General features: G+C 74.1%; 48 protein-coding genes (1 of these 48 running past the window's edge). 10 read left to right on the top strand and 38 right to left on the bottom strand.

The window, feature by feature from the left end:
• The 8 genes from ACFO4E_RS26195 to ACFO4E_RS26160 all read right to left on the bottom strand — a co-directional run.
• Nucleotides 1-284: the 5' portion of a type II toxin-antitoxin system VapC family toxin gene (locus ACFO4E_RS26195; RefSeq protein WP_378579231.1), read on the bottom strand. 130 nt of this gene lie to the left of the window's left edge; only the first 284 of its 414 coding nucleotides appear in the window; it begins with the start codon at nt 282-284; its stop codon lies beyond the left edge, outside the window.
• The gene (locus ACFO4E_RS26190) at nt 281-505 is read right to left on the bottom strand and encodes a hypothetical protein (RefSeq protein ID WP_378579229.1); all 225 of its coding nucleotides are present in this window, start codon (nt 503-505) and stop codon (nt 281-283) included. Before ACFO4E_RS26190 ends, ACFO4E_RS26195 begins: the two co-directional genes overlap by 4 nt.
• A 153-nt stretch (nt 506-658) precedes the next feature.
• A complete protein-coding gene (locus ACFO4E_RS26185) occupies nt 659-1,915 on the bottom strand; it encodes an amidohydrolase family protein (protein WP_378579226.1) in 1,257 nt (418 codons plus the stop codon).
• On the bottom strand, nt 1,912-3,282 hold the full coding sequence (locus ACFO4E_RS26180) for a formimidoylglutamate deiminase (RefSeq protein ID WP_378579224.1): 1,371 nt from the start codon (nt 3,280-3,282) through the stop codon (nt 1,912-1,914). The genes ACFO4E_RS26185 and ACFO4E_RS26180 overlap by 4 nt, the downstream gene beginning before the upstream one ends.
• 418 nt (nt 3,283-3,700) lie before the next feature.
• Nucleotides 3,701-4,927, bottom strand: a complete 1,227-nt coding sequence (locus ACFO4E_RS26175) for an allantoate amidohydrolase (protein WP_378579222.1) — start codon at nt 4,925-4,927, stop codon at nt 3,701-3,703.
• A gap of 92 nt (nt 4,928-5,019) precedes the next feature.
• Nucleotides 5,020-6,690, bottom strand: a complete 1,671-nt coding sequence (gene hutU, locus ACFO4E_RS26170) for a urocanate hydratase (protein WP_378579219.1) — start codon at nt 6,688-6,690, stop codon at nt 5,020-5,022.
• A 35-nt stretch (nt 6,691-6,725) separates the two neighbouring features.
• Nucleotides 6,726-8,270 carry a histidine ammonia-lyase gene (hutH, locus tag ACFO4E_RS26165; RefSeq protein ID WP_378579217.1) on the bottom strand — a complete coding sequence of 515 codons (1,545 nt, stop codon included), beginning with the start codon at nt 8,268-8,270 and terminating at the stop codon, nt 6,726-6,728.
• 362 nt (nt 8,271-8,632) lie between these two features.
• Entirely contained in the window at nt 8,633-9,628 is a 996-nt protein-coding gene (locus tag ACFO4E_RS26160) for a LysR family transcriptional regulator (protein ID WP_378579215.1), read from the bottom strand.
• Nucleotides 9,629-9,702: 74 nt separating this feature from the next.
• Here ACFO4E_RS26160 and ACFO4E_RS26155 point away from each other — a divergent pair, with 74 nt between their 5' ends.
• Both ACFO4E_RS26155 and ACFO4E_RS26150 read left to right on the top strand, forming a co-directional pair.
• On the top strand, nt 9,703-9,873 hold the full coding sequence (locus tag ACFO4E_RS26155; protein WP_378579213.1) for a hypothetical protein: 171 nt from the start codon (nt 9,703-9,705) through the stop codon (nt 9,871-9,873).
• Between the two features lie 197 nt (nt 9,874-10,070).
• Nucleotides 10,071-10,832 carry an IclR family transcriptional regulator gene (locus tag ACFO4E_RS26150; RefSeq protein ID WP_378579211.1) on the top strand — a complete coding sequence of 254 codons (762 nt, stop codon included), beginning with the start codon at nt 10,071-10,073 and terminating at the stop codon, nt 10,830-10,832.
• A gap of 79 nt (nt 10,833-10,911) precedes the next feature.
• Here the strand turns inward: ACFO4E_RS26150 and ACFO4E_RS26145 are convergent, their stop codons facing one another.
• The 10 genes from ACFO4E_RS26145 to uvrC all read right to left on the bottom strand — a co-directional run bounded on the left by ACFO4E_RS26145 (nt 10,912) and on the right by uvrC (nt 21,682).
• Nucleotides 10,912-11,283, bottom strand: a complete 372-nt coding sequence (locus tag ACFO4E_RS26145) for an RNA polymerase-binding protein RbpA (protein ID WP_378579208.1) — start codon at nt 11,281-11,283, stop codon at nt 10,912-10,914.
• Between the two features lie 114 nt (nt 11,284-11,397).
• Nucleotides 11,398-11,634 carry a preprotein translocase subunit SecG gene (gene secG, locus ACFO4E_RS26140; protein ID WP_378579206.1) on the bottom strand — a complete coding sequence of 79 codons (237 nt, stop codon included), beginning with the start codon at nt 11,632-11,634 and terminating at the stop codon, nt 11,398-11,400.
• A gap of 313 nt (nt 11,635-11,947) precedes the next feature.
• Entirely contained in the window at nt 11,948-12,727 is a 780-nt protein-coding gene (gene tpiA / locus ACFO4E_RS26135) for a triose-phosphate isomerase (protein ID WP_378579204.1), read from the bottom strand.
• Between the two features lie 62 nt (nt 12,728-12,789).
• A complete protein-coding gene (locus ACFO4E_RS26130; RefSeq protein ID WP_378579202.1) occupies nt 12,790-13,977 on the bottom strand; it encodes a phosphoglycerate kinase in 1,188 nt (395 codons plus the stop codon).
• 116 nt (nt 13,978-14,093) lie between these two features.
• Nucleotides 14,094-15,098: a type I glyceraldehyde-3-phosphate dehydrogenase gene (gene gap, locus ACFO4E_RS26125; RefSeq protein ID WP_378579200.1), complete on the bottom strand. Its 1,005-nt coding sequence runs from the start codon at nt 15,096-15,098 to the stop codon at nt 14,094-14,096.
• 605 nt (nt 15,099-15,703) lie between these two features.
• The gene (whiA, locus tag ACFO4E_RS26120) at nt 15,704-16,684 is read right to left on the bottom strand and encodes a DNA-binding protein WhiA (RefSeq protein ID WP_378579198.1); all 981 of its coding nucleotides are present in this window, start codon (nt 16,682-16,684) and stop codon (nt 15,704-15,706) included.
• A gap of 330 nt (nt 16,685-17,014) precedes the next feature.
• Nucleotides 17,015-17,392, bottom strand: coding sequence for a DUF488 domain-containing protein (locus tag ACFO4E_RS26115; RefSeq protein WP_378579196.1), 378 nt, complete (start codon nt 17,390-17,392; stop codon nt 17,015-17,017).
• 57 nt (nt 17,393-17,449) lie between these two features.
• On the bottom strand, nt 17,450-18,376 hold the full coding sequence (locus ACFO4E_RS26110) for a gluconeogenesis factor YvcK family protein (protein WP_378579263.1): 927 nt from the start codon (nt 18,374-18,376) through the stop codon (nt 17,450-17,452).
• Between the two features lie 311 nt (nt 18,377-18,687).
• Nucleotides 18,688-19,596: an RNase adapter RapZ gene (gene rapZ, locus ACFO4E_RS26105; RefSeq protein ID WP_378579194.1), complete on the bottom strand. Its 909-nt coding sequence runs from the start codon at nt 19,594-19,596 to the stop codon at nt 18,688-18,690.
• Entirely contained in the window at nt 19,586-21,682 is a 2,097-nt protein-coding gene (gene uvrC / locus ACFO4E_RS26100) for an excinuclease ABC subunit UvrC (RefSeq protein WP_378579192.1), read from the bottom strand. The genes rapZ and uvrC overlap by 11 nt, the downstream gene beginning before the upstream one ends.
• A gap of 220 nt (nt 21,683-21,902) precedes the next feature.
• Here uvrC and ACFO4E_RS26095 point away from each other — a divergent pair, with 220 nt between their 5' ends.
• On the top strand, nt 21,903-23,171 hold the full coding sequence (locus ACFO4E_RS26095; protein ID WP_378579190.1) for a mechanosensitive ion channel family protein: 1,269 nt from the start codon (nt 21,903-21,905) through the stop codon (nt 23,169-23,171).
• Between the two features lie 102 nt (nt 23,172-23,273).
• Here the strand turns inward: ACFO4E_RS26095 and ACFO4E_RS26090 are convergent, their stop codons facing one another.
• The 13 genes from ACFO4E_RS26090 to ACFO4E_RS26030 all read right to left on the bottom strand — a co-directional run bounded on the left by ACFO4E_RS26090 (nt 23,274) and on the right by ACFO4E_RS26030 (nt 41,845).
• Nucleotides 23,274-23,669 carry a Rieske (2Fe-2S) protein gene (locus tag ACFO4E_RS26090; protein WP_378579187.1) on the bottom strand — a complete coding sequence of 132 codons (396 nt, stop codon included), beginning with the start codon at nt 23,667-23,669 and terminating at the stop codon, nt 23,274-23,276.
• Nucleotides 23,670-23,948: 279 nt separating this feature from the next.
• Nucleotides 23,949-24,530, bottom strand: a complete 582-nt coding sequence (locus ACFO4E_RS26085; RefSeq protein ID WP_378579185.1) for an RDD family protein — start codon at nt 24,528-24,530, stop codon at nt 23,949-23,951.
• A gap of 791 nt (nt 24,531-25,321) precedes the next feature.
• The gene (locus ACFO4E_RS26080; RefSeq protein WP_378579183.1) at nt 25,322-25,918 is read right to left on the bottom strand and encodes an RDD family protein; all 597 of its coding nucleotides are present in this window, start codon (nt 25,916-25,918) and stop codon (nt 25,322-25,324) included.
• A 30-nt stretch (nt 25,919-25,948) separates the two neighbouring features.
• Nucleotides 25,949-28,783, bottom strand: a complete 2,835-nt coding sequence (uvrA, locus tag ACFO4E_RS26075; RefSeq protein WP_378579260.1) for an excinuclease ABC subunit UvrA — start codon at nt 28,781-28,783, stop codon at nt 25,949-25,951.
• A 258-nt stretch (nt 28,784-29,041) separates the two neighbouring features.
• Nucleotides 29,042-30,052 (bottom strand): TerC family protein, encoded by a 1,011-nt coding sequence (locus ACFO4E_RS26070; RefSeq protein ID WP_378579181.1) that lies wholly within the window; start codon nt 30,050-30,052, stop codon nt 29,042-29,044.
• Nucleotides 30,053-30,413: 361 nt separating this feature from the next.
• Nucleotides 30,414-31,493 (bottom strand): glycosyltransferase family 4 protein, encoded by a 1,080-nt coding sequence (locus ACFO4E_RS26065; RefSeq protein WP_378579178.1) that lies wholly within the window; start codon nt 31,491-31,493, stop codon nt 30,414-30,416.
• Nucleotides 31,494-31,724: 231 nt separating this feature from the next.
• Entirely contained in the window at nt 31,725-33,356 is a 1,632-nt protein-coding gene (gene murJ / locus ACFO4E_RS26060) for a murein biosynthesis integral membrane protein MurJ (protein ID WP_378579175.1), read from the bottom strand.
• A gap of 507 nt (nt 33,357-33,863) precedes the next feature.
• Nucleotides 33,864-34,835, bottom strand: coding sequence for a hypothetical protein (locus ACFO4E_RS26055; protein ID WP_378579171.1), 972 nt, complete (start codon nt 34,833-34,835; stop codon nt 33,864-33,866).
• A 372-nt stretch (nt 34,836-35,207) separates the two neighbouring features.
• A complete protein-coding gene (locus ACFO4E_RS26050; protein WP_378579167.1) occupies nt 35,208-36,419 on the bottom strand; it encodes a copper transporter in 1,212 nt (403 codons plus the stop codon).
• On the bottom strand, nt 36,416-37,621 hold the full coding sequence (gene steA / locus ACFO4E_RS26045) for a putative cytokinetic ring protein SteA (protein ID WP_378579163.1): 1,206 nt from the start codon (nt 37,619-37,621) through the stop codon (nt 36,416-36,418). The genes ACFO4E_RS26050 and steA overlap by 4 nt, the downstream gene beginning before the upstream one ends.
• A 153-nt stretch (nt 37,622-37,774) precedes the next feature.
• Complete coding sequence (recN, locus tag ACFO4E_RS26040; protein ID WP_378579160.1) at nt 37,775-39,475, bottom strand: DNA repair protein RecN; 1,701 nt, start codon at nt 39,473-39,475, stop codon at nt 37,775-37,777.
• A 99-nt stretch (nt 39,476-39,574) separates the two neighbouring features.
• Entirely contained in the window at nt 39,575-40,513 is a 939-nt protein-coding gene (locus ACFO4E_RS26035; protein WP_378579158.1) for an NAD kinase, read from the bottom strand.
• Between the two features lie 531 nt (nt 40,514-41,044).
• Nucleotides 41,045-41,845 carry a TlyA family RNA methyltransferase gene (locus tag ACFO4E_RS26030; protein WP_378579156.1) on the bottom strand — a complete coding sequence of 267 codons (801 nt, stop codon included), beginning with the start codon at nt 41,843-41,845 and terminating at the stop codon, nt 41,045-41,047.
• 358 nt (nt 41,846-42,203) lie between these two features.
• Here ACFO4E_RS26030 and bla point away from each other — a divergent pair, with 358 nt between their 5' ends.
• Nucleotides 42,204-43,124 (top strand): class A beta-lactamase, encoded by a 921-nt coding sequence (gene bla / locus ACFO4E_RS26025; protein WP_378579154.1) that lies wholly within the window; start codon nt 42,204-42,206, stop codon nt 43,122-43,124.
• A 353-nt stretch (nt 43,125-43,477) separates the two neighbouring features.
• Here the strand turns inward: bla and ACFO4E_RS26020 are convergent, their stop codons facing one another.
• A complete protein-coding gene (locus ACFO4E_RS26020) occupies nt 43,478-43,681 on the bottom strand; it encodes a hypothetical protein (RefSeq protein WP_378579152.1) in 204 nt (67 codons plus the stop codon).
• 689 nt (nt 43,682-44,370) lie between these two features.
• Nucleotides 44,371-45,507, bottom strand: coding sequence for a hypothetical protein (locus ACFO4E_RS26015; protein ID WP_378579150.1), 1,137 nt, complete (start codon nt 45,505-45,507; stop codon nt 44,371-44,373).
• 198 nt (nt 45,508-45,705) lie between these two features.
• Between ACFO4E_RS26015 and ACFO4E_RS26010 the strand changes: the two genes are divergently transcribed.
• The 3 genes from ACFO4E_RS26010 (at nt 45,706) to ACFO4E_RS26000 (ending at nt 48,506) form a co-directional block, all read left to right on the top strand.
• Complete coding sequence (locus tag ACFO4E_RS26010; protein ID WP_378579148.1) at nt 45,706-46,056, top strand: SCP2 sterol-binding domain-containing protein; 351 nt, start codon at nt 45,706-45,708, stop codon at nt 46,054-46,056.
• A gap of 84 nt (nt 46,057-46,140) precedes the next feature.
• The gene (locus ACFO4E_RS26005) at nt 46,141-47,493 is read left to right on the top strand and encodes a DUF1015 family protein (RefSeq protein WP_378579146.1); all 1,353 of its coding nucleotides are present in this window, start codon (nt 46,141-46,143) and stop codon (nt 47,491-47,493) included.
• A gap of 11 nt (nt 47,494-47,504) precedes the next feature.
• Nucleotides 47,505-48,506, top strand: a complete 1,002-nt coding sequence (locus ACFO4E_RS26000; protein ID WP_378579145.1) for an HAD-IIA family hydrolase — start codon at nt 47,505-47,507, stop codon at nt 48,504-48,506.
• Nucleotides 48,507-48,514: 8 nt separating this feature from the next.
• On the opposite strand, the gene ACFO4E_RS25995 is transcribed toward ACFO4E_RS26000, so the two are convergent.
• Complete coding sequence (locus tag ACFO4E_RS25995) at nt 48,515-48,973, bottom strand: single-stranded DNA-binding protein (RefSeq protein ID WP_378579144.1); 459 nt, start codon at nt 48,971-48,973, stop codon at nt 48,515-48,517.
• Between the two features lie 620 nt (nt 48,974-49,593).
• Between ACFO4E_RS25995 and ACFO4E_RS25990 the strand changes: the two genes are divergently transcribed.
• On the top strand, nt 49,594-50,601 hold the full coding sequence (locus ACFO4E_RS25990; protein WP_378579142.1) for an MBL fold metallo-hydrolase: 1,008 nt from the start codon (nt 49,594-49,596) through the stop codon (nt 50,599-50,601).
• 65 nt (nt 50,602-50,666) lie between these two features.
• On the top strand, nt 50,667-51,521 hold the full coding sequence (locus ACFO4E_RS25985; RefSeq protein WP_378579257.1) for a GNAT family N-acetyltransferase: 855 nt from the start codon (nt 50,667-50,669) through the stop codon (nt 51,519-51,521).
• A 114-nt stretch (nt 51,522-51,635) separates the two neighbouring features.
• Here the strand turns inward: ACFO4E_RS25985 and ACFO4E_RS25980 are convergent, their stop codons facing one another.
• The 3 genes from ACFO4E_RS25980 to ACFO4E_RS25970 form a co-directional block, all read right to left on the bottom strand.
• Nucleotides 51,636-52,034 carry an NUDIX domain-containing protein gene (locus ACFO4E_RS25980; protein ID WP_378579254.1) on the bottom strand — a complete coding sequence of 133 codons (399 nt, stop codon included), beginning with the start codon at nt 52,032-52,034 and terminating at the stop codon, nt 51,636-51,638.
• 284 nt (nt 52,035-52,318) lie between these two features.
• Nucleotides 52,319-54,181, bottom strand: coding sequence for an acyl-CoA dehydrogenase family protein (locus ACFO4E_RS25975; protein WP_378579140.1), 1,863 nt, complete (start codon nt 54,179-54,181; stop codon nt 52,319-52,321).
• Nucleotides 54,182-54,323: 142 nt separating this feature from the next.
• Nucleotides 54,324-54,497, bottom strand: coding sequence for a zinc-binding dehydrogenase (locus ACFO4E_RS25970; RefSeq protein ID WP_378579138.1), 174 nt, complete (start codon nt 54,495-54,497; stop codon nt 54,324-54,326).
• Nucleotides 54,498-54,587: 90 nt separating this feature from the next.
• Between ACFO4E_RS25970 and ACFO4E_RS25965 the strand changes: the two genes are divergently transcribed.
• Nucleotides 54,588-55,343: a winged helix-turn-helix transcriptional regulator gene (locus tag ACFO4E_RS25965; RefSeq protein ID WP_378579136.1), complete on the top strand. Its 756-nt coding sequence runs from the start codon at nt 54,588-54,590 to the stop codon at nt 55,341-55,343.
• Between the two features lie 353 nt (nt 55,344-55,696).
• Here ACFO4E_RS25965 and ACFO4E_RS25960 read toward each other — a convergent pair whose 3' ends face one another.
• Nucleotides 55,697-56,668 (bottom strand): ICP22 family protein, encoded by a 972-nt coding sequence (locus ACFO4E_RS25960; protein ID WP_378579134.1) that lies wholly within the window; start codon nt 56,666-56,668, stop codon nt 55,697-55,699.
• Between the last annotated feature and the right edge of the window lie 1,003 nt (nt 56,669-57,671).

Genomic DNA, 57,671 nt, shown 5'->3' with positions numbered 1-57,671 from the left:
AGCGGGAGATCCGCATACTGCTCGACGAGTTCGCGGATGCGGGGCCAATCCTGCTGGTGGACCTGTTCGACCTCGAACAGCCCGTCCTCCAGATCTCCGAGCAGAGCGACCTCCGCCCGATTCCCCAGCCGACTGGCCAGGATGTGCACGACCTCGGCTATCGCGAGCACAGGCAGGACCAGCGGGCCGCGGTGCCGCGTCAGCAGATCCCGGGCGGCCGCATGGAAGGTGTCATCGGCATCCATGTGGGCATAGAGCGGCCCGGCATCGACGACGAGTGTCATTCCTCCCCCGCCTCCCCGCGAAGGATCTTCCTGAGACGAACCGAGGTGTCCGTCCTTCCGCTGCGGCCGACACCCGTGGACCGGAATTTTCGGACGGGCCTTTCCGATGCCTCGGACTCCAGCTGCTGGGCCACGTAGTCTTCGAAGCTCATGCCACGCAGCTCGGCGTCGGCCCGCAGTCGCTCTTCCGTGGTCTTCGTCAATTCGATAGTCACTGTCACGCGTTCGACCATAATCGCCGCCCTCCCCTTTGACCTGCGAAACCACGAGCACCCTCATTTCCGGTCACCGCACCGGGGATTCGGCCGCGGCACCGTCGCGGTTAGAGGATCCGTATGAGCATCCGATACCACCGACTGTACGGGGAAATGGCCTCACACGCCGCCCGCCACCAATTCTCCGTCCTTCCAGACCGCGGCCACCAATGGGACGCCCGGGCGGTAGGCGAGGTAGACGGGATCGGGGGCGTCGAGGAGGGTGAGGTCGGCGCGGGCGCCGGTGCCGAGGTGGCCGATGTCGGTGCGGCGCAGGGCGCGGGCCCCGCCTCTGGTGGCGGCGTGCAGGGCCTCGTCGGGCGTCATGCGCATCTCGCGGACCGCCAGGGCGATGCAGAACGCCATGCTGGAGGTGAAGCAGGAGCCCGGGTTGCAGTCGGTCGCCAGCGCCACCGCCGCTCCCGCGTCGAGGAGGGCGCGTGCGGGCGGGTAGGGCTGGCGGGTGGCGAAGTCCACGCCGGGCAGCAGGGTGGCCACGGTGCCGCCGCGCGCGGTCGCCTCCGTCGCGCTCCCTCCGGCCCCCTCTCCCACTCCCTCAGCGGGGGCGGCGGAGGCGAGAGCGTCGATGTCGCCCGGGTCGAGGTGGGTGCAGTGGTCCACCGATGCCGCGCCCGCTTCGACCGCCACCCGGACGCCCGGACCGGGCCCCGACTGGTTGCCGTGGACGCGGGCGCCCAGCCCCGCGCGCCGCCCCGCCGCCAGCACGCGCCGGGCGGCGTCGGCGTCGAACGCGCCGCGCTCGCAGAACACGTCGATCCAGCGGGAGTGGGGGGCGCACGCCTCCAGCATGGGGCCGGTGACCAGGTCGAGGTAGCCCGCGGGGTCGTCGGCGTACTCGGCGGGCACGACGTGGGCGCCGAGGAAGGTGGTCTCGTCGGTCACCCGGGCGGCCACCCGCAGGCAGCGCTCCTCCTCGGCGGTGCTCAGCCCGTACCCCGACTTCACCTCCAGGGTGGTGGTGCCCTGGGTTCGGGCTTCGCGCAGCAGCCGCTCGGCGGTGCCCAGCAGTTCGGCGTCGGTGGCGGCGCGGGTCGCGGCCACCGTGGTGCGGATACCGCCCGCCTCGTAGGGGCGGCCGGCCATGCGGGCGGCGAACTCGCGGCCCCGGTCCCCGGCGAAGACGATGTGGGAGTGGCTGTCGACGAAGCCCGGGATGACGCACCGCCCGGCGGCGTCGACGCGCGCGTCGGCGTCCGGCGCGTGCGCGGAGGGCCCCGTCCAGGCCACCCGGCCCTGCTCGACCACCAGGGCGGCACGGGCGATCACGCCGAGGGCACCCTCCCCCGTCCCCGGGGCGTTGGTGACGAGGGAGCCGATGCCGTCGATGAGCAGTGATCCTGGGGCGGGGGCGGTCACGCGATCAGCTCCTTGATGGCCGTGTGCAGGTCGCGGGGGGCGTCGGGGATCAGGGCGTGAACGCCGTCGCGGACGATCCACCGGCCGTCGGCCATGACGTGGCGGACGTCGGCTGCGGCGGCCGCGAACACCACCGCCTCGGCCGCGGCAGTCGCGGGGTCCGCGCCGGCCAGCCGGATGCCGTCCAGGTCGAGGGTGACGAGGTCGGCGCGGTACCCCGGGGCGATCCGGCCGGCGTCGGGCCAGCCCAGCGCCGTGGCGTGGCCCGCGCCGTGCAGCGCGTCGAGGAGGGCCGCGGCGGGCAGGGTGCCGCGGCGCCCGGTGCGCAGCCGCTCGTGCATCTCGGCCCCGCGCGCCTCCTCGAACATGTCGATGGTGGAGTGGCCGTCACTGCCCAATGACAGAGGGACGCCCGCCAGGTCGGCCAGCGGGGGCAGGCCGTCGGCGAGGTCGCGTTCGGTGGTCGGGCACAGGCACACGCCCGCTCCGGAGGAGCGGATGCGGCCGGTGTCGCCGGGGGTGAGATGGGTGGCGTGGACGAGGACGGGCCTGCGGGTCAGGAAGCCGGTGTCGTCCAGCAGTTCGGCGGGGGTGCGGCCGTAGGCGGCCCGGCAGGCGCTGTTCTCGGCGGGCTGCTCGGAGAGGTGGATGTGGGTCGCGGCCCACCCGGCGCCCTCGCCGAGTTCGGCGACGCGGGCGATGTCGGCGGGCGCGCAGGCGCGCACCGAATGGACCGCGGCGCCCACGCGGGTGTGCCCGCCGGGGCGGAACGCGTCCACGCGGCCGGCCCACTGCTCGACACCGGGGTCGGCGAAGCGCGCCTGGGCGCCGTCGAGCGCGAGGGCGGTGCCGTCGGGGGCGAGGCCGCCCCTGAGGTAGCAGGTGTCGAGCAGGGTGATCCTGATTCCGGCGTCCGCGGCGGCCTGGGTGAGGGCCGCTCCCATGGCGTTGGGGTCGGCGTAGGGGCGGCCGCCGGGGGCGTGGTGCAGGTAGTGGAACTCGCCCACACAGGTGATTCCCGCGAGCGCCATCTCGGCGTAAACGGCGCGGGCCAGGCGCAGGTAGGAGTCCGGATCGAGCCGGGCGGCGATCCGGTACATGCGCTCCCGCCAGGTCCAGAAACTGCCCCCGTTCTCCCCGGTCCGGCCGCGCAGCGCCCGGTGGAAGGCGTGGGAGTGGGCGTCGGCCAGCCCGGGGAGCGTGAGCCCGGCCAGCCGCCGGGCATCGGGGGGCGGCCCGGCGCTCTCCCCCACCGACACGATCCGCCCGTCGTCCACCTCGACGACCACCCCGGCCCGCGCCCCGGCACCGGCCGGATCCCCGGTCAGCGCCCACGCACACCAGTACCGCTCCGGCCGCCCGCTCACCGCTCACCGCCATTGCCGTCGTCGCAGCCGGGCGAAACGGTCGGCGCACCGATGCGGAGGGCCGGGCACATGGGCGCCGCCGTGCCCGCCGCCTCTCCACCGCCGACCACGCGCGAGGCCGCGCCCGCCCGGTCCACCGCTTCCCGTCCCGCCCGCAGCGGAAGGGCACAGCGGGCGGATCCGACCGCTGCGCCGCGGTCCGATCCCCCGGTCGGCGGCCGGACCGGCTCCACCGTCACTCCGCACGGAAATGAAGCGCGGGACCGGCACCGGCCCCTCCCCGGCGCCTCCGCCGCACAATCGCCCACCCCACCCGCCCACGGCATCCGCCGACCGGCGGGTGGGACCGTGTGTGCCCGCATCCCGCTCGGCCCGACGCGGGGTGATCGGGCTCCGTCGCGCCTTTCTCGCGTCGGCATCATGCGGTGTCGTCGCATGCCAGGTCCGCCAGGACGTCGGTCAGGGCCGCGACGCCCCTGTGGCGGTCCGCCGGTTCGGCGTGTTCCTGCGGGGCGTGCGATATGCCCGTTGGGTTGCGGACGAACAGCATGGCCGTTGGCACCGCCGTTGAGAGGACCCCCGCGTCGTGGCCCGCTCCGGTGGGGAGGACGGGAGCGGGCGCGCCGTCGGCGCCGGCCAGGGCCGCGACGCGGTCGCGCAGGCCGGAGCGGAAGTTCACCACGGGCGAGTAGGACTCCTGGTAGGTGGCCTGGAAGACGCCGTGCTCGACCGCCGCGCTGCGGGCGGCGGCGTCGACGGCGTCGGTGACCGCGCGCAGGGCGGCCTCGTCGGGTGCGCGGGCGTCGAGCCACGCGCGCACCCGCGACGGGATGGCGTTGCTGCCGTTGGGCGAGACGTGCACCTTGCCCACTGTGGCGACCGCGCCGTGCTCCTCGGCCGCGGCGCGGGCCGCCAGGACGGTCGCGGCGAACGGCAGCATCGGGTCGTTGCGGTCGGCCAGCCGGGTGGTGCCCGCATGGTCGGCCCGGCCGGAGAAGTCCATGCGCCAGCGTCCATGCGGCCACACCGACCCGGCCACGCCCACCGGGGCACCGGAGTGGACCAGCCCGCGCCCCTGCTCGACGTGCAGCTCCACGAACGCTCCGATGTTCGCAACGAGGTCGGGATCGGGCCCAATCCCCGATGGGTCCAGGCCCGCCGCCTCCATGGCGGAGGACCAGGTGACGCCGTCGGCGTCGGTGAGGCCGGCGGCCCGGTGGGCGGTGATGGCGCCGGTGAGCAGGCGCGAGCCCAGGCAGGGGACGCCGAAGCGGGCCCCCTCCTCCTCGACGAAGACCGTCACGGCGAGCGGGCGGTCGGGCCGCAGGCCGCGCCGGCGCAGTTCGGCCACCGCCGCCAGCGCGCCGGCCACCCCCAGCGGGCCGTCGAACGCGCCGCCGTCGGGAACGGAGTCCAGGTGCGACCCGGTGACGACGGCCCCGGGGCCCGGCTCTCCCCACCACGCCCACAAGTTGCCGTTGCCGTCGGCCCGCACGTCGAGGCCGAGGCCGCCCGCCGCTTCGGTGAACCAGGCGCGGACGTCGCGGTCGGCCGGTGTCCAGGAGAACCTGCGGTACCCGCCGGTGGTGCGGTCGCGGCCCAATGGGGCCAGCCCGGCCCACAGGTCATCGAACGTCTCGCTCATGGTCCGCCGTCCTCCGTCGTCGATCGTCGTCGCCCCGAGCCGCCGGGTCCGCCCCCCGCGCCCCGATGCCGGTCCCCGTCCCCGTCCCACCGTCAGGTGCCCGACATCGGGATGCGCAGCCCGTGGTCGCGGGCGACCGCCTCTGCCTCGGCATACCCGGCGTCGGCGTGCCGGATCACGCCCGTCGCGGGATCGTTGGTGAGGACCCGTTCCAGCTTGCGCGCCGCGAGGTCGGTGCCGTCGGCGACGCTGACCTGACCGGCGTGGATGGACCGGCCCATCCCGACCCCGCCCCCGTGGTGGATGGACACCCACGATGCGCCCGACGCCGTGGTGACCAGCGCGTTGAGCAGCGGCCAGTCGGCTATGGCGTCGGACCCGTCCTTCATCGCCTCGGTCTCGCGGTAGGGCGAGGCCACCGAGCCGGTGTCGAGGTGGTCGCGCCCGATGGCGAGCGGCGCGCTGATCTCGCCCGACGCCACCAGTTCGTTGAAGCGCAGGCCGGCGGCGGCCCGTTCGCCCTGGCCGAGCCAGCAGATACGGGCGGGCAGCCCCTGGAAGGCGACCTTCTCGCCGGCCAGGCGGATCCAGCGGGCGAGGTGGTGGTCGTCGGGGAACAGGTCGAGGACGGCGCGGTCGGTGCGCGCGATGTCGGCGGGGTCGCCGGAGAGCGCCGCCCACCGGAACGGCCCCTTGCCCTCGCAGAACAGCGGGCGGATGTAGGCGGGGACGAACCCCGGGAAGTCGAAGGCGCGGGCGTAGCCGGCGGCGCGCGCCTCCCCCCGGATGGAGTTGCCGTAGTCGAAGACCTCGGCGCCCGCGTCGGCGAAGCCGACCATGGCCTCCACGTGCACGGCCATCGACAGCCGCGCCCGTTCGGTGAACGCGGCGGGGTCGGCGGCGGCGAGGTCGCGCCACTCGGCGGGGTCGACCCCGATGGGCAGGTAGGCAAGGGGGTCGTGCGCGGAGGTCTGGTCGGTGACGATGTCGATGGGCGCGCCGCGCTCCAGGAGTTCGGGCACGGCCTCGGCGGCGTTGCCCAGCAGGCCGATGGACAGGGGGCGGCGCTCCGCACTCGCGCGCCCGGCCAGGCGCAGCGCCTCGTCGAGGCCGTCGGCGCGCACGTCCAGGTAGCCGCCGCGCAGCCGCCGGTCGATCCGGGTGGCGTCGCACTCCACGACCAGGGCGACGCCGCCGTTCATGGTGACGGCCATGGGCTGTGCGCCGCCCATGCCGCCGAGCCCGGCGGTCAGCGTGACGGTCCCGGCCAGGGTTCCGCCGAAGCGCCGCGCGGCGACCGCTCCGAAGGTCTCGTAGGTGCCCTGGAGGATGCCCTGGGTGCCGATGTAGATCCACGAGCCCGCGGTCATCTGCCCGAACATGGTCAGGCCGAGGGCTTCCAGGCGGCGGAACTCCGCCCAGTTCGCCCAGTCGCCGACCAGGTTGCTGTTGGCGATGAGGACGCGCGGCGCCCATTCGTGGGTGCGCAGGACGCCGACCGGGCGGCCCGACTGCACGAGCAGGGTCTCGTCGTCGGCGAGGTCGAGCAGGGACGCGGTGATGCGGTCGAAGCTGGCCCAGTCGCGTGCGGCCCGCCCGGTGCCGCCGTAGACCACCAGCTGTTCGGGGTGCTCGGCCACGTCGGGGTCGAGGTTGTTGTGCAGCATGCGCAGGGCGGCCTCCTGGGCCCACCCCCTGGCGGATCGCTTCGGGCCGCGCGGCGCTCTGACCTGGCGCGGGCCCCCGTTGCCGGTGGCGGTCATGCCGGTCCTCCTCCGTTGTCCGTCGGGGTGTCGGTTCAGCCGAGGGGGGTGACCGATTCGGCTGCGGCGAGAACGGTGCCGTCGGCGATCAGCCCGGCGGCCTCGGCGATCTCGGGGGCGAGGTGGCGGTCGGGCCCGGGGCCGGCGACGCGGGTGCGCAGCGCGTCGCGCACCGCCGCGGTGGCCGGCGCCGGGGTGAGCGGGGCGCGCAGGTCCAGCGCGCGGGCGGCGGTGAGCAGCTCCACGGCCAGGACGCGGGTGAGGCCGTCGACGGCGCGGCGCAGCTTGCGCGCCGCCGACCAGCCCATGGCGACGTGGTCCTCCTGCATGGCCGAGCTGGGGATGGAGTCGACGCTCGCGGGGACGGCCAGGCGCTTGAGGTCGGAGACGATCGCGGCCTGGGTGTAGTGGGCGATCATCTGCCCGGAGTCGACTCCGGGATCGTCGGCGAGGAAGGCCGGCAGCCCGTGGGAGCGGGAGACGTCGAGCATCCGGTCGGTGCGGCGCTCGGCGATGGAGGCGACGTCGGCCACGGCGATCGCCAGGAAGTCGAGCACGTAGCCGACCGGGGCGCCGTGGAAGTTGCCGTTGGACTCCACCCGCCCGTCGGGCAGGACGACGGGGTTGTCGATGACGGCGGCGAGTTCGCGCGCCGCGACGGTCTCGGCGTGGGCGAGGGTGTCGCGCGCGGCGCCGGCGACCTGGGGTGCGCAGCGCAGCGAGTAGGCGTCCTGGACGCGCGTGCAGCCGGGGCCCCGGTGGGAGGCGACGATGGCCGAGCCGGCGAGCAGCGCGCGCATGTTGGCGGCGGCGGCCGCCTGCCCGGGGTGGGGGCGCAGCGCCTGGAGGTCGGCCGCGAAAACGCGGTCGGTGCCCAGGAGCGCTTCGACGCTCATGGCAGCGGTGATGTCGGCGACCCGCAGGAGCGTGTTCAGGTCGTTGCAGGCCAGCACCAGCATGCCGAGCATGCCGTCGGTGCCGTTGATCAGCGCCAGCCCCTCCTTGGCCGCGAGCTCGACCGGGTGCAGGCCCGCGGCGGCCAGGGCGTCGGCGGCGCCCGTGCGCGCGCCGTCGGCGTCGCGGACGTCGCCTTCGCCCGTCAGGGCGAGGGCGACGTGGGAGAGCGGGGCGAGGTCGCCGGAGCAGCCCAGGCTGCCGTATTCGTGGACGACCGGCGTGATCCCGGCGTTGAGCAGGCCGGCCAGCGCGTGGGCGGTGGCCGGCTCCACTCCGGTGCCCCCGGAGGCGAGGGTGCCCAGCCGCAGCAGCATGAGCGCGCGCACCACCTCCCGCTCGACCTCGGGCCCGGTGCCGGCGGCGTGGGAGCGGATGAGGGAGCGCTGCAGCCGGGCGCGCAGCCCGGGAGCGATGTGGCGGGTGGCCAGGGCGCCGAAGCCGGTGCTCACGCCGTAGGCGGGCAGCTCGCCCGCGGCGAGTTCGAGGACGCGTTCCCGCCCCGTGCGCAGGGCCTGGTCGGCGCCCTCGGTGAGGCGGACGCGCGCGCCGCCGCGTGCGACGGCGACGATGTCGCCCGGTGCCGGCCGCGTGGGGCCGATCGGGATCTCCGGAGCGAGGGTCATCTGGCACCTCCTTGCGGCGCACCCGCGGGGCCGACCGGGGGAACGCGTCCCTGACGATCTCGTGGCGGTCGGACAGGCCCGGTCGGCCGCGCTCGGACCGGGCGGGCCTCCAGCCGGTCCGGCGGGCGGCGGTCGCCCGCGGAGCGCGCGGGACCGCCGGGCGGCGCCCGGTCCCCGCCGGCGGTTCGGGGTGGCTGCGGTCGGTGAAGCAGGACGGTCCCGCCCGCTAGGGCGGAATCCCCACCGTTCCCGGCGGAGAAGAGGTCAGGGACCATTCCACGCCGCGGGGTCGGCGTTTGCGAGCCCCGACACGGCGTTGGTGTCCGGTATTTCGGACGGTGGCGCCGGAGGGCCCGCGGGGGTCACCGCCCGGCTCCGGAGCGTGCGCCGGCCCCCGTTGCCGCGGGAGCGTCTGCGGCGGGCCGCGGGCCCGGCCACGCGTCGTCGTCCCAGCTCGCCCGCGCGATCTCGTGGAGCGCCGCCATCCCGCGGCGGATGGCCGGGTGCTGATCCGCCCCGCTGCGCACGACCGTGAGGATCGACCGGGCCGGGCGGACCTCGCCGCTCAGCCGGACCCGGACGACGTCGTGCTCGGCCGCGAGCGGCAGCAGCCTCGGCACCAGGGAGATGCCCAGCCCGCTGCACACCAGCGCGGTGACGGCGATCCAGTCGGCGGCGTGGTGCACGATGCGCGGGGTGAACCCGGCCGCGGCGCAGGCCACCTGGACCATGCGGCCGTGGTCGCAATCGGGGCGGTGCGAGGCGACCCAGTCCTCGTGGGCGGTGTCGGCCAGGCGCACGAACGCGCGGCCCGCCAGCGGGTGGCCGGCCGGCACCAGGAGGTCTTGGGGGTCGTCCACGAGGAGGCGCTGGTCGAACCGGCCGTCGTCCACCGGCGGGAACCCGGGCTCGGGGACGACCAGGGCGAGGTCGGCGGCCCCGGCGAGCAGCAGGTCGAAGCTCTCGGCGGATTCGGCCTCGGCGACCGAGACGTCCATCGCCGGATGCGTGCGGCGCAGGAGGGCGGTGGCCGGGGCGAGCAGGGTCGACACCCCCGTTGGATAGCCGCACATGCGCAGCGGGCCGGTCTCGCCCTCGGCGTGGGCGGCGAGATCGGCCAGGGCCTGCTCCCACCGGGTGGTCATGGCGTCGGCGTGCCGCAGCAGCACGTGGGCGGCCGAGGTGAGCCGGATCCGCCGGCCCTCGGGCTCCAGCAGCGGCACCCCGAGGTCGCGGGAGAGCTGGCGGATCTGCTGGGAGACGGCGGACGGGGTGAGGTGCAGCGACTCCGCCGCCGCGGTGACGGTTCCGTGGTGGTGCACCGCGCGCAGCACGCGCAGTCTGCGAAGGTCGAGCATGAAGGGAACGCTACAAGGTAGCGTGCAGAAAGTGTAGATGGACGTGAACGATCGTCCGGCCGCAGACTGGGCCCATGGAACGATGCGAGCGTCGCGAAGAGGCCGGCACCACCTGCCCCGGCTGCGGGTGGCCCGATTCCGAGGTGTTCGAAGTGGTCTCGCGGCACATGGTGTCCACCGGCATGATGGTCTACACGCGCTGCCCCTGCGGGCGGCTGCGGGCGCGCACCGTCACCGTCCCCTGACCGCCCGGGACCGATCGGCCCCGCTCGCCCGCCGAGTAGCCCGGGGGCGCGGCGTCCCCCGGCCGGACACCGGGCCGACCGCGCGAGGCCGCCCGGGGCGGATCGGGACGTCCGCGGCGGCCGGGCGCCTCGCGGGCGCTGGGCGGACCGCCGGGGTACGGCGGGCGGCGGCGGGGCGGGCGTGGCACACTCGCCGCATGAGCCATGTTCCGGCGGCGACACGGGTGCTGCGGGTGCTGCGGTTCCTGGCCGAGCGCCCGGGCCCCGTATCGGCCGCCGCGATCGCCGCGGGCCTGGGCCTGCCCCGCTCCAGCGTGTACCAGTTGCTGGAGGCCATGGCCGAAGAGGGGTTCGTGACCCACCTGCCCGAGGAGCGCAGATGGGGCCTGGGGCTGGCGGCCTTCGAGATCGGCTCCGCCTATCTGCGCCACGACCCCCTGGAGCGCCTGGCCCGGCCCCTGCTGAAGCGGCTGAGCGCCGAGACCGGCGCCACCGCGCACCTGGGCGTCCTGCACGGGGCCGACACGCTCTACCTGCTCAAGGAGCAGCCGCCGCACGCTCCTACCCTGGTCACCGCCGTGGGGGTGCGACTCCCGGCCCACCTGACGGCGTCGGGCCGCGCGCTGCTGGCGCACCTGCCGCGCGCCCAGGTGCGGGCTCTCTACCCCGGCGCGGCGCACTTCGTCGACCGGACCGGCCACGGCCCGCGCTCACCGGGCGAGCTGCGCGAACGCCTCGCGGTGGAACGGCGCCAGGGGTTCGCCACGGAGGAGTACGCCGTGACCGAGGGGTTCTCCTCGGTGGCGGCCGCGGCGTTCGACCACAACGGAGCCCCCGTGGCCTCGATCGGCCTCACGGTGCCCAGCGCGCGGCCGGTCAGCCCGTCGGGGCTGGCCGCACGGGCGTGCGACGCCGCCGCCGAACTCACCCGCCGCCTGGGCGGGCGGGCACCGGGCTGAAGCGCCCGGCGGCACCGGCGCCGCAGACGCCGACGGCCGCCTCCCCAACCGGTGCGGGGCGGGGAGGCGGCCGGGAAGATCAGCCCGCGTTGGCCCGCATGAACGCCTGGACCTCGGCGCGGTCCGCGCGGAGCTTGGCGAGCGCCTCATCGAGGATGAGCCGGCCCTCCTCCTCGCTGCGGCGCTCCTTCACGTAGGCCAGGTGCGTCTTGTAGGGCTCGGTGCGCGGCGGAGCCGGCGGGTTCTGCGCGTCCTTGCCCGCGGGGAAGCCGCAGCGAGGGCAGTCCCACTCCTCGGGGACCGCGGCCTCGTGAGCGAAGCTCGGCACGACCTCATGCTTGTTGGCGCAGTAGAACGGGACGCGGACCCGCGGCGCGGACTCGCCCCGCTCGGCCTCGCCCATCGGACCGGCGCCGACGCGGCTGCCACGGATGGCACTGCCACTACCCACGAAAACTCCTTAGCCGGACATACCCCACGAAAAGGGGAAACCTGATGCGCGCTCCGCACAGCGACAAGGTGCGGTCAGCGCGCCCGCGCCTCCCATGGGCACGGGCTGGGACGATTACGCTCCCCGGTTGATCAGCAGCCCGAGAACGACGGCGCTCACGATCCAGATGAGGCCCGTTGCGATCGTCAGGCGGTCGAGGTTGCGCTCGACCACCGAGGATCCGCCCAGGGAGGAGGTGACACCGCCACCGAACAGATCGGACAGGCCGCCGCCCTTGCCCTTGTGGAGGAGGACCAGCAGGATCAGCAGCACGCTGCAAAGCATCACGACAATGGACAGACCGAGGATCACACGCTCACCCGTAGCTCGACCCCGACGAGGGGATTGACGACCTTGGGCCCCAAGACCGCGTTATCGCCGCTCGGCTGGGCCAAGGGCCCGGCGGAGGAGGGACCGGGGACAGTTCTCGATTTTACCGTGCGCCCGCGAGGGCGCCGGCTCGTTCCCAAGGGTAAACCCTTTCGGGCAGTCTAACCCGACCCGCGCACCGCTCTGTTCCGCCCCGGCTGCGCTGCGCGCACGGCGGGCGGCCGGGGGGGCCGACGCCCGGGCCGCCGGATCCCCGCACCCGCGGGGATCCGGCGGCGCCGCCCGGTACGGACGGCTACTTGCCCAGCCGCGCCAGCTTGACGAACTCGTCGGGCTTGAGGCTCGCGCCGCCGACGAGGGCGCCGTCGACGTCGCTCTTCGCCATGATCCCGGCGATGTTGTCGGCCTTGACCGAGCCGCCGTAGAGGATCCGGCTCGCGCGCGAGACCTCGGGCGAGTACAGCTCGCCGATGCGCACGCGCAGGGCCCCGCACACCTCCTGGGCGTCGTCGGGGGTGGCCACCTCGCCGGTCCCGATGGCCCAGACGGGCTCGTAGGCGACCACGAGCCGTTCGGCCTGCTCGGCGGTGACGCCCTTCAGCGCGCCGTCGAGCTGCGCCAGGGAGTAGGACACCTGGTCGCCGGCCTTGCGGACGTCCAGGCCCTCGCCCAGGCACAGGATCGGCGTGATGTCGTTGGCGAACGCCGCCTTCACCTTGGCGTTGACGACGGAGTCGTCCTCCTTGTGGTACTCCCGCCGCTCGGAGTGCCCGGCCAGGACGTAGGAGCAGCCCAGCTTGGCCAGCATGGCACCGGAGATCTCGCCGGTGTAGGCGCCCTTGTCGTGCTGGGAGATGTCCTGCGCGCCGTAGCCGATGCCCAGCTTGTCGCCGTCGACCAGGGTCTGCACGCTGCGCAGGCTGGTGAAGGGCGGCAGCACCACGATCTCGGCGGCGTCGAAGTCGGCGGCATTGAGCGCGAACGCCATCTTCTGCACCAGGGCGATGGCCTCGAGGTGGTTGTTGTTGAGCTTCCAGTTGCCCGCGATGAGCGGCGTGCGCTTCGCTTCTGCCATGGTCCGTCCTTGAAAAAGCGGTTGATGCCGGAGCGTGCGGGGCGGCACGCCCCGCACGGAGGTCAGTCGTCCAGGGCCTCGATGCCCGGGAGGGGCTTGCCCTCCAGGTACTCCAGGCTGGCACCGCCGCCGGTGGAGATGTGGCCGAACGCGGCTTCGTCGAAGCCGAGCGCCCGCACCGCGGCGGCGGAGTCGCCCCCGCCCACGACGGTGAACGCCGAGGACTCCGTGAGCGCCCGGGCCAGCGCGCGCGTGCCGTGCGAGTACGGCTCCATCTCGAACACGCCCATGGGCCCGTTCCAGAACACGGTCGCGGCGTCGGCCAGCTTGTCCGCGAACAGCTCCTGGCTCCTCGGCCCGATGTCCAGGCCCATCCGGTCGGCGGGGATGGCGTCGGCGTCGACCGCGCCGTGCGGGGCGTCGGCCGAGAACGCCTCGGCCGCAACCACGTCGACGGGCAGCACGATCTCCACGCCCTGCTTCTCGGCGCGCGCCAGGTAGTCGCGGACCGTGTCGAGCTGGTCGGCCTCCAGCAGGCTGGACCCGACCTCGTAGCCCTTGGCCTTGAGGAAGGTGAAGACCATGCCGCCGCCGATGAGCAGGCGGTCGGCGGTGCCCAGCAGGTTATCGATGACGCCGAGCTTGTCGGAGACCTTGGAACCGCCGAGCACGACGGCGTAGGGCCGCGCGGGGTCGCCGGTGAGCTTGCGCAGCACCTCGACCTCGGCGAGCACCAGGCCGCCGACCGCGTGCGGCAGGCGCCGCGGCAGGTCGAAGACGCTCGCGTGCTTGCGGTGGACCGCGCCGAAGCCGTCGCCGACGTAGAGGTCGGCCAGCAGGGCGAGGCGGTCGGCGAACTCGGCGCGCTCGGCGTCGTCCTTGCTGGTCTCGCCGGGCTCGAAGCGCAGGTTCTCGACCAGCGCGACCTCGCCGTCGGCGAGCCCGCCGGTGACGGCGCGGGCGGACTCCCCCGCGGTGTCGGCCGCGAAGGCGACCGGCGCGCCCAGCAGCTCGCCGAGGCGGGCGGCGACGGGGCGCAGCGAGAACGCGGGGTCGGGGGCGCCCTTGGGGCGGCCGAGGTGCGCGGCGACGACGACGCGGGCGCCGCGGTCGCGAAGCGTGGTGATGGTGGGCAGGCTGGCCCGGATCCGGCCGTCGTCGGTGATGCGCTCACCGTCGAGCGGGACGTTCAGATCGGCCCGGACGAACACGCGCTTGCCCGAGACGTCGAGGTCATCGATCGTCCGCAAGTTGCTCTTCCTTCCGCGGGAGGCCGACCGTGCGGGGAGCCGGCGCTCACACGCCGGTGGCGCCCCTTCGCGGTGAAGGGGCGCCACCCCGGGCGCCCGCACGGTAGCGGTCTGCGTTACAGGTCGGTGCCGACCAGCTTGGCGAGGTCGACGAGGCGGTTGGAGTAGCCCCACTCGTTGTCGTACCAGCCGATGATCTTGACCGTGCTCCCGAAGGTCATGGTCAGGCTGGAGTCGAAGGTGCAGGAGGGCGAGGTGCCGACGATGTCGGAGGAGACGATCGGGTCCTCGGTGTAGCGCAGGACCTGCTTGAGCGGGCCCTCGGCCGCGGCCTTGAACGCGGCGTTGACCTCGTCCTTGGTGACCTCGCGCTCGACCTCGACGACGAGGTCGGTGACCGAGCCGTCGGGCACCGGGACGCGCATGGCCATGCCGTCGAGCTTGCCCTTGAGCTCCGGCAGCACCAGGGCGGTGGCCTTGGCGGCGCCGGTGGTGGTGGGGATGATGTTCTGGGCGGCGGCGCGGGCCCGGCGCAGGTCCGAGTGCGGGAAGTCGAGGATGACCTGGTCGTTGGTGTAGGCGTGGACCGTGGTCATCAGGCCCTTGACGATCCCGAAGTTGTCCAGCAGCACCTTGGCCATCGGGGCGACGCAGTTCGTGGTGCACGAGGCGTTGGACAGGATGTGGTGGCGCGCGGGGTCGTACTGGTCGTCGTTGACGCCCAGGACCACCGTGAGGTCCTCGCCCTTGGCGGGCGCGGAGATGATGACCTTCTTGGCGCCGGCCGCGATGTGCTTCTTGGCGTCCTCGGCCTTGGTGAAGCGGCCGGTGGACTCGATGACGACGTCGACGCCGAGGTCGCCCCAGGGGAGCTGGGCGGGGTCGCGCTGCTCGATGGTGGTGATCGAGGTGTTGCCCACGCGGATGGAGTCGTCGGCGATCTCGACGTCGCCGTCGAGGGTGCCCAGGACGGTGTCGTACTTGAGCAGGTGCGCGAGGGTGGCGTTGTCGGTGAGATCGTTCACCGCGACGATCTCGACCTCGCTGCCGGCGGCCTGGGCGGCGCGCCAGAAGTTGCGGCCGATCCGACCGAAGCCGTTCACGCCTACACGGATGGTCACGGTAACCAATCTCCTCACGTGGTCGTGGGTAGCGATGACACGTCCGGCGCCGGGCGCCGGATCGCGGAAGACGAGCGCTGGGGGTTCTCGGCCGAGCCTATCGCTCCTGTCGGCCGGCAGGGGCGATGGCCCCGGCCGCCTGGCCGGTCACCACGGCGCCGTGCTCAGCTTCGCACCGTCCGGCATGGGAGGTCTAGACCATTTTCCGAAGTTTTCGCAGGTCCGGACCGCCTAACAAAACCGCACAGCCGCTGCGGCCCGCGCCCCGCCCGCCATCACGCACGGTGACCGCGGGGGGTGGCATCGGGACGCCCGGACCCCCGCACAGGGGTTTCACCGCGCCGCGGCCGGTCCCCGTTCGGCCGCCCGCGCGGCGTGAACTTCTGTCGTTAACGCCGTGTTACCGGGAGGGGGTGGAGGGAGGCCGCCGCCGGGAAGGGCGCGCGGGCCGGGCCGCCGGCACGGGCGGGCCCGGGGCGGCGTCGCGCCGGCCGGACTCGGGAGCGGCGCCCGGCCGGGGAGGCGGGGAGCGCGGCGCGGCCGGTGCCGGCCGCAGCCGCACCGCCGCGAGGGCGCCCCGCGCGGACGGGCAGGGCTCGCGGTGCTCAGGGCACGAGCATGTCCGGGGTGAGGTTGGCGTCGGTTCCGGGCACGCCCAGGTCGCACGCGCGCTTGTCGGCCATGGCGAGCAGCCGCCGGATCCGCCCGGCGATGGCGTCCTTCGTCAGCGGGGGCGCGGAGAGCTGGCCCAGCTCCTCCAGCGACGCCTGCTTGTGGGCCAGCCGCAGCCGGCCCGCCGCCACCAGGTGGTCGGGGGCCTCCTCGCCCAGGATCTCCAGGGCGCGTTCGACCCGTGCCCCGGCCGCCACCGCGGCGCGGGCGCTGCGCCGCAGGTTGGCGTCGTCGAAGTTGGCCAGCCGGTTGGCGGTCGCCCGGACCTCGCGGCGCATCCGCCGCTCCTCCCAGGCCAGCACGCTCTGGTGGGCTCCCAGCAGGGTGAGGAGGGCGCCGATGGAGTCGCCGTCGCGCACCACGACCCGGTCGACGCCGCGGACCTCGCGCGCCTTCGCGTGCACCTTGAGCCGGCGGGCGGCCCCCACGAGGGCGAGTGCGGCCTCGGGCCCCGGGCAGGTGACCTCCAGCGACATCGAGCGCCCCGGCTCGGTCAGCGAGCCGTGCGCGATGAAGGCGCCCCGCCACGCGGACTCGGAGTCGCAGGCCCCGCCGGCGACGACGTGCCGGGGCAGGCCGCGCACGGGCCGGCCGTTGTTGTCGATCAGGCCGGTCTGGCGGGCCAGGCTCTCGCCCTCCTTGATGACGCGCACGACGTAGCGGTTGCCCTTGCGCAGGCCGCTGGGGGCCAGGACGACGACCTCGGACTCGTGGCCGAACACCTCGGAGATGTCCTTGCGCAGCCGCCGCGCGGCCGCACCGGTGTCGAGCTCGGCCTCGATCACGATGCGCCCGCTCACCAGGTGCAGGCCACCGGTGAAGCGGAGGATCGTGGAGACCTCGGCCTTCCGGCAGCATGGTTTCAGAACGGTCAATCGGCTCAACTCGTCCTTCACCACGCCGGTCATCGCCATGGATGCCGCCCTCCCCCTGGAACTGGCCACCGCCGCCGGCGGTGGGTGCACGCTGTCCGTCCTCCGTCGCAGACTACTGGCCCCGTGCCGGTTCCCCCACGCCCCCGGCCGCGTGTCCAATCTCCCTGATCGATCCGGCGAGTCGTGGTTTCCGGCTTCGGGTGATCTTGCTCCGGAATGCGCCACCGGGGCAGGGCGGGGGGCGGGAACGGGGCGGGGGAACGCGGGGCCGGGGGGCGGCCCGCGGCGGGGGCCGGCGGCCCGATCCGGCCGTGCGCGGCGGACCGGCGCGCCCACCCGGTGGCCGAGTGGGCGCGCGGGCGGCCGGGATCAGCGCCCGGCGCGGGCCCGGAGGTGGTCCCTCAGGACCACGGCCTGGTTGTGCTCGGTGTCCTTGGCCCCGAACAGGAGGGTGACCGGCCCCTTCCGCGCGGCCTCCACCAGCGGGGCGACCGCCTCGGGGCGCGACTCCAGCTCCGCGGTGTAGCGCTCGCGGAACTCCTCCCACTTGGCCGGATCGTGGCCGAACCACGTGCGCAGCTCATTGCTCGGTGCGGCGTCCTTGGGCCAGCCGTCCAGGCGCAGCGCCTCCTTGCGCACGCCGCGCGGCCACACCCGGTCGACCAGGAAGACCTGTCCCCGGGGCGGGTCGTGCACGGCGTCGTACACGCGGACAAGATCGATGCGCGGTGCCGTGTCAGCTGCCATGTGCGGCCACTGCCCCGGTCGCGGCCGGCCAACCCTCCCGCCCGGGGCGGGCGGGGTTCACTCGCGGAAGACCTGGTCGAAGGCTGCCGCGAGGCGGTCGGGGTCGTGGCGCGGAGAGCCGTCGGGTGCTCCGACGTCGGCCAGGACCAGCCGGCCGCCCAGCCCCTTGGCGGCGTCGTTGAGCGGGCCGCTGTCCTCGACCACGCCGCGGTCGGCCAGCACGACGTCGACCCCCAGGCGGGGGGCGTGGGCCGCCAGGACCTCCAGGTAGGTCTCGGGCCGGAAGCCGTCGGTCTCGCCCCGCTGCGGCGACAGGTTCAGCGCCACCATCCGGCGCGCCTTGCTCTCGACGAGGGCGTCGGCGAGGTCGGGCACCAGCAGGTGCGGCAGCACGCTGGTGAACCACGACCCGGGGCCGAAGACGATCCAGTCGGCCTCGCGCACCGCCTTGACGGCCTGCGGCGAGGCCGGCGGGTTCTCGGGCACCAGCGAGATCGAGCGGACCCGGCCGCGGGTGCTGGCGCAGGCGACCTGGCCGCGGACCGTGGTGATGCCGTGGGGCCGGTGCGGATCGGCCCCCTCGACCTCGGCGACGATGTCCAGCGGCACCGACGACATCGGCAGCACCCGGCCGTGGGCGCCGAGGAGCTGGCCCACCCAGTCGAGGCCCGCCACGGAGTCGCCCAGCAGCTCCCAGAGGGCGACGATGAGCAGGTTGCCGACCGCGTGCCCGTGCAGCTCCCCCTCGGAGCGGAAGCGGTGCTGGACGACCTCGCTCCAGGTGTGCCCCCACTCGTCGTCGCCGCACAGCGCGGCCAGGGCCATGCGGAGGTCCCCGGGCGGCAGGACGCCGAGCTCGCGGCGGAGCCGGCCGCTGGAGCCGCCGTCGTCGGCGACGGTCACGACGGCGGTGACGTCGGTGGTCACCCGCCGCAGTGCGGAAAGCGACGCGTGCAGCCCGTGCCCGCCCCCCAGCGCGACCACCCGCGGCGGCGGGGCGTCGTCGCCGCCGATGTGCCCGTGCCCGCTGCGGCGGCGCCCGGCGGCGAATCCGACGTCGGCGGTCCGCAGGCCCTGGTCGGGGCCTGGAACCGGAACATGGTGCGCGTCGCGCCCGCCCGCACTGGGGTCGTCTGCCATCGAGTCCGCTTACCTCTGGGTCGTTGTCGGATGAGCACCGCGCGGAGACCCGGGATCGGGCAGGTGAACCGATGCGCACCACGGTTGGAATGAGCCAATGCTACGGCCCGGCGGGGCGTGCGCCGATCGTCCTCGCGGGCAACGGCCCGTCGCGATCACTCCCGGCCGAGGTCACGGTGCACGACGTGCACCTCGAGGCCCTGCTCACGCAGCCGCTCGCCGAACTGCTCGGCCATGGCGACGCTCCGGTGTTTACCGCCCGTACACCCCACCGCAAGCGTCATGTAGTGCTTGCCTTCGCGCTGATAGCCCGCGATGACCAGGCGCAGCACCTCGGAGTAGGAGTCGAGCATCTCCTTGGCGCCGTTCTGGGCGAGCACGTACTCCAGGACGGGGGCGTCGCGCCCGTTCATCGGGCGCAGCTCGGGGATCCAGTGCGGGTTGGGCAGGAAGCGGCAGTCCAGGACGAGGTCGGCGTCGACGGGCAGCCCGTGCTTGAAGCCGAAGGAGACGATGTTGGCGCGCGGCTTGGACTCCTCGGCCTCGCCGAAGAAGCCGATGACCTTCGCCTTGAGCTGGTGCACGTTGAGCTGGGAGGTGTCGATGACCAGGTCGGCCTCGCCGCGGATGGCGCGCAGGGTCTCGCGCTCGCGTGCGATGCCGTCGGTCAGCCGGCCGTCGCCCTGGAGGGGGTGGGGGCGGCGCACGCTCTCGAAGCGCCGCACCAGCGTTTCGTCGCCGGCCTCCAGGAACACCACGCGGGCGGCGATGCCGAGCCGGCGCAGCTCCTCGACGGTCGAGAGCAGGTCCTCGGTGAACGCCATGCTGCGCACGTCGACCACCGCGGCCACCCGGGGCACGGCGCCCTGGGTGCGGCCGGCGAGGTCGATCATGGTCGGCAGCAGGCCGGGCGGCAGGTTGTCGACGACGAACCAGTCCAGGTCCTCCAGCGCCCGCGCGGCGGTGCTGCGCCCGGCACCGGACATGCCCGTGACGATGACGATCTCGGGCGGGAGGTTCCCGCTGAGACTGCCGTTGCCGTTGCCGGTCTTGTCATCCCCCATGGTGTGGCTCATCCTCGTCTGCTGGGCCGCGCCCCGTGGCCGGGACGCGGCTCTCGTCGTCGTTTCCCTGCCCCGGCCGCGAGCTTCCCCCTGGTTCGCCGTTCAGCCGGGCGTGGATGGATTCGGCGAGCCGTGCGCCGATGCCCGGAACCTCCGCGATCTCCTCCGCCGTGGCCTCGGCGAGGCGCTTCACCGACCCGAAGTGTTTCAGCAGCGCCGTGCGGCGCGTGGGCCCCAGGCCCGGCATGTCGTCGAGCGCACTGCCGGTGAGCGCCTTGGCCCGCTTCTGGCGGTGGTAGGTGATCGCGAACCGGTGCGCTTCGTCGCGCACCCTCTGCAACAGGTACAGGCCCTCGCCGGTCCGCGGCAGGATCACCGGATCGTCGTCGTCGGGCAGCCACACCTCTTCCAGCCGTTTGGCGAGACCGCACACGGCGATGTCGTCGATGCCGAGCTCGTCCAAGGCCTGCTTGGCGGCCTGGACCTGCGGACGTCCGCCGTCCACGACTACCAGATTAGGCGGATAGGCGAACTTGGCGGGCGCCGACCCGGATTCTTTGCCCGAGGTCACAGCGGCGCCGTCCTCGGCGCCGGGGACGGGCGGGCCGCCGTCGTCCGCGTGGCCGTCGCCCATGGTGGCGACCTCGCCGTGCTTGCGGCTCTCCTCCAGGTAGCGGGTGAAGCGGCGGGTGATGACCTCGTGCATGGAGGCGACGTCGTTCTGCTCGGCGTCACCGCGGCTGGTGCCGCGGATGCTGAAGCGCCGGTACTCGGGCTTGCGGGCCAGGCCGTCCTCGAACACCACCATGGACGCCACCACGTGCTCGCCCATGAGGTTGGAGATGTCGAAGCACTCGATGCGCAGCGGGGCTTCGTCCAGGCCCAGGGCGTCCTGGATCTCGCCCAAGGCGCGGCTGCGCGTGGTGAGATCGCCCGCACGCTGGGTCTTGTGCCGGGCCAGCGCCTGCTCGGCGTTCTTGGCGACGGTTTCGAGCAGCGCCTTCTTGTCGCCCCGCTGGGGGACCCGGAGGTCGACGGCCGAGCCGCGGCGCTCGCTGAGCCACGCGGTGACCGAGGCGCGGTCGGCGGGCTCGGCCGAGACCAGGACCTCGCGCGGGATCACGGCGGCCCCGCCGTCGGGTGCGCCGTCGCCGTTGCCGTAGGCCTGGGCGAGGAAGCGCTCGACGAGGTGGCCGGTTCCGACGTCCTCGACCTTGTCGACGACCCAGCCCCGCTGGCCGCGGATGCGCCCGCCCCGGACGTAGAAGACCTGGACGGCGGCCTCCAATTGGTCCTCGGCTACGGCGATGACGTCGCAGTCGGTGGAGTCGCCCAGGACCACCGCCTGCTTCTCCAGCGCGGTGCGCAGGGCCTGGATGTCGTCGCGCAGGCGCGCGGCGCGCTCGTACTCCTGCTCCACGGCGGCATCGCGCATGTCCTGCTCGAGGCGGCGGATGAACCGGCCGGTGTCGCCGGCCATGAAGGAGCAGAAGTCCTCGGCCAGCGCGCGGTGCTCGTCGGCGTCGACGCGGCCGACGCAGGGGGCGACGCACTTGCCGATGTAGCCGAGCAGGCAGGGGCGCCCGGCGTTGCGGGCGCTGCGGAAGACCCCGGCCGAGCAGGTGCGCACGGGGAAGACGCGCAGCAGCAGGTCGACGGTCTCGCGGATGGCCCAGGCGTGGCCGTAGGGGCCGAAGTAGCGGACGCCCTTGCGCTTGGCACCGCGCATGACCTGGATGCGGGGGTAGTCCTCGCCCATGGTGACGGCGAGGTAGGGGTAGCTCTTGTCGTCGCGGTACTTGACGTTGAAGCGGGGGTCGTACTCCTTGATCCAGGAGTACTCCAGTTGCAGCGCCTCGACCTCGGTGCCCACGATGGTCCAGTCGACATCGGCGGCGGTGGCGACCATGTTCTGGGTGCGCGGGTGCAGGCCGGCGAAGTCCTGGAAGTAGGTCGAGAGGCGCGCGCGCAGGTTCTTCGCCTTGCCCACGTAGATGACCCGGCCGTGCTCGTCTCTGAAGCGGTAGACCCCCGGGGTCGTCGGAATGGAGCCGGGGCGGGGTCGCAACTGGGGTTGGGCTGGCATGCCTCCATTGTGGTCGGCGGCGCGGACATCGGCCACTCGGCGTCACCGCCGGCGGGCGCGGGACGGCGCCGGTCGCCGTTCGGGACCCGGGGTGGAATGCCAGGTCAGAGGGGGGTGCCGGCTGTGGGACCGCCTCACCGAATGTCACGATTAGGTATCCGCATGCCCTAGGTTGGGCGGGTACGAACGGAAATTCCACTAGCTCACGAGGAGTCCATCCGTGGATCTCGCCCAGTGGATCACGATCGGCGTCGCCGTCGCGATCTCCGTGCTCCTGGTCACGGTTGTGCACTGGCTGCTCACCCACAAGCTCCGCCGGGTCTGGTCCCTGGCGGGGCCGCTCGTCGAGCGCTGCCGGGGCTCGGCGTACGCCGCCGCGGCCGTCATCGGCATCAACGTCGCGCTGCCCAACCGGGGCGAACTGGCGGACCGGTCCGTCTTCCCCCTGCTCCAGCACGGGATGTCGATCCTGCTGATCGGCGCGCTGACCTGGCTGGCCCTGACGGCTGCCTACGCGGTGACCGACACCGTGCTGCTCAAGCTCGCCGAGCGCAACGCCGACGACGACCGCCGCTCCCGCCGTTTGCAGACCCAGGTGCGGCTGTTGCGCCGGGTGGTCGCGACCATCATCGGGTTCCTCGCCGTGGCCGCCATCCTGTTCACCTTCCCCGCCGTGCAGGGGCTGGGCGCCGGGCTGCTGGCCTCGGCCGGCCTGCTGTCGGTGGTGGCCGGTGTGGCGGCGCAGTCGACACTGGGCAACATCTTCGCCGGACTGCAACTGGCGTTCAGCGACGCGCTGCGCATCAACGACATCGTCGTGTTCCAGGGCGAGTGGGGGCGGGTCGAGGAGCTGAGCCTGACCAACGTGACCCTGCGGATGTGGGACGAGCGGCGCCTGGTGGTGCCGGTCTCGTACTTCGCCACGAGCCCGTTCGAGAACTGGACCAAGCAGGGGGCGTCGATCACCGGCTGGGTGATGCTCCAGGTCGACTGGTCGGTGCCGATCGAGAAGATCCGCGAGGAGGTGGGCTCCTTCGTCACCGAGCACCCGCTGTGGGACGGGCGGCGCTGGTCGCTCCAGGCCACCGACATCCTCGACGGCGGGGTGGTGCAGCTGCGGGCGGTGGCGACCACCGCCGACGCCGACGCCCGCTGGGACCTCGCCTGCGACCTGCGCGAGCACCTGATCGGCTTCATCAGCACGAACTACCCCGAGGCCCTGCCGCGGGGGCGGACGGAGTTCATCGCGGCCGGCGAGGACGACTACGCGACCGCCTTCCCGCAGTCGGCGTTCCGCCGGGGCCGCCCCTCGGCCGCGACGGATGAGCCGGGTGGAGCCGAAGCGCCGCGCGGAGCGGGCTCCCCGGGGCCCGACGGGTCGGTCGGTGTCGCGGGCTCCCGTGGCACGGAGGGCGGGTCCAGGGGCAGCGGCACCGACGACGACGGCCGCGGCGACGACGACGGAGACGGCGGCAACGACGGCGAGTGAGCGTGAGGCCGGCGCCGGGGACGGTGCCGGCCACCGTTCACTCCCCCGGGCCCGTGGCCCGGACCGGGCCCTGGGCTCCGGATCCGGGCCACGGGCCCGGGGTCACTCCAGGGTGATGTCGGTCCCCGCCACCGAGATGGCCAGCTCCTCCAGCGGCTGCTGCGAGGGGCCGGCGAGCACCGCCCCGGTCGAGATGTCGAACTCGCTGCCGTGGCACAGGCAGTGGATGTTCTCCTCGACCTCCTGGATCGTGCACCCGGCGTGCGGGCAGACGGCGTTGAACGCCTTGTACTCCCCCTCGGTGGGCTGGGTGATGACGAGTTTCCCGTCGATGACGATCGTCCCGCCGCCCTCAGGGATGTCGGTCGTCTGCGCGACCACCGTCCCCCTCAGGGCGTCCTGCGGCTGGGGCCTGTTCTCCTCCGTGGTGCAGGCCGCGGCCCCCACGACGGCGACCCCCGCGGCCCCGGCGGCCCCGAGCAGCCGCCGCCGGCTCATCCCACACCCACACGCCGCCCCCGCACCCATCGCGCGATCCCCTTCGATCCGGACTACTGACTACTACACACTGTAGTACCGGGCGCGGACCGCACCGACACCAGGGCGGGAGCGGAATCGGACCCCGCGCACCGGGCGGTCGGCGCCGGTCCCGCGGCGGCTCCCCGGCGGTGCCCGACGGGGTGGGAGGCGGGGAACTCCAGGCGGCCCCGGAACGCCGATGGCCCCAGCGTGCTGGGGCCATCGGCGTTCCGGCCCCGCGGCGCCGCGAAGCCGTTGTCAGTTGGCTCGGACGACGACCGTTCGGGCGACCTTGTCGTGTGCGCCCTGGTGGTTCGGGCGGTCCCAGAGGGGCCAGATGACCACCGCCAGCACCGCGAACGGGCCGATGAACACCACCGCGGCCCACCCGAGGGCCATCGTGAGGCTGCCGATGTTGAGGACGGCGGAGCGCGCGATGATCGACGCGACGGGGATGGGTCCCGGTCGGCCGCCGTTGTCGGCCGGCGCGACCTCCAGTTTCAACAGGCTCTTGCCGAACGTGCGGCGCCTTCCCTTCACCAGCACCGTGTCGTAGACGGTGAGGATGAGGAAGTAGACCACGCTGAAGATGATCACGAAGTTGCGCCAGGCCACGGAGCCGTCGCGCAGGCCGTCGAGGGCCTGGCCGCCGATCCAGACCAGCGCGATGACCAGCGCGACGATGGCCGCGGGCACGAGCACGATCACCCAGTCGATGAGCCGGGCGGCCACCCGCGCCCCCCACTGCGCGATCGGACGCTCCCGCTCCGCCTCCGCGACGAATGGCGGCGCGGGAACGGGGGCGGGGACGGGAGTGGGTGTGTGGGTGTGGACGGCCATGGGCTCGACCCCGGGGTAGGGCGGCGGCGGTTCGGCGTCGCGGTACGGCGGCGGACGCTGCTGCTCACCGTGCGGGCGGGGGTCGGCGCCCGGATACGGGGACGGATCGCCCTGACCGTACCGGGGCGGATCACCTTCGCGGTACGTGGGCGGCTCGGCGCCGCTGCCATGCGGCTGTGCGCCCGCGCTCCCGTGCGGGGGGTCGGCACCCCCGTAGGGCGGCGGCCCGGAGGCCCCGTACGGCTGGGGGTCGGCGCCCCCGTACGGCGGCGGCCCGGAGGCCCCGTACGGCTGGGGGTCGGCACCCCCGTACGGCGGCGGCCCGGAGGCCCCGTACGGCTGAGGGTCGGCACCCCCGTACGGCGGCGGCTCGGCGGCTCCGTAGGGCTGAGGGCCCGCGGCACCGCCGTACGGATCGGTGCCCCCGTACGGCTGACGGCCGGTTCCACCGTACGGCTGGGGAGCGGCGTCCGCGTACCGGGGCGGGGCGGAATCGCGGTAGGGCGGGGTGGCGGTGTTCCCGTACGGCGGGACCGGGGCTGCGGGGGTCTCCGGGGCGGGGTAGGGCGGCGGCGGGCCGCCGGCCCGTCCGCCCGGGTCGTAGCCTGCGGACTGCTGCTGCGGAACACCCGCCCCGTCGTTCCAGGGCGACGGGTGACTCATGAGAGGCGGTACCTCCTCGGGGCACGGCAGGGGGCTCGGCGCCTGAGCGGCGTGCCGGATGCGTCAGGCGGGGCGGTCGGGGCACCGGAGGCCCGGCCGGGCCGGGGCTGCGGACCCGACGACGACCCTTATGACGATACCGATCCCACCGGCCCGCCGACCACCGCCGTATCGCCGACCCGGTCGTGGATTCCGCGCCGCTGCGGCGAGGTGAAGACGGAGACGACGGCGTAGGCCGACACCATGAGCGCGATCATCCCGAGCACCGGCACGAAGTTGAACAGCACCGATGCGTAGAGCACGGCCGACCGCTTGAACACCGCCACGGGCACCGGGGCCTCCCCCGGGCCGGGCAGGAGCGGATCGGGGGCGGCACCGCCGGTTCCGGCACCCGTCGCGGCCCGCGAACGGGTCTCGGGCGCGGGGGCCGCCGTGATCCGCACGCGGCACACCCACTTGCCGATGGTGCGCCCGTACAGGCCGGTGAAGATGACCTCGTAGCCGGTGTAGAGCGCGAACAGGCTGAGTGACAGCACCACGGCGGGCAGCGGCTGGATGCCCGCGGGATCGGCGGCCCCTGGCAGGGTGCGTATCACCAGCGAGGTGACGGCCAGCGCGGCCGCACCGGTGATGACCAGGTCGACGAGCCGGGCCGCGATCCGCCGGCCGAGTCCGGCCGGGTGCGGTCCGAGTCCGGCCGGGGGTGGGCCGGGGGAAGCGCTCATACATCTCCTTGAACGGGGGCGCTGACGATGCTAGAGGATCTTGGCGAGGAAGCGTCCCGTGTAGGACTCCTCGACGCTCGCGATCTCCTCGGGGGTTCCGGTGGCCAGCACCGTACCGCCCCGCGAACCTCCCTCGGGCCCCATGTCGATGACGTGGTCGGCCGTCTTGATGACGTCGAGGTTGTGCTCGATGACGATCACGGTGTTGCCGGCGTCGGCCAGCCGGTTCAGCACGCCCAGCAGCTTGCGGATGTCCTCGAAGTGCAGGCCCGTGGTGGGTTCGTCGAGCACGTAGACGGTACGCCCGCTGGAGCGGCGCTGGAGTTCCGAGGCGAGCTTGACCCGCTGTGCCTCGCCGCCCGACAGGGTGGTGGCGGGCTGCCCCAGGCGGACGTAGCCCAGGCCGACGTCGTTGAGGGTCTGCATGTGCCGGCGGATCCCGGAGATCGGCTCGAAGAAGTCGACCGCCTCCTCGATCGGCATGTCGAGCACGTCGGCGATGGTCTTGCCCTTGTAGTGCACGTCCAGGGTCTCGCGGTTGTACCGCGCGCCGTGGCAGATCTCGCAGGGCACGTAGACGTCGGGCAGGAACTGCATCTCGATCTTGATCGTGCCGTCGCCGGCGCACGCCTCGCACCGGCCGCCCTTGATGTTGAACGAGAACCGCCCCGGCTGGTAGCCGCGCATCTTGGCCTCGGCGGTCTGGGCGAACAGCTTGCGGATGTGGTCGAAGACCCCGGAGTAGGTGGCGGGGTTGGACCGCGGGGTGCGCCCGATGGGGCTCTGGTCGACGTGCACGACCTTGTCGACCTGGTTGAGGCCGTTGACCCGGACGTGCCGGCCGGGCACCGAGCGGGCGCCGTTGAGCTCCTTGGCCAGCACCTTGTACAGGATCTCGTTGACCAGCGTGGACTTGCCCGACCCCGACACCCCGGTGACCGCGGTGAACACGCCCAGCGGGAACGCGACGTCGACATCGTGCAGGTTGTTCTCGCGCGCGCCCTTGACGACGAGTTCGCGCCCCTTGACGCGGGGCCGCCGGCCGACCGGGACCTCGATGCGGCGCCGCCCGGTGAGGTAATCGCCGGTGGAGGATTCGGTGCTGTTGAGCAGATCCTCGACGGTGCCCGACACCACGACGTCGCCGCCGTGCTCGCCGGCGCCGGGGCCGATGTCGACCACCCAGTCGGCCGCTCGGATGGTGTCCTCGTCGTGCTCGACGACGATGAGCGTGTTGCCGATGTCGCGCAGCCGCTGGAGGGTTTCCAGCAGCCGGATGTTGTCGCGCTGGTGCAGCCCGATGGAGGGCTCGTCGAGCACGTAGAGCACGCCGACCAGGCCGGAGCCGATCTGGGTGGCCAGGCGGATGCGCTGGGCCTCGCCGCCCGACAGCGACGCGGCCGCCCGCTCCAGGCTGAGGTAGTCCAGGCCGACGTCCAGCAGGAAGCCGAGCCGGGCGTTGATCTCCTTGAGGACCTGGCCGGCGATCACCTGGTCGCGCTCGCTGATGTCGAGATCGCGCAGGAAGTCCGCGGTCTCGTTGAGCGCCATGGAGCTGACCTCGGAGATGGAGGCGCCGCCCACGGTCACCGCGAGGATGACCGGCTTGAGCCGCTTGCCCTCGCAGACGGGGCAGGGCACCGTGCGCATGTAGCCCTCGAGGCGCTCGCGGCCGGAGTCGCTCTCGCTCTCGGAGTGGCGGCGCTTGAGCCAGGGGATGACGCCTTCGAAGTTGGTGTAGTAGGAGCGGGTGCGCCCGTAGCGGTTGCGGTAGCGCACGTGCACCTGGGTCTCGTGGCCGTGCAGCAGCGCCTTGCGGCCGGCCTTGGGGAGCTTCTCCCAGGGGGTGTCGAGGTCGAACCCGATGGCGTCGCCGACCGCCTCCATCAGCCGGCCGAAGTACTCGGTGGCGTGCCCGCCCGACCAAGGCGAGACCGCGCCCTCGTTGATGGTCTTGGCGGGGTCGGGGACCAGGAGCTCGGGGTCGACCTCCATGCGCGTGCCCAGCCCGGCGCAGTCGGGGCAGGCGCCGTAGGGCGAGTTGAAGGAGAAGGAGCGGGGCTCCAGCTCCTCGAAGGAGAGGTCGTCGTAGGGGCAGTACAGGTGCTCGGAGAACACCTTCTCGCGACCGGGGTCGCCCTCGGGGGTGTCGACGAAGTCGAGCACGATGGTGCCGGCGGCGAGCTGGAGCGCGGTCTCGACGGAGTCGGTGAGCCGCTGCTTGGCGGATTCCTTGACCGCGAGGCGGTCGACCACGACCGCGATGTCGTGCTTCTCCTGCTTCTTGAGCGCGGGGGCTTCGTCGAGGCGGACGGCGGCGCCGTCGACGATCGCGCGGGTGAAGCCCTTGCTCTGGAGGTCCTTGAACAGCTCCGCGTACTCGCCCTTGCGGCCCCGCACGACCGGCGCGAGCACCTGGAAGCGGGTGGATTCGGGCAGCTCCAGGACGCGGTCGACGATCTGCTGCGGGGTCTGGCGGGCGATCTCGCGTCCGCACTCGGGGCAGTGGGGGACGCCGATGCGCGCCCACAGCAGCCGCAGGTAGTCGTAGACCTCGGTGATGGTGCCGACCGTGGAGCGGGGGTTGCGGTTGGTCGACTTCTGGTCGATGGAGACCGCGGGCGACAGGCCCTCGATGAAGTCGACGTCGGGCTTGTCCATCTGGCCCAGGAACTGGCGGGCGTAGGCCGACAGGGACTCGACGTAGCGGCGCTGGCCCTCGGCGAAGATGGTGTCGAAGGCCAGTGAGGACTTGCCCGACCCCGACAGCCCGGTGAAGACGATCATGGCGTCGCGCGGGAGGTCCAGCGAGACGTCTTTGAGGTTGTGCTCCCGGGCGCCCCGGATCACCAGCTCCTCGGCCATGTGCTTGATCAGCCCTTTCGGCATCGGCTCGCGTATCGAGGGCGCGCAGGGCCCCAAGGGGGTGCACGCCACGCGGGATGGGTGGGGAGGAGGTGCGGCGCGGAGCGCGCGCCATCCGTCGTTCGGCCCCAGACCTCTAAGTTAACGATTTCGGGGGGCGGAAACTTCCACATGGGAAAACGCCCGATGCCCGCCGGTTTCCCGGCGGGCATCACCACTATAGACGACGTCAGGCGAACAGTCGTTCGAACGCTCGCCTCATTCCCCGCTGACGCTGCGCGGGCCCGACCCCGCCTTCGCCTCCGCGGACGGGGCCTTGCGGAGCAGGCTGGCCACGATGGTCACGGTCATCACGCCGAGGATCACGGTCAGCGAGAGGCCGGTGCTGATCTCGGGGACGTGCACGCCGTTCTCGTGCAGCGCGTGCAGGATCATCTTGATGCCGATGAACACCATGATCCCCGCCAGGCCCCAGCTGATGTAGGTGAGCCGGTCCATGAGCCCGGCCAGCAGGAAGTAGAGCTGGCGCAGGCCCAGCAGCGCGAACGCGTTGGCGGTGAAGACGATGTAGGCGTCCTGGGTGAGGCCGAAGATGGCCGGGATGGAGTCGACGGCGAAGACGAGGTCGGTGACGCCGATGGCCACGATCACCAGGAGCATGGGCGTGACGTGGCGGCGTCCCTCCTTCTTCACGGTGAGGTGGGCGCCGTGGTACTCGTCGGTCACCGGCCACACCTGGCGCACCATGCGCACGGCGAAGCTCTGGGTGAAGTCCTGGTCCTCTTCGTCCTTCTTGAGGTGGTCGCGGACGATCTTGACGGCGGTGTAGATGAGGAACGCGCCGAAGAGGTAGAAGACCTCGCTCCAGGCGTTGATGGCCTGGGCGCCGATGGCGATGAAGATACCGCGCATGACCAGCGCGATGACGATGCCGATCAGGAGCACTTCGTGCTGGTAGCGCTTCGGCACCGCGAAGCTGCCCATGATCAGGTAGAAGACGAAGAGGTTGTCGACGCTGAGGCTCTTCTCGGTCACGAAGCCCGCGAAGTACTCGCCGGCGATCGTGGCGCCGCCGTAGTACCAGACACCGAACCCGAACAGGATCGCGATTCCGATGTAGAAGGCGGCCCACCACGCCGCCTGCTTCATCCCGAATTCCTTCGGGCCGCTCTTCTTGCTCCACGGGTGGTCGACGATCGCGAGGTCGACCGCCAGGATCACCACCATCGCGCCGATGGTGGCAAGCCACACCCACATAGGGACATCCATAGGAGAACTCCTCCGGTACGGACCGCCCGATTCGCATTCGGGCATGTTCGACTACCGGAGGTCTCTCCCGTCCCCGGGCGGCCGCATGCGCGGATCACCTCGTGGACCGACGGCACCGGGCGCGCTCCATTGCGCTCCGTGATGACGACACCGCCGCGAAAGGGATACTCCCCTCACGTTGATCCAGGTTGCGAACGCGCGGGGAACCCCGTGCGGTTCCCGGATCACCTACATGATGCCATTGATCGCAGGCTGTGAACACCACGTGCGGGAATGTTCCGTGCCATGTCAGGGGGTGCCCGGGCGGTGGTGGGGCCACTGTGGGAGGGCGTCAGGGCGGCCGATCCGGGATCGTCGCCGGTCATGGCGCCACGAGCCGCTCGTAAAGGCGGCTGACCTGGTCGAGCGCGTCCTCCTCGGTGGGCAAGCTCACAGCCGCCCGTGCCGAGGCCGTGCGCAGGCGCTCGGCAACGGCGGCGTCGTCGAGCACGTCGCCGACCGCCCGCGCCAGCGCGCGCGGGTCGCCGGGCGCCACCAGGCGCGCGGTGTCGCCGTAGAGGCCGGGGATCCCGCCGACCCGCGTGGCGACCACCGGCAGCCCGGCGCGCAGCGCCTCCATGATGACCAGGGACGGCCCCTCCCAGAGGCTGGGCAGGACGAACAGGTCGGCGGCGGCGAGCAGGTCGGCGACGTCGGTGCGGTGCCCCAGGAGGCGCACGGGCAGGCCCTCCGCCGCGGCGCGGGCCGCCAGGCCGTCGTACAGCGGGCCGTCGCCGGCGACGGCGATGACCGGCCGCGGGGTGCGGTCCGCGATCGCGGGGGCGGCGTCCAGCAGCACCTCCAGGCCCTTCTGGGCGGCGAGCCGCGCCACGACCAGCAGCAGCGGGCGGTCCGCGGGAACGCCCAGTTCCACCCGCGCCTCCTCCCTGGTACGCGCGGGCGGCTCCTTGGGCGGCGCCGCCACCACGGCGAGAGCGGTCCGGCGCGCGCCCAGGGCGCGCATGCGCTCCACGATGTCACCGGAGACGCCGAGGACCGCGTCGGCCCGCCACGCCACCACGCGCTCCAGAACGGGGTAGACGAGCCTGCGCGGCCCCGTGGCGACCGGTGCCGCGTTGTGGAGCGTCACGGCCAGCGGCGGCCCGGGGGGCAGGGCGCACAGGGCTCCGGCGCGGATGCCGTGGGCGTGCACGACATCGGCGCCGGCCAGGCGCACGTCGAGGCGCAGGGCGGCGACGGTGTCGCGGCCGGGGTGCGGGGTCGCCCCGATCTCGACGGGGACGAACGCGGCACCGGTGGCGGCGAACCCGAAGCGGTCGTCGGTCTCCGCCGGGCCCACGACCACCACCTGGTGCCCGCGCGCGACGAGCCCTCCGGCCAGGGAGTGCACGTGCCGGCCCGCTCCCCCGCTGCTGACCCCGATGACCAGACCGATCCGCATCCGCCGTCCCTTCTCCCGCCGTCCGGTCCGCCGCCACCGCGAGTGGTGTCCGGGGCCGTACCGGCTCGTCTCATGTGCCCATGGCCGCCTGCTCCGCCCGCCGCCGGGCCCTGGGAAGCCCGGCGGCACGGCGCCGCCGCGCCCCAGCGGAGCGTGCCGGCCTGCTCCGCCCCCCGGGCGCGTCCGGCGTCCGGTCGCGGCTCCGGGCGGGTCCGGGCGCGGCGCGGCTCGTCACGCATCGGATACCGCCCCGCTCCCGGAGGCGCCCAAGCGGCCCCGCGCGATTCCCGCGCGCACCGCCCGGGCGTCGATCAGCAGCGCCGCGGCCCCGAAGGCCGCGACGGCGGTGCCGCCCGCGGCGAGCGCCGCCCCGGCGTTGGGCCACGCGCCGTGCACGTCGAGCGCCGCCGCCACCCACCGGCCCGCGCCGTATCCGGCGGCGGTGCCCGCCAGCGTGGCGAGGAGCGCGCGCCCCATCCCGGCGAACGCCGCCCGCCCGTGCGCCGCCACCACCGCCGCGGCCAGGAGCGCCGCCCCCAGGCTCAGCCCGACCGTGGCGGCGCCGCCCAGCGCCGCCACGGCCCACTCCGCGGGCAGCGCGCCGACCAGGACGACGCTCGCCGCCATGACGGCCGCCCAGCCGGCGACCTGCGCCAGCGCGGCCCGGCGCCCGTGGTGCGAGGCGTACAGCGCGCGGCTGAGCAGGGCGACCAGGCCGAACCCCACGATGCCGGGGGCGTAGGCGAGCAGCGCCCGCGCGAGTGGGAGCGGGTCGCCTCCGGCGAACACCTCGGCGACGGGCCCTGCCGCGGCGGCCAGGGCGGTCGCCAATCCGGCGGTGATGACGACGACCGCGCGGGCGCTGACGGCGAGCACCGCGCCGAACCCGCGGTGGTCCTGCTCGCCGTGGCGCACCGACAGGGTCGTGAAGGCGCTGGTGGCGATGGGGACGGCGATGACGCCGTAGGGCAGGGTGAACAGGGTCCAGGCGTAGTTGTAGAGGACCGCCGCGCCGGTGCCGCCGCCGCGGTTGGCGAGGGCGAGCGCGAGGAGCAGGGTCAGCTGCATGGCGATCAGCGGCAGTACGGCCGCCGACGCCAGGGAGCGGACGCGCCGCCCGGTGCCGTCGGGGAAGGTCAGGCGGGGGCGCACGCGCAGGCGCAGCCGCAGGAAGGCCGGCAGCGCGGTGAGGAAGAGGGCGGCCACCCCGGCGGTCGTGCCCAGCGACAGGGTGAGTTCGGCGCTGAGGGGAAGGCCCGAGAGGTCGTCGCGGTGGCCCGCGCCCAAGGGGACGAAGGCGATGTAGGCGGCGATCACCACGATGCTGGAGACCAGGGGGGCGAGAGCGGGGGCGAGGAAGCGGCGGTGGGCCTGGAGGACGCCGTAGAGCACGGCGGCGAGGCCGTAGAAGAGGATCTGGGGGGCGAAGACGAGCAGGAAGCGCGCCGACAGCGCGAGCAGGTCCGCGGCGCCGCAGCCCGCTCCCCCGCCGAGCATCACCACCATGGCCGGCGGTGCCGCGGCGCACAGCAGCAGGCTCAGCGGGACGGCGATGAGTACCACCCAGGTGACCAGGGCCGACGCGGTGTCGCGCACGTGGTCGCGGTCGTCCCTCGCGGCGGCGGCCGCCAGCACGGGCACGACCATGCCCGACAGGGCTCCCCCGATGACGATCTCGAACAGGACCGTGGGCACCTGGTTGGCCGTGACGTAGGCGGTCCCCAGGCAGGTGTCGCCCACGGTCTGGGAGAAGACCAGCGTCCGGGTGAACCCGGCGACCCGCGCGAGCCCGGTCGCGACGGCGATCAGCGCCGCCGCACCGGCCACCCCCGCGCCCAGCCGCCGGATCCGGTCGGGTGTCACCTCGGCTGCGCTCCTCGGCTATCGGGGCCCCGTTGCGGGCGGGGAGGGGAAGGACGGGTCCGGAGGGGCCGACTCCGGGGGGGAGAGAGTGAGCGGGGGTGTCGGCTCAGCAGGCGCCGACCGGATCCGCAGAGGGGCCGACCGCACGGCACGCGATTCCCCGACATGAACCGGGCCGGGGGCAGCCGACATGCACCGGCCGAAACCACCGCGCCGGCCCAGGGGCTGGACCCCGCTCATGATCCGACTGCAACCGACGACCCCACCGGCCAAGAACAGGACACCACACCGATCCGAGACGGTTCACGCCCAGGACACCGCCCGAACCGGAGCCGCACACGCCGACCGCACGGCGAGCGGCTACACGACAAAGACCGGGCCGGGGGCAGTCGGCATGCACCGGCCGAGGCCGTCGAGCCGGCGCAGGGGCGGGACCTCGGTCATGAGGCGGCTGAAGCCGACGCACTCGCCGACCATGAACGAGGCCGCGCACCGGTCCGGAGCCGTTCACGCGCAGGCCGCCGCCGGAACCGGGGCCGGGCCCGCCGACCGCGCGGTGAGCGGTTCCCCGACAGGGACCGGGCCGGGGGCGGGTGGCGTGCGGCGGCCGAGGCCGTCGAGCCGGCGCAGGGGCGGGACCTCGGTGATGATGCGGCTGAAGCTGACGAACTCGCTGGCCAGGGTCAGGCCGACGACTCCCCCGAGCAGGGCCGCGCGCGTCCGGCGGGGCAGCGAGACGGCGGCCGCCACCCCCAGCGCGGCGCCCAGCGCGTTGGCACCGGCGTCGCCCAGCATCGCCCGTTCGGCGAGGTCCTCGGGGAGGACCGCCGCGGCGGCCCCCAGAGCCGCCCCCGCGATGCCCGCCGCGGGCCCGGTGAGGGCCGGGGCGCCGGCGGCGAGCCCGACCTTGATGGCGCGTCCGGGCCGCAGGTCGAAGAGGTTGAGCAGGTTCGCGCTCCCGGCGATCACGGCCCCGTTGATGAGGACGTCGATCGGACGGCCCCGGGCGACGGCCGCGGCGGCCAGTCCGGTGGCGCCGATCCCCGCGATCTTGATCGCCCCGGTGGTGACCTCGCCGCGGGCCAGCGCCCCGAGGTGGCCGCGGAACCCCCGGGAGCGGGAGGAGCCGGATATGTCGTCGTAGGCGCCGAAGACGGCGGAGCCCGCCGCGGCGACCACGGCGGCCGCGCGCCAGGGCCGCGGGACACCGGGCGCCAGCGCGGTCCCGGCGCAGATGCCGGCGGCGAGGGCCGGTCCCTCGACCAGGGTGACGTCCGCGCCGCGGAAGTTGGTGCGCGTCCACACGTCGCGGGCGTGCTCGGCGACGCGGAACACGTCGTCGACCGTGCCCTGGCCCGGATGGCCGGCCAGCAGCGTATAGGCGGCGCGCGCCCCGCACGCGCCGAACGCGGCCGCGGCCGTGCCCGCACACACCGACCGCACGCACCGCGCCGCGGCGGTGAGACAGGCAATGGGCATGGTGGATGTGCTCTCTTCCTCGGATTCGTGGATGTCGGCCCCGGCGCGCTCTCCCGGCCCGCCGCCGGCGGCGCTACCGCCGCGGTCCGCTGCCCGGGCCGGCGGGGCACCGCCACCCGCCGGGCCGGCGGCCGCGCCGTGCGGCCGGCCGGGGCGTGCCGGATCGGCCGGATGCGGTCCGGCGGGGCCGGTTCCGCGCCGTCCGCGTCCTCGGCCCGCGCGCGGGCCCGCGGTCGGTGCTCCGCGGCGGCCGTCACCGCGCGGCCGCGCCCGCCCGACCGCTCCGCTTCGCCGTCCGGACCGTGCCGTGGCGTTCCGGCCCGCGAACACGCCGGGGGCGCACACGGGCCGGAACGGCGCTGCGGTGACGGGTCAGGGCGCGTCCGGGTCGGCGCGTTCCTCGTCCCCGTCGCGGCCGGCGCGGTCGGCGCGGTCGGCGCGGGCGGACGGGTCGGCGGGCGGGCTCTTGCGGTCCTGGGAGTCGTCGTCCGCACCGCCCTCACCGGGGCGCGGGCCGGGCAGGAAGCCGTCGACCCCTTCGCCGATCCCGTAATGCCCGCTGCGCCCTTCGACCGCGGCGGCGATGGCGAGTGCGGCCGCGACGTCCCCCGCGGCGCGCCCGCCGGTGTCGACGGTGGAGAACGCGGGCTCCTCGGCGCGCGCCTGCGCCACGAGCCCTCCGGGGCCGATCGAGGTGGCCCCGCCCACCAGCACCGCGCCGTCGGCGGCACCCGCGAGCGCGCCGGCCAGGGCGAGCATCGCGTCATTGCCGGGCGGCAGTGCGTCCTTCTGCGGGGCGGCCGCCTCCTCACCTGTGGCGAACGCCTTGGCCGGGGCGAGCACGATGCCGATGTCGGCCTTCTCGGCGGGGTCGCCCTGCACGCCGAGCAGCCCGGCACCCTCGAAGCCCGACAGCACCGCCTCGGCATCGAACTGGCCCCCTGCGGCGCCGGATGCGGCCGGGTCCTCCTCTTCCTCCGCGGCGGAGGGCTCGGCGGACGGGGTGTCCTCGGCGTCCGCCGCGCCGGCGCCTTCGCCGGTGCCGGGGCTTTGGGACGGCTCCGGGGAGTCGTCGGCGACGTGCTGGTCCGGGCGGAGCACCGCGCGGGCCAGTTCCGCCGCGGAGCGCTCGTGGGCACCGCCGCGGGGCAGCTCGAACCCGCCCGCGAGCTGGTCGGTCAGCTCGTTGACGAACGTCTCCTGGCCGGGGTCGAGGTATTTGTCGGTGAACACCAGCCGGCCGGGGACGCTGCCGCCGGCCTGCTCGATGCGTTCGACGACGCCGGTGCGCAGCTCCTCGTCGACCCCGGGCGACTCCAGGACGACGACCTTGCGGCCGGTGAGCCGGTCGCCGAGCACGTCGTCGGAGTAGGCGGCGGCGAGGTGGTCGCCGCCCAGGCTGTACCTGTCGGTGACGTCCTTCTCGGCGCGCAGTTCCTCGCTCTGCGAGCGCAGGTCGGAGGTCTCCGACTGGAGCGTGTTCAGCAGCGGGTCCTGGAGCATGGTGGTGCCCAGGACGATGCCCACCGTGAGCGCGAGGAAGACCGCGACGATGGAGACCAGGTGATAGCGGAAGTCGATCACGTGAACAACCCCGTGAGCCAGTAGAGGAACGCGTCCCAGCGTGCGGCGAGGAAGGTGGCGTACACCTGCCCGGCCGGTGAGCTGTAGGCGGCGACCATGATGGTGAGCAAGGACGCCGCGGCGAGCGCCAGGAGCGTCCACGGCGAGATACGGCTTCGGTAGAGGCGGCTGACGCCCTTGGCGTCGACCAGCTTGCCGCCCACCCGCAGCCGGGTGAGGAAGGTGCTGGCCATGCCGGCGCGGCCCTTGTCGAGGAATTCCTCCAGCGTGGCGTGGGTCCCCACGGCCACGATGAGCACCGCCCCGGAGTCGTCGGCGAGCATCATGGCGACGTCCTCGCTGGTCCCGGTGGCGGGGAAGATGACCGCGTCGTGGCCGAGGTCGTGCACCCGTTTGAGCCCTGGAGCGCGGCCGTCGCGGTAGGCGTGCACGACGAGTTCCGCACCGCAGGTGAGCGCCTGGTCGGAGACGGAGTCGAAGTCGCCCACGATGATGTCGGGGCGGTAGCCGGCCTCCAGCAGGGCGTCGGCCCCGCCGTCCACGCCGATCTTCACGGGCCGGTACTCGCGGATGTAGGAGCGCAGGGTGGCGATGTCCTCGCGGTAGTGGTAGCCGCGGACCACGATCAGCGCGTGCCGGCCCTCGATCCTGGTCGCGATGTCGGGGACCCCGACGCCGTCGAACAGCAGGTCCCGTTCCCGCTTGAGGTACTCCATCGTGTTGGCGGCGAACGCCTCCAGCTGCACCGACAGTCCGGCGCGGGCCTCCACCATGGCGGCCTCGACGGACTCGGTGTCCTGCGGTGACCCCTTGGCCACGATCTCGTCGCCGCGGTAGAGGGTGTTGCCCTCCAGCCGGACGAGTTCGCCGTCGTGGATCCGGGTGAAGACCTCGGGGTCGACGTCGTCGAGGAGCGGGATCCCGGCCTCGACGAGGAGCTGGGGGCCGAGGTTGGGATACCGGCCGCTGATACTGGTGGCGACGTTGAGGACCGCGGACACACCACAGTTCACCAGGGCTTCGGCGCTGACGCGGTCGAGGTCGACGTGGTCGATGATCGCGATGTCGCCGGGCTTGAGCCGTTTGGTGAGGTTCTTGGTCCGACGGTCCGATCGGGCCGGTGCGATGATGCCGATGGATCCGCCGGGTCTGATACGGCGGATTCTGGTGAGGCGGGCGCCGAGCGCCGTCGGGACCTTCATTGCTCGGATGTTGCCAGAGGTCGCGGCGCGACTCCCCTACCGCGACTACCCGGCGTGTTCGTCCCGTGACGGACAATTCCGGTATCGGCGCACGCGGACGACACCCTCGCACCTGCGCGGACGCAGGCGGGCGGGGGTGCGCGCGACCGGCCGCTAGCGCGAGCGGTCGGTGTCGGCGATGGTGAGCAGCTCCTCGGCGTGGGCGCGGCCCAGTTCGGAGTCCTCCATCCCGGCGAGCATGCGCGACAGCTCCCGGGCGCGCCCGCCGCGGTCCAGCCGGGTCACGCCGCTCTCGGTGACCGTGCCGTCGTTGGACTTCTCCACCACCAGGTGGTTGTCGGCGAACGCGGCCACCTGCGGCAGGTGGGTGACCACGATGACCTGGGCGCGGCGGGCCAGCCGGGCCAGCCGGCGGCCGATCTCCACGGCGGCCTTGCCCCCGACACCAGCGTCGACCTCGTCGAACACGAACGTGGGAACGGGGTCGGCGCCGGCGAACACGACCTCGATGGCGAGCATGACGCGCGACAGCTCACCGCCGGAGGCGCCTTTGTTCAGCGGCAGCGGCGGGGCGCTGGGGTGCGGGGCGAGCAGGACCTCGATGTCGTCGCGGCCGTGCGGGCCGAACGCGTCGCCGGTGGTCACCTTCACGGTGACCCGGGCGTGCGGCATGGCCAGCGCGGTCAGCTCCTCGGTGACCGCCGTGCCGAACCGCTCGGCGGTCTCGGTGCGGATGCGCGTGAGGTCGTCGGCGAGGTCGGCGAGGCGGGCCCGCAACTCGGCCTCCTCCGCGCGCAGCGCGTCGATGCGGTCGTCGTCGCCCTCCAGCTCGATCAGCCGTTTGGCGGCGTCTTCGGCCCAGGCCAGGACCTCGTCGGTGGTCGCGCCGTACTTGCGCGACAACTGGGTCAGCAGGGCCCGGCGCTCCTGCACCGCGGCCAGCCGGGCGGGGTCGGCCTCGACCGACTCGGCGTAGGAGGCGAGCTCGGTCGCGGCGTCGGCCAGGACGTAGCCGGCCTCGTCGAGCCGGTCGGCCACCGACGCCAGCGCGGTGTCGTGGTCGCGGACCGCGGCCAGCGACTGGCGGGCGGCGGCGAGCAGGCCCACGACGTCGGCCTGGACGTCGGCCGCGGGGTCGCCGGTCAGCGCCTCGTGGGCGGTGGTGGCGGCCACGCGCAGGGAGTCGGCGTGGGCGAGCCGGGTCTCCTCCGCGAGGAGTTCGGCGTCCTCGCCCTGCTGCGGTTCGGCCGCGGCGATCTCCTCGGCGCCGAAGCGCAGCAGGTCGGCCTCTTGCGCGCGTTCCCGGGCGCGGGTGGTCACCTCCGCCAGCTCGGCCTCGACCTCGCGGTGCCGGCGGTAGGCGACGGAATAGGCGTTGAGCGTCGGGGAGAGCCGTTCTCCGGCGTAGCGGTCCAAGGCGCCGCGCTGGCGCTCGGGGCGCAGCAGGCGCTGCTGGTCGGACTGGCCGTGCACGGCGACGAGGTCGTCGGCCATGTAGGCGAGCACGCTCACCGGCGCGGACCGCCCGCCCAGGGTCGCCCGCGACCGCCCCTCGGCCGAGACGGCGCGGGACACGATGAGTACGCCGTCGTCGAGCTCCCCGCCCGCCTCGGCGACGCGGTCGGCCACCCTGCCCTCGGAGGGCACGGCGAGCCGGCCCTCGACGACGGCGCGTTCGGCCCCCGGCCGGACCCGCTGGGGGTCGGCGCGGCCGCCGAAGAGCAGTCCCAGGCCGGTCACCACCATGGTCTTACCCGCGCCGGTCTCCCCCGTGACGACGGTGAAGCCGGGCGACAGCTCCAGCACGGCGTCGTCGATCACGCCGAGACCCTGGATGCGGACTTCTTCGAGCACCGAATCCTCTCCTGCTCCCACCAGTGGTGTACCGCTCGGTCGCGGTGCCCCCGCTGTGGGGGCACCGCCGTTCAGCCGTCGCCGACCGGCCGGGGCAGCCTACACGTCGCCGTCTGCACGCCCCCGCCAGCCTGCGACGGGAAGGGCGAACTTGGCGACGAGCCGGTCGGTGAACGGCGCCCGCTGCAAGCGCGCGAGGAGCACCGGCACTCTGCCGCGCTTCACCTCGATCCGCGCCCCGGCGGGCAATTCGACCATACGGCGTCCATCGCACCACAGCACGCCCGCGGTGGTATCCGGCAGCACCTCGAGGGCGATCGTGGAGTCGGGCGAGACCACGATCGGCCGCGCGAACAGCGCGTGGGCGCTGATCGGGACCACCAGCAGCGCCGAGACCTCGGGCCAGACGACCGGGCCGCCCGCGGAGAACGCGTGGGCGGTGGAACCGGTGGGGGTGGCGCACACCACCCCGTCGCAGCCCCACCGCGACAGCGGGCGGCCGTCGATCTCCAGGACCGTCTCCAGCATGCGGCGGGCGGTGGCCTTCTCCAGGGTGGCCTCGTTGAGCGCCCAGTTGCGCACCGGCGGCTCGGTGCCGTTGCGCCCGCCGTTGTAGACCGCGATGTCGAGGGTCATGCGCTCCTCGACCAGGTAGTCGCGGGCGACGACGCTGCGCACGGTCGCGTTGAGGTCTTCGCGCTCGGCCTCGGCCAGGAAGCCGACGTGGCCGAGGTTGACGCCAAGCAGCGGCACCCCGGCGGGCCGCGCGATCTCGGCGGCACGCAGCAGCGTGCCGTCGCCCCCCAGCACCATCACGAGTTCGGCGCCCTCCGCCGCCGCGCTGCGCTGGACGACCTCCACGGGGTGGAGGTCATAGCCCTCGCGCTTGAACTCGTCCGCCTCGGAATCGAGCATCCTGACGGTCAACCCGGCCTCGGTGAGGCTGCGGTGGACCAGCTCGACGCTGCGCAGGGCGGCTGCTCGGCCAGTGTGCGCGATCAGCAGCACGCTGCGTTCAGCCGATCCAGGGCCGGTCATGGGCGTCTCCTCGCATTGCCTGGGGTAACACGTGGGGTGCGCCGCCCGGCCCAGCGGGCCGGGCCACTGCGGCCGCGTCCTCGGGCACGGCCGTGCGCTCGTAAACGACGTTATCCACATCCGCGGCCGGCCGGGGTGCCACCGGGGCAAGCGTCCCGCCCGGATACGGTTCACGGGGCCTCCCCGCCCGCGGCGGCACCCGCCTCACAGCGGGTGCGGCGCGTGCGGCCGCCCCGTGCCCGGCCGGTGGACACGGCCGGGAGACGTCCATGGTTCCAGACCGCGCGGACACACCCGGGGGGTCGCCGCACCGCCCGCGGCCGGAGGGGGGCCGGTGGCCGGCCGCCCGCTGAACCGCCGTCGCGCCCGGCCCTGGACCGGGGCCGGGCGCGACGGCACGGGAACCGCGCCGCGGCACCCGTGCGAGGTGTACACGGATGGGGGCCGCGCCCGGTTCGGCGGTCACGCGCACGTGTCCCGGGCCCGTTGTCCCCGCGCTGTGCGGGCCGTCGCCGAGGGCCGCAGCGGGCGCTACCGCGGGCCCTCCGCGATGGCGCGGCGCAGGTCGTCCTCCTCCAGCGGCCCGGCGTCGGCGCGCAGGCGCAGGAAGTACTCGACGTTGCCCGAGGGGCCCGGCAACGGGCTGGCGACCACCGCGGCCGTGCCCAGGCCCAGGGTGAGCGCGTGGGCGGCGACGTCGCGCACGGCTCCGGCGCGCAGTTCCGGGTCGCGCACGACACCGCCCGCACCGACCCGTTCCTTCCCCACCTCGAACTGCGGCTTGACCATCATGGCGAAGTCGGCGCCGGGGGCGGCGCAGGCCGCGAGCGGCGGCAGGACGAGTTTGAGGGAGATGAACGAGAGGTCGCCGACCACCAGGTCCGGCAGTGGCTCGCCGACCTGGTCAGGGGTGAGGTCGCGGACGTTGCACCGCTCCCTGACGGTGACCCGGTCGTCGCTGCGCAGCGCCCACGCGAGCTGCCCGTATCCGACGTCGACGGCGACGACGTGCGCCGCCCCGCGGCGCAGCAGGACATCGGTGAACCCGCCCGTGGACGCCCCGGCGTCCAGGCAGCGGCGGCCTTCGACATCGATTCCGAAGGCGTCGAGCGCGCCGATGAGCTTGTGCGCGCCGCGGGAGGCATAGGCGGGGGCGTCGTCGGGGGTCTTGACGACGATCGGCTGGTCGGTGCCGACCTGGGTGGCGGGTTTGGTGGCGAGCACCCCGGCGACGCGGACGTGGCCGCCGTCGATGAGTTCGGCGGCGTGCCCGCGCGAGCGGGCGTGCCCGCGGCGGACGAGTTCGGCGTCGAGCCGGCTGCGTTTGGCCATGGGAGTGCGGCGTGCCTATCTGGGTGCTCGTGGCGGCGGCGTGCGGGACGCGTGCCGGTCGGGATACTGCGCAACGCGACGATACCGGCCCCCGGCCCGCGTTTCCGCCGAGGCCTCTCGGCGCCCGATGCCGGCACCCGGGCCCTATACCGCTTTCGCATGGGATCGCCGTTTTTCGTCTTGGACAGCATGGCCGTCCCGGGGTGAGACTGCTCGCGGGTCATCGGCGGCGCCGTCGCCGCCGACGACGACGCGCGAGCGGACCCCGCCCGCGGCCCCCCGGCGACGCATCCGCACCACCGCAGTGACGTTCGGTGCCCGCTTCGCCACACATTGACAGGACAGGGAGATTCAGACCATGTCGATCCCGCACGCGCGACGCGCAGGCACGGTGGCCCCGGCCGCCCTCGCGCTCGCCTTCCTCGCCGGCTGCTCGACGGGCGGTGCCGACGCGCCCGCACCGGCGGCCTCCGCGGATTCCGCGGCGGGCTCCCCCGCGCCCTACGAGCAGGAGTTCGAGCGGCTCGAAGGCGACTTCGACGCCCGGCTCGGCGTGTACGCGGTGGACACCGGAAGCGACGCGACCATCGCCTACCGCGCCGACGAGCGGTTCGCCTACGCCTCCACACACAAGGTGTTCTCGGTCGGCGCGCTGCTGCGGCGGAACTCGCTGGAGGAGATGGAGGAGGTGGTCACCTATAGCGAGGACGACGTCTTCGGCCACTCCCCCATCACCGAACAGCACGTCGACACCGGGATGACGCTGCTGGAGGTGGGCGACGCCGCCGTCCGCTTCAGCGACAACACGGCGGCCAACCTCCTGTTCGACGAACTCGGCGGGCCCAGCGGACTCGACGCCGCGATGGAGGAGATCGGCGACGACGTGATCCAAGTAAACCGGGTCGAACCCGATCTGAGCGAGTGGGCGCCCGGGGACGACCGCGACACCAGCACCCCGCAGGCGATGGCCACGAGCCTGCGGGCGTACACGCTGGGCGACGCGCTGCCGGAGGAGAAGAGCGCCGTCCTCATCGACATGCTGAAGCGCAACACCACCGGTGACGAGCTCATTCGCGCCGGGGTGCCCGAGGGCTGGGAGGTGGGCGACAAGACGGGCAACGCCAACTACGGGACGCGCAACGACATCGCCGTCGTATGGCCCCCTGGCGGCGACCCCATCGTCCTCGCGGTCATGTCGAGCCGCGACGCCGAGGACGACGACCACGACGACGCGCTCATCGCGCAGGCCGCCGAGGTCGTGGTCGACACCCTCGGGTAGCCGTCCCGGCCGGGTCCTCCCGCGGCGCCGGCGCCGCGGGAGGACCCGTCGAGTCACCCGTGCCGCCCCTCGGCCCCGACGACGTCCTCTTCTTGCGTTCCGCAGCGCAGCACCGATGCGCCCGAGAGCAGGACCGCGGGAGGGAGGTACGTGAACGTGCGGCGGGGGGCGGCCGCCACTCGGGGCCGGACTCCACCGCGCTGTCCGTGGAGTGGCGGGGCGATGGGGGCACGGAGTCGCCGAGCTCGGCGTCCACGTCGTCGCGGGAGGCGGCCCGAGCCGGCCACCCCGGCGTTGCGAACCGGGTCGGCGAGGGCGGGCCGTGGCACGGAGGACGGTGGTCGGCCGACCGCCTATTCCTCGCGGTCCAGGGCCGACAGTGCGCCGGAGAGTTCGCGGTGCAGGCTGTCGTAGACGGCGACGTGCTCGGCGGTGGGCAGGTCGTCCAGCGCCTCCAGGCGCTCTCGGGTGCCCTCCACGATCCGCTCGGCCATGCCCGCGGCCGCCGCGTCCTCCGCCTCGGCCGACCGGTCGGGTCCTGCTCCGGGAATGGTCACGTCCACCTCCTCCACCGCGCGCTGGTCGCACGGTCGTGCTCGCGGTACACGGCCCGCGCCTCGCCGGGTGCGGCGGCGCGACCGGGGTCGGGCCGCCGTCGCGCCGAGGTCACACGGCGCCCCGGTCCACCGTACGGCCAACGCGCCCGGCGCGGGCACGGGCCGCGCGCCGTGTCCTCGCCCGACCCCGTGGTCCGGAGCCCGATGGGCCACGGGCGCGGGCGGGGCCGGCGTCCGCCGGCGCAGGGCAGCCGGCCGGCGGCGGGCTCCCATGGATGTCGAGCGATCCGTAGGGGCGGTTCGGTGGTCAGATGCGGCCGTGGAAGCCGCCGGCAGGACTCGCGGGCCACGTGGCGTTCGAGGCAGCGGATGATGTCCTTCTCGGTCATGCCTCCGGCGGTGCGGCGGGCGACGCGGCCACGGATGGTGGGGTCGTGCCGCATGGGGACCGGACGGCGGTGCGCACCGCCCGGCGGGCCGACGGGTCCCGCCGAGGACGGCCGGGGCGTCGGCCGGTCGGCGGTCGGCCCCCGAGTGGCGCCGTCCGCGTTCTCACCGTCCGTCCTTGCGCGTGCGTTGCGGGGGCGGCACGCGCCGGTCGGGCGGGTGGACAGGACAGTCGACGACGTCAGTCGGTCAGTCGACGGGTCAGGCCCACCAGCAGCGTCAACACGAACATCATCTGTCTGTCAGTCGGTCTTCTTGGGGGACGGGGCGCTCTTGCCGCGGGCCCCGGAGCGCTTGGCGGTGGACTTCGAGGCGGACTTCGCGCCGGTGGCACGGGTTCTCGTGGTCGCGGCCTTGGTCTTGGCCGTGCGCTTGGCCGCGGGCTTCTTCGGCGGGTCCTGCGGCGCCTCCGCCACGCGGTCAGGGAGAGGCACGGCGATGTCCTCGGGGTCCGCGTCCTCCGCCGCCGCACCCCTGTCCGCGGGGCCCGCCGCCGGCCCGGTGGACGCGCCGCCATCGGGGCTCTGGGCGTCCGACGCGGTGCCGTCCGCGACCGGGGCACCGTCTGCACCGGCCGGGTCCGTTGCGGCCGTCCGGTCCTCGCCCGGTCCCCCCGTCCCGGCGGGACGGGCCGCTGCGGGCTCGGGCGCGGTGGCGGGGGCCGCCAACAGGGTGTCGGCAACGGGTGACTCGGCCGCCGTATCCGGTCTGTCCGGCCAGGAGGACGCCGGCGCGGAGGCGGGCCCGGTCCGCCGCCGCGGCGCCGGGGCTGCCGTGGTGGCCGGGCCGGCGGGTGCGGCTCCGGCTGCGGCCGCCGCGGATCGTGCGGAGACGGAGCCGGCCGTGGTGAAGGCGGGCGGTGCGGTGCCGACCGGTGCGGCGGGCGCGGGCACCGCGGCGCCGGTCTCGGGCACGGCCGGGCCGGTCGCGGCCGGGGCCGCATGGTCGGTCGCGGGCGCGTGCGCGGGCATCGCAACGGGTGCGGCCGCCCCCACGGGCCGGGCCGCCGTCCGCTGGGCGGCGAGCCGTCGTTCGAGTTCGGCGACCCTGCGCGCCAGCCGGTCGTAGTCGTCCCTGCTCACGAGGTCCAGCCGGTCGAGGACGCGTTCGACCTCGGCCGCGACGACCTCGTTCAGCGCTGCACGGTTGGCCTGGCTGGTCGCGATCAGATCGGTGGCCAGCGCCTGGATCGTGTGCCCCACGCGCGGCGCCGGCTCCCCGGCGCCGGGGCCCGCGGGCGCGGGGTCGCGCCTCGGCCCGCTCGGCCGGTCCTCGCCCGCGCGCAGCAGCGTCTTCGCCGCCGCCACGGCGCGCTTGCGGGTCAGCTCGGTGAGCCCGCTGGCGGCATCGAGATAGGCGCGAACGGCGTCGACGACCATGATGGCTTTGCTCCTTGCTACAGGGCGGTGGCACAGGGGATCCGGGGGAGGTTCCCAACGCTACCGGGACCGGCGGGTCCGGGGGCCCGAAACGGCCGCGGTGATCCGCAGCCGCGGGCGGCCCCGTTCCCGCGCCGATCCGCCGCGCGGGGTGGGTCCCCGAACCGGTGGTGACCGGTTTGCGGCATGATGGAGGCCATGACCAGCGTTGAAGACTGCCGCGCGGCGATCGGGAAGGTCTCCGACCGCATTCTGCAGACCGATGAAGCGGACCGGCGCAAGCACCTCGTGGAACGTTCGGTGAGCGTCACCGTCCGTGATCTGGACACGGTGTTCGATATGCGCCTGACCGCGAACGGGCTGGAGGACGTCACCTCGCGCGCCCTCGGTTCGGCGGGCCCCAAAGCGCAGGTGGGCATCACGGTGTCCGCCGACGATCTCGTCGACCTGGCCGAGGACCGGCTCGACTTCGCCAAGGCGATGTTCTCGGGCCGGGTGAAGCTCGACGCGAGCTTCGGTGACCTGATGCGCCTGCGCAAGCTGCTCTGACCGCCCCGGGGCACGGGGGGCGCGCGACCGGCGGGGTATCGTGCCAGCGTTCGGAGAGAGCCGAGAGATACGGGCGGGGATCCCTTGGAGCTGGCGCCGCTGCGCGGCCTTCGCTACACCACGGCGGACGCGCGGGACCTGATCGATTCCGCGGCGTTCGACGTGGCTCTCGCGCTGGCCCCTCCCTACGACATGCTGGACGCGGCGGCGCTGACCGACCTGCTCCGCGCCGAGCCGCACAACGCCGCCCTGCTGACCGTGCCCCCGTCCGCCGCGGAGGCCGCCACCGGGCCTGCCCAGCTCACGGGCCCGGGCCGCTACCAGGCGGCGGCCCGCACCCTCCGCCGCTGGATCTCGGCGGGGGTGCTGGTCCGCGACCCCGATCCCGCCATCTACGTCTACGAGCAGACCGCGCGGGACGGCGGGCGCCAGCGCGGGCTGATCGGTGCCCTGCGCCTGCCCGCCGGCCACGACGGCCCGGCGGTCCGCCCGCACGAGGACGTGGCCCCCGGCCCGGTGGTCGACCGCGCCGAGCTGATGGCCGCCACCCACGCCAACCTCGAACCGATCTTCCTCCTCTACCAAGGGGGCACCGGGGCCGAGCGCGGCGCGGCCTCGCAGATCACCGACCGCGTGGCCGACAACGCGCCAGATCCGCTGATCGACACGGTCACGGCGGACGGCACCACCCACCGGCTCTGGGCGATCACCGACCCCGGCGTCCAGGCCGACATCGCCGCCGACCTGGCCCCGCGCACCGCGCTCATCGCCGATGGCCACCACCGCTACGCCGCCTACCTGAGCCTGCGCGACCGCCGCCCCGGCCCCGGGCCGTGGGACCACGGCCTGGCCCTGCTCGTGGACTCCGACGCCTCGCCTCCGCGCGTGGACGCCATCCACCGCGTGCTGCGCGGTGTGGCCCCCGGTAGCGCGGCACAGGCGGCGGATCGGGTGGCGCAGGTCGAGCGGCTTCCGTGGTCGCCGACCCGGCCGCACGGGCTGAGGTCGGCCGTCGGGGCTCTGAACGACGCCGCCCGGACCGGCCCGGCCCTGCTCGTGGCGGGCTCCGGTGCCGACGACGGATTCCACCTGCTCCGCGGGTTCGACCGCCGCCTTATGAGCGAAGCCGCCCCGGACCGGTCGCCCGAGTGGCGCGCCCTGCCGACCGCCGTGCTCGACCGCCTCGTCCTGCCCCTGTGGGGGCCGGACGCGGACCGCGTGGAGCTGGTGCACGCCGACCCCGCCGCCGCCCTCGACGCCGCCCGGCCCGGTTGCGACACGGCCGTCATCCTGCCGGCGCTGGCCGTGCACGACGTCTATGCCGTGACCGACCGCGGGGAACTCACCCCCCGCAAATCGACGTCGTTCGGCCCCAAGCCGCGGACCGGCCTGGTCATCCGCGCGTTCGCCCCACCCGAAGCACCACCTCGACCCTGAAGACGGGACGCATGACCCTGCTGACTTCCACCCGGCCGCTGAACACGGTCTACGACGCCGCCCTGCTCGACCTGGACGGTGTGGTCTACATCGGCCCCAGGGCGGTCCCCGCCGCACCCGAAGCCATCGACAAGGCACGGGCCGCAGGGATGCGGGTGGCGTTCGTGACAAACAACGCCGCGCGCACACCGGCGGCGATCGCCGAACGGCTGACCTCGATAGGGGTCGCGGCGGCCCCCGACGAGGTGGTGACGTCGGCCGAGGCGGCCGCCCGGCTGATCGCCGAGCGGTTCCCCGCGGGGTCGCCGGTGCTGGTGGTGGGCGACACCGGGCTGCGCCTGGCGGTACGGCGCCAGGGCCTGCGCCCCGTGACCTTGGCGGTCGAGCGGCCGGTGGCGGTCGTGCAGGGGTATTCGCCCCGGCTGGCCTACGACCAACTCGTGGAGGGCACCCTCGCTGTGGCCGCCGGCGCGCTGTTCGTCGCCAGCAACAGCGACGCCACCGCACCCCTGGAACGGGGGATCCAGCCCGGCAACGGGTCGCTGACACGGGTGATCGCCCACGCCACCGGGGTATCGCCCGTGGTCGCGGGCAAACCCATGCGCCCTCTGCACGACGAGGGCGTGCTGCGCACCGGCGCGCGCACCCCGCTGGTGGTGGGCGACCGGCTCGACACCGATATCGAAGGGGCCACGACCCGCCGCTGCCCGAGCCTGCTGGTGCTGTCGGGGGTGACCACGCCCGCCGCACTGGTGGAGGCCGTGCCCGAGCACCGGCCGTCGTACGTCTCCTGGGACCTGGCGGGCCTGGGCCACGCGCACCCCGAGACGCACAGGGTGGGCGACGGCGCCTCCTGCGGCGGATGGACGGCCTCGGTGGACGACGGCCGGGTGGAACTGGAGGGCGACGGCGACCGGCTCGACGGGCTGCGCGCGGTCTGCGCCGTGGTCTGGGACCACCCCGCCCCCGCCGCACCCGTGTTCGACGGTGCGCTGTCCCGCCTGGGGCTGTGACATAGGGGTCACTGCGGCTCCCCCATCCGCCCCATCCACTCCACCGACCTGGCCTCGACCTCGATCACGCTGGTGGAACCGCCCGGTGTTCGCCAGAACCGGCGCCGCAGCGACCCGTGGACCCCGACGATGTCACCGATCCGCCACCCCCGGGTGGCGTCCTGCATGGACTCCAGGAAGCTCACGCAGGTGATGGGGTCGGCCGGCTGGTTGGGGCGCCGCTCGGCCGGGGGCCGGGTGATGGAGATCCTCCAGGTCACCAGGTGGTCGCCGCTGGGGAGTTCACGGACGGCGGGTTCGGCGGTGACCCGGCCGGCGAGCATGACGTCGTTGCGGTGGCCGGTGGAATCATGCGCCCGACCGCCGACGGCACGGGCGGTGCGTTCGGACTCGGGCTCGGACGGGGGAGGCACGGCGGTGGCGGTCGCGGCGGTGACGGAGGCGGAAGCGAAGGGCGGATTGTGCATGCTGGTCCTTCCGGCTGGGTGACGCGGCCTGGGGGCCGGGCGGCGCGGAGGCCGCTCCATGGACGCGAACCCAGGATCGGCCCGGCGCGGGCCTCCCCGGAAGGGCGATTTCGCGGCCTGTGGACAACCCGGCGCACCGGACGGAATCCGTCGTCGCCGCCACAGGCCGCGGGCCCCGCGTCGCCCACGGGGCCGCGGGGCGTTCTGGACGGGGGGCGGGCCGCGCGGGGCCGGACCGGGTCGGGAGGGCGGCGGGACAGCCGACCGCCCGGGATGGGCGCGCCGACCGACGCCACCCGTCCGGCATCGCCCGCGGCCGCCCCCGCCCCCACCGCGCGACATCATCGCCCCCCTCTCCGAAGCCACCGCCCGCCCCGGATCCCCACCCCCGACCGCCCCCCGGGGCGGCGCCACCGTCCGGACCGGCGTTCGCCGAACGGCCCGACGACGAATCGGAGAGCACCGGCACGACCCGCGGGCGGGGCCTCGCCCAGGCGGGGGCGGCACCGGTCCGCACCCCGGCGCCGGGCTCGGGCTTCGCGGTGAACTAGATTCGGAACGCGACCGGTGACCACCGGGCGAGGGGCCGGTGGCGGCCGGACGAGGGAAGGAGACGCACCGTGCACGACGGAGCGGACGCGAACGGGCTCCCGAGCGGGATCACCGCCCTGGGCGACGATGTCTTCGCGATCGACACCCACATGGCGGGATACCCCGGCATCACGTCGAGCTACCTGATCCGGTCCGAGCGCCCGTGTGTGATCGAGGTGGGCACCGCGGGCTCGGCCGAAGTCCTGCGCGACGGCCTGGCGGCGCTCGGGATCGGGGCGTCGGACCTCGCCACCATCGCGGTCACCCACATCCACCTCGACCACGCCGGCGGAACGGGCGATGTCGCGAAGATGTTCCCGACCGCCGAGATCGTGGTGCACGAACGGGGCGCCCGCCACCTCGCCGACCCCGCGCGGCTGATGCGCAGCGCCCGCATGGTGTGGGGCGACCGGCTCGACCTCCTCTTCGGCGAGATGCGGCCCACGGACGCGCCGCGGATCCGCGCGGTCGCCGAATCGGGCGAGATCGACCTCGGCGGCGGCCGCCGGCTCACCACCCACTACGCCCCCGGGCACGCCAAACACCACGTCGGCCTGGTCGACTCCGCCAACGGCGACCTCTACGTCGGCGACGCGCTGGGCGTCTACAACCCCCACACCGGCGACGTCCGGCCCGCGACCCCGCCCCCGGACTTCGACCTGGACGCGGCGGTCGCATCGTTCCGGCTCTTCGACGGCATCGCCGCGCAGCGCCTGATGTTCTCCCATTTCGGAGCGGTCGGCGAGGTCGAGCGAACGCTCACGCGGGCCGAGGAGGAGCTGCACGCCTGGGTGGAGGCCGTGACACAGGCCCACGCCGATGCCCCTGACCTCGACCACGCGGTCGCCATGGTCCGCGACCGCGTGCGGGACCGCTACCGCCCCCTGCCCGACGACGCCCCCGCGGAATCCGCCCACGTCATGGACGTGCTCAGCGGTGTCGAGAGCAACGTCTCCGGGATCGTCCACTGGCTCGACCGCCTCGCGGCCGACCAGGGCCGCGGGAACGCCGGTGACACCGGGGGCTCTCCGGCCTAGGATGCCGCGCATGCCGGTCACCATCCGCACCTTCACGCCGGGGGGACTCCCCCGACGCGGCCCGCCTGCGCGAGGCGTGCTTCCCCTATGAGATCTCCACGCCGGACTTCTTCGCCTGGGCCGACCGCCAGAGCCCGCCGGAGGAGCGCGCGCGGCGGATGGTGGCGGAGGCCGACGGCCGCGTCGTCGGCTTCGCCACGGCCAAGCTCGCCCTGACCTCCGCTGTCGTGGGACAGGGGCTGGGGACACTGATGGTGGCCCCCGCTCACCGGCGGTCGGGCGCGGGGGCCGCGCTGCTGGCGGCGATGGAGGATCACCTGAGGTCGGTGGGCGGCCGCACGCTGCGGGCCGCCGGCCCGCTCCCGGGTGCGGAGGCGTTCGCCGCGGCCAAGGGGTACACCGAGCGTTCGAGATCGCACTTCCAGCGCCTGGACCTCGCCGGGCTGCCCGCCGCACCGCTCCGGCCCGACGGGGTCGAACTGCGTCCGGTCTCGCTCTACTCCAATGACCCGCGCGCGGTCCACGCCGCGGAGGCGGATGCCGCACAGGGCCTGCCGAGCGACGTTCCCAGCACCCCGATGCCGTATACGGCCTGGGCCGCCACCATCTGGGAGGACCCGCGGATCGACCGCGAACTGAGCACGCTGGTGCTGGTCCACGGCGAACCCGCGGGCATCGTGGCCTGGCAGTCCGACGGCAAGACCCGGCTCAAGTCGTCGTTCACCGGGACGGCGCCGCGGTTCCGCGGCCGGGGGCTCGCCACCTACGCCAAGGCCACGCTGCTGCACCGGGCGCGCGAGCGCGGTTTCCAGACGGCCTACACCGAGAATGACGCGGGCAACGCCCCGATGCTCGCGATCAACGCGCGGCTGGGGTACCGGCGCTTCGTGACCGAGGTGCTCTTCGGCCGCGACCTCTGACGCCCGCATCGGACGGCCCGGCCGCGTTCGCCCGAGCTCCGGACGCGGGATCCGCCCCCAGCGGCTCCAGCGGGAGGCCGGGAACCCTGGGTTCCGGCGGTCGCCTCCGGCTGATCAGTCCGGGGCGCCGGGCAGGCCGATGGTCCGGAGCAGGTGGGCGTAGATCCCGTCGTCCCACGAGAGGTCATCGGGGAGCACGTCGAACGCCCGGACCTCCACGGTCTCGAAGTCGCCGGAGAGCGGCGCCGCGCCGACGAGCTGCGCCTCGGTGACCACGGTGGTGTGCCCGCCGGCGAGGATGTAGTGGCCGTGGACCCGGATCTCGCCGATCTCGGCGCCCGCCTCCTCGCGGGCCTCGCGCCGAGCGGTCTCCTCGATGCCCTCGCCGGCCTCGGCGTGGCCGCCGGGGAACTCCCACGCGCGATCGCGGTGGCGCACCAGGACGGGGCGGTCGCCCGAGAACAGCAGGCAGACCACCGAGTCGTGGTGCTCGGGGAGGCGGCCCAGCCGCACGACCGCGCCGTTCAACGCGCCGGGCCCATGAACGACGGCACCCCGCCCCCTCCCCCCGGCTCCCCCGGCGCGCGCCGTACCCGCGGCGTCACCGGCCGACCGGCACAGCGTACCCGCGGCCGCCCGGGCGCCCGTCCGGCCGGCGTCGAGCCGCTCCCGTGCGTGATGCCAGGGCGGCGGCGGGACGCGGTCCGGGAATCGGCGCCGAAGGCCGTTCCGCTCAGCGGAACGCCCGGCGCCCGGCGCCCACCACCGCGGCGGGATGCGGCCGCGCCCGCCCGTTGTCAGCCGACGACGGTCAGACCGTCATCGAGCCTGCCGCCGGCGATGGGGATGTCGTCGACGACTTCGTCCGGCAGGCGGAAGGCGGCCACCAGGTCCCCCGCCTGCGGCGCGAGTGCGGCGATGTGGTCCTCGACGGCGGACGGAATACCGGAGACGTGCCCGCTGTCCATGCACCCCTCGCTGACCAGGTCGCCGGTCTGCTCGGCGATCCGCTCCAGCGCGAAGAGCCGCAGCAGCGACGCCAGCGGGTGCGGGCCGGACGGGTCGATCCCCTGCTCGACGGCGGCGCAGAGCAGCGCCTCGGCCGCGCGGCGCTGCGCGAAGGCGGTCACAGCGCCGAGGGCGAACGGCACGGCGGCGTTCCACCGCCGGAGGGCGTTTCCGGCGGGAGCCTGTCGCAACCTCGCGCGGGCACGCGTCAGGTGGATGCGCTCGCACGCCCTTAGCAGGCTCATCAGGAAATCGGGATCGGTGAGGCGCCTGCCGGCGGGGTCGGCGGGCGGCGCGGGGACCGGGTGGTCGAGCAGCATTTCGGCGCCGGCCTTGATCCACACGGCGAGGTTGTCGCCCTCGGCGGTGATGAGCCCTTCGGTGTCGTCGCGCAGCGCGGCCAGCCGGTTGGCCGGGAACAGGCCGCGTGCTCCGCACCGTTCGCGGCACTCGGTCAGGATCGCCCGGGCGTTCCAGGTGACCCACCCCTTGGTGATGGCGACCGTGCGCGCCGCCCGCTCGCGCCCTTCGGGGCCGGCGGCGGTGTAATCCCTGACGGTCTCCCGATGCAGGAGCGACATCGCGTAGGCCGTGGCCAGCCCGCTCACCAACGGACCGTGGTGGCTGCGCAGGGCGAACACCGGCATCCGCGTGCGGCCCTGCATCGCCGTGATCTCGCGGGCACCGCCGTACCCGATCGCCGCCGCCAGCCCCGTTCGCGCGCCTCCCAGCGCGGCCGCGCTCATGCAGAGCTTGCCGACGGTGACGCGGTCGATGGAGCGCAGGAAGCGCTTGCGGCGGCTGCCCAGCGCGCTGGTGAAGACCCCGTCGGCGCTCAGCCGGCCGTGCTCGCCCGCCAGCAGGGCGCCGGCGGGTAGGACGACCCGGTCGAAGGACGTGAGGCAGTGGTCGACGGGGCTGCCCGCTTTCTGCTCCAGAGGTTCCACCGAGACTCCGGGAAGGGGCCCTGAGTCGTCCGTCAACCGCACCAGGAAGAGGAACACGCCGTGGTCGGCGTCCCCGATGATCAGCCGCGCGGCGACGAGCCCGGTCTTGGGGCCGCCCCAAGCTCCGGTGTTGGGCATGAACTTGCGCGCCCCCGCTACGGGCGTGTGCAGGATGAATCCGCCGGTGCTCGGGTCGAAGGCGGCGGTGGTCCGCAGCGCCCCCGCGTCGTTGCCGTGGTCGAGCTCGGTGCACAGGAACGTGCCGATACTGCGCATCGCGGTCACCCCCGCGAGGTCGCGCCGCTCATCGTGGTCGTGGTCGAGCAGGCTGCCCAGGAACAGGTTGTAGTGGATACCGATGAGGGTGGCCAGCCCGCCGTCGACACCGGCGGTCCATTCGTGCAGGGACGCCAGCCGGGCGTAATCGGCGGCGAGTCCCTCGGCGGACCCCACGGCGTCGTCGACCATCCGCAGGCGCCGGTAGGAGAGGGCCGCGCGTTCAGCGGGGGTCGATCCGGGGCGTCTGGACCGGAACGCCTCGCCGGCCAGGAGGGAGCGCCATGGGGCGTGCACGCGGTCGAATTCGCGAGGGGAGCCGAACAGCGCCCGGGACAGCACTGCTCTCAGCCCGTCCGCGCCTCCGTTCGGGCCGGGGGCGTGGCCGGGGTCGCACGCAGGGGGAGTCGATACATCATGTTCGATCACCCTATGAATGCAATCAAGCACAGTATGCCCCCGTCCGCTGTTCGGCCCGATCGCCCTGTGTCGTCCGACACTTTCGCCACCGGACACGGTCGGTGGCATGACGCACGGCCCTCCTCCCACGCGGCCGCGGACGCGCACCGGATCAGGGCGTGAGGACCGTCTTGCCGATGGCCGTCCGCTCTTCGAGAGCCCGATGGGCCTCTGCCGCACCGGCGAGCGGCAGGACCGCGCCGATGATCGGCTTCAGGTCGCCGGCGCCGGTCGGCGGGAACGCGCGGTCGCGCAGCCTCGCCGGCCGGTCCGGCGGCAGCAGCACGGACGCGAACCCGGTGCCGGTCAGGCCCCGGTGGTACACGGCGGCCGGGCCGAAGCGCGGCGGTAGGCCGCCGGATGTCCCTAGACGACCATGCGGCCGCCCGGAGCCGGCAGGTCGAAGCCACCTCGGACACCGCGCCGCTGGTGCCCTCGAGGACCACGGAAACGCCGTCTCCCGCGGTACCGCGGACCTGCCGGTGCCACTCGGGCGCGCTGTGATCGATCCCGCGGTCCGCTCCCAGCCGCCGGGCGACGGCCGGTTTCGCCTCCCGCGCGGCGGCGATCACGGTCGCCGGCACGCTCGGCCGACTGCACCAGGAGGCCGCCGACGCCTCCTGCGGCCACTTCGACCAGGACCGTGTCGGTGCGGTCCAGGCGGGCGGCCCTGGCCACGCCGGTCGCGGCGGTTCCTGGCCGAGAAGGGCCACGGCCGTATGGTCGTCGAGCGTGTCCGGAACGGGCGGCGCCGAAGCCGCCGGCAGGATCGCCGGCTCCGCGTAGCCGCCACCCGGTACCGCACCCGCCACTCGTTCGTCGGTCATCGCCGGATCGGCACCGGACCCGACCGCCACGACCGTCCCCGCGACCTCGAAGCCAGGCGAGAAGGGCGGTCATGTTCCACCCGGCCTGCCCCAGCAGCGTCATGCCGATCCGTATCGGCGACACGTGGTCGGCGATGGTCATCCTCTGCCCGGAGCAAGGCCCCGCCGCTTCTCCGAGATCCCGGACCCCCGTACGGGGCGCTACGCCCAAGGTGCTCACGCAGACCCTGCGGGCTCTCGAACGCGACGGAATGATCACGCGGACCGTGTACGACGAGGTACCTCCGCGCGTGGAAACGAACTGACGCCGTTGGCCGCATGCTGCTCGATCTCATCGCGGTCTGTCGCACGTGGGCACGCGAACACCTGCCGACGCTCCTGGCGGCCCGTGCTGCCTACGAGGACCGTGCAGCCCCCGGCTCCTCCGGACAGACACCGCCGGCCGGTGCGTGAGACTGGCTGCACAGAAAAAACGGACCGCCCTCTGACGGAGCCCGAGCGGGCACCGTCAGAGGGCGGTCACGTCGATTCGGCTCCCGGCCGGAGGCCGCCCAGAAGCAGAGGCGACGCGAAGGTCGGGCCGGCACGGCTCCGAACGGCTCCGGGCGTCCCGCCATGACAGCGACATCGCCGGAGCGCGCGGCACCGGTGAGGGTTCTCAGGAACGCTTTGAGCGTTCCTCGTCCCCTTCGGTCTCGCCCGCCGGAGCGTCGGAACCGCCGGAGGCCATGGACGCGTCGGGTGCGTCGTCGTCGGCCGGCTCCTGGCGTACGGCACCGGTGTCGACGGCCTCCGAGTCGGCGGCGGTGTCGCCCTCCTCGGCCGGAGCGCCCTCAGCCACGGGAGCGGACGCCGTGGACGCCTCTTCGGCGTCGGTGGCATCGGCCCGCACCTCGGACACCGCGGCACCAGCGGAGGCGGGCGGCTCGGCCTCGTTCCCGGATTCCTCGGCGTCGGTCCACATGATGTCCTCGTCGATGTCGACGATCTCGACACCTTCGAGCATCGCCAAGCGTTCGTCGGCGTCGGTCACGCCTTCACGGTCGACCGCCGAGGCCCGCGCGAAGTACTCCCGCGCGTCCTCGTTCCTGTTCAGGGTGAGCAGGGCATCCGCGTAGGCGTAGAACAGTCGCGCCACCCACGGCCGCGCGCGGCGCTCCTTCAGTTCGGGAACCTGGAGCTCGACAAGGGCGGCCTGGTGCTCGCCCAGGTCGTGCCGCGCGCCGGCGGCGACGATACGCAGCTCGATGCGGTCCTCGATGTCGAGGTCCTTGGCAGCGGGGTCGCGGGTGATCTCCAAGGCACGCTCGGGACGCCCGAGCCCCCGCTCGGCGTCGGCGATGACCGGCAGGAAGTTGTTGCGCCCCGTCATACGGCGGGCCGCGCGCAGGTCGGACAGGGCTTCCTGCCACTTGCCGACGGTATAGGCGGCGATGCCCGCGGCCTCACGGACGACACCGATGCGCGACGCCTTACGACGGGCGTAGATGGCGTGCTCGTAGGCCCGTTCGGGGTCCTCGTCCAAGAGGCGCCCGGCCATGACCATGTGCCGGCCCACGACCTCCGCCAAGGTCCTCGGCAGAGTGCCGAGTTCACTGCGGATCTCGCCGTCGAGCTGACCGATGGTCACGTCGTCGGGCAGGGCGGGAGCGATATCCCGCGGGTCGCGCTCCTCACGGGGCCGCTCGCGACGGTCATCGGAACGACGGTCGCGTTCGAACCTGCCTCCGGACCCGCCGGAACGGCGGTCGCCCGAGCGGCGGTCATCGGAACGGAAACCACCGCCGCCCCGCCCCTGGCCTTGGCCTTGGCGTTCGCGGCGATCATCCCGGTCGCCTCGGCCGGACCACTCGCGGCGCCCTTCGCCATCGCGGCGGCGGTCGCCGGAGCTCCGACCGCCTGCGCGATCGTCGCGGCGTTCCGAGCGGTCGCGGCCGGAGCGGTCGTCATCGCGAGGACGGCCGCTCCGGCCGCCGCCGGAGCCACCGGAAGCGCCACGGCCTCCCCCGCGATATCCGCCGCGTTCGCCTCCTCCGGAGCCCCCGCTGCGGCCGAAGCCGGACCGGGAGCGGTCACCCGACCGGCCGCCACCCCCAGATCGGTGACCACCGGAATTGCGGGCTCCGGAGCCGTCACGGCCCCCCGATCGGCTGTCGTCAGTCATGCGTCCGTCCGTAAACAGTCAAAAACGCTGCCACTGAGTCGTAGCAGCGCATGGTGATTCCCAAGTATCACTTTACGGCATGACACCACCGCTGTCGGACGGTCCGCCGTCAGCCACCACCGCGGCCAGGCGAGACGGCCCCGGAAGCGACGACCGAACGCCGGTGCCCATCGGCCGGCACGACGACCGCCGAAGCCGGGCGTACAGGGCACACCTACCCCCCGCGTGGTGATACGGCGGGTCGGCAACGGCGAGCCTGCCATGGCGCACGGGCTGCGTCCCGGACACCAGGCGGCAAGGGCCGTCGGTACACCATCCAGATATTTCGCAAGTTCACAATCTACGGCAACAAAAAAGGTGGGGGCAGGAACCAAAGCTCCCACCCCCACCAAAAAAATGTCCGGCGGCCACCTACTCTCCCACCCCACCACAGGGCAGTACCATCGGCGCAAAGAGGCTTAACGACCGG

Source organism: Nocardiopsis mangrovi (genome assembly GCF_042653925.1).
GTDB lineage: Bacteria > Actinomycetota > Actinomycetes > Streptosporangiales > Streptosporangiaceae > Nocardiopsis_B > Nocardiopsis_B mangrovi.
This window is presented reverse-complemented; position numbering and strand designations above follow the sequence as displayed.

What these genes read in the sequence shown, in the direction of transcription:
- ACFO4E_RS26175 (WP_378579222.1), bottom strand. Translation starts at nt 4,927, where the DNA reads ATGAGCGAGACGTTCGATGACCTGTGGGCCGGGCTGGCCCCATTGGGC.
- hutU (WP_378579219.1), bottom strand. Translation starts at nt 6,690, where the DNA reads ATGACCGCCACCGGCAACGGGGGCCCGCGCCAGGTCAGAGCGCCGCGC.
- hutH (WP_378579217.1), bottom strand. Translation starts at nt 8,270, where the DNA reads ATGACCCTCGCTCCGGAGATCCCGATCGGCCCCACGCGGCCGGCACCG.
- ACFO4E_RS26160 (WP_378579215.1), bottom strand. Translation starts at nt 9,628, where the DNA reads ATGCTCGACCTTCGCAGACTGCGCGTGCTGCGCGCGGTGCACCACCAC.
- ACFO4E_RS26155 (WP_378579213.1), top strand. Translation starts at nt 9,703, where the DNA reads ATGGAACGATGCGAGCGTCGCGAAGAGGCCGGCACCACCTGCCCCGGC.
- ACFO4E_RS26150 (WP_378579211.1), top strand. Translation starts at nt 10,071, where the DNA reads ATGAGCCATGTTCCGGCGGCGACACGGGTGCTGCGGGTGCTGCGGTTC.
- tpiA (WP_378579204.1), bottom strand. Translation starts at nt 12,727, where the DNA reads ATGGCAGAAGCGAAGCGCACGCCGCTCATCGCGGGCAACTGGAAGCTC.
- whiA (WP_378579198.1), bottom strand. Translation starts at nt 16,684, where the DNA reads ATGGCGATGACCGGCGTGGTGAAGGACGAGTTGAGCCGATTGACCGTT.
- ACFO4E_RS26115 (WP_378579196.1), bottom strand. Translation starts at nt 17,392, where the DNA reads ATGGCAGCTGACACGGCACCGCGCATCGATCTTGTCCGCGTGTACGAC.
- rapZ (WP_378579194.1), bottom strand. Translation starts at nt 19,596, where the DNA reads ATGGGGGATGACAAGACCGGCAACGGCAACGGCAGTCTCAGCGGGAAC.
- uvrC (WP_378579192.1), bottom strand. Translation starts at nt 21,682, where the DNA reads ATGCCAGCCCAACCCCAGTTGCGACCCCGCCCCGGCTCCATTCCGACG.
- ACFO4E_RS26090 (WP_378579187.1), bottom strand. Translation starts at nt 23,669, where the DNA reads ATGAGCCGGCGGCGGCTGCTCGGGGCCGCCGGGGCCGCGGGGGTCGCC.
- ACFO4E_RS26085 (WP_378579185.1), bottom strand. Translation starts at nt 24,530, where the DNA reads ATGGCCGTCCACACCCACACACCCACTCCCGTCCCCGCCCCCGTTCCC.
- ACFO4E_RS26080 (WP_378579183.1), bottom strand. Translation starts at nt 25,918, where the DNA reads ATGAGCGCTTCCCCCGGCCCACCCCCGGCCGGACTCGGACCGCACCCG.
- uvrA (WP_378579260.1), bottom strand. Translation starts at nt 28,783, where the DNA reads ATGGCCGAGGAGCTGGTGATCCGGGGCGCCCGGGAGCACAACCTCAAA.
- ACFO4E_RS26070 (WP_378579181.1), bottom strand. Translation starts at nt 30,052, where the DNA reads ATGGATGTCCCTATGTGGGTGTGGCTTGCCACCATCGGCGCGATGGTG.
- ACFO4E_RS26065 (WP_378579178.1), bottom strand. Translation starts at nt 31,493, where the DNA reads ATGCGGATCGGTCTGGTCATCGGGGTCAGCAGCGGGGGAGCGGGCCGG.
- ACFO4E_RS26055 (WP_378579171.1), bottom strand. Translation starts at nt 34,835, where the DNA reads ATGCCCATTGCCTGTCTCACCGCCGCGGCGCGGTGCGTGCGGTCGGTG.
- steA (WP_378579163.1), bottom strand. Translation starts at nt 37,621, where the DNA reads ATGAAGGTCCCGACGGCGCTCGGCGCCCGCCTCACCAGAATCCGCCGT.
- ACFO4E_RS26035 (WP_378579158.1), bottom strand. Translation starts at nt 40,513, where the DNA reads ATGACCGGCCCTGGATCGGCTGAACGCAGCGTGCTGCTGATCGCGCAC.
- ACFO4E_RS26030 (WP_378579156.1), bottom strand. Translation starts at nt 41,845, where the DNA reads ATGGCCAAACGCAGCCGGCTCGACGCCGAACTCGTCCGCCGCGGGCAC.
- bla (WP_378579154.1), top strand. Translation starts at nt 42,204, where the DNA reads ATGTCGATCCCGCACGCGCGACGCGCAGGCACGGTGGCCCCGGCCGCC.
- ACFO4E_RS26015 (WP_378579150.1), bottom strand. Translation starts at nt 45,507, where the DNA reads ATGGTCGTCGACGCCGTTCGCGCCTATCTCGATGCCGCCAGCGGGCTC.
- ACFO4E_RS26010 (WP_378579148.1), top strand. Translation starts at nt 45,706, where the DNA reads ATGACCAGCGTTGAAGACTGCCGCGCGGCGATCGGGAAGGTCTCCGAC.
- ACFO4E_RS26000 (WP_378579145.1), top strand. Translation starts at nt 47,505, where the DNA reads ATGACCCTGCTGACTTCCACCCGGCCGCTGAACACGGTCTACGACGCC.
- ACFO4E_RS25995 (WP_378579144.1), bottom strand. Translation starts at nt 48,973, where the DNA reads ATGCACAATCCGCCCTTCGCTTCCGCCTCCGTCACCGCCGCGACCGCC.
- ACFO4E_RS25965 (WP_378579136.1), top strand. Translation starts at nt 54,588, where the DNA reads ATGCGGCCGCCCGGAGCCGGCAGGTCGAAGCCACCTCGGACACCGCGC.